Raw genomic sequence first — 56,425 nt, forward strand, 5'->3', positions numbered from 1 at the left:
GTTCTTTCCCGCCTTTGCCGGTGATCCGAAGCGTATCCGGCAAGGGTGCGTCCATTCCCTTCAAAGACAAAGCTTCGGAGATCCTAAGGCCACAACCATAGAGCAAAGTGACAACCGCCACATCGCGGGCCGCTATCCAATCCTTTTCGGACTGCAGTTCGACAGTGTCGATAATGGCGCGAGCGGCGTCTTCAGCAAGCGGGCGGGGAAGCTTTTTGGTGAATTTGGGTGCGCGTGTGGATAGAACGGCGCTGGGTTCAAACCCTTCGCGCTCTGCCAGCCAGCGATAGAATGTCTTGACTGCAGACAGTTTGCGCGCAAGCGACCGGGCACCGACGCCTTCACTCCGTTGGTGCGCCATCCATGCACGCATGTCCGAGACTAATATCCTTGCGATGGGTGCCAGCCCTTCGGATTGCCCATGGTGCAATGTCATGAAGGACAGGAAATCAACCACATCTCCGCGATAGGCAATCAGGGTGTTTTCGGAATGTCCGGCCAGGGCTTTCTGGTTCTCCAGCCAGCGCTGAAGTGCGTCTCGGCAGGCTGGAGATATCAGGCTCACGACAGCCAGTGGCGCATCGAGCGTTCGAATACGCTGGCAAAAAATGACAGGAGATCGGTGCCAAGCTGCGGAGTGAAATGGCGGGGATCGGTGGAACCCATCACGATCATACCAGGAAGACGTCCGGTTCCCAGATCAAGCTTGAGGCACGCTTCGGATTTCAGTCGCATGGTCTGATCTCCAAAGATCTTCTGTGCAGAAGATGTTATCGGACGCAGTGTTACCGGTCGGGTTGCGCGCCGCGCATTACCACCGAGATAGGTATCGACAAAACCCGGCTCGACTACTTTCAATGCGTCGCCAAGCCGCGAAAGAACCGGATCGGTTCCATCAAGCGTGGACTCGAGGACAAGTGTGACGACGTCTACCCGCAGGATATCGGCTATGTCACCCCCAAGGGTCCCAAGGAACTCTTCGAAATCGGATGGTTCCAGCAGCCGAAGAATGGCGCGATGCACCAGATTGGTTCCTGCGAGGTTTTCATAAGCGGCAGCAATGACAGAACGGTGCGTGTCTTCCAACCGGTCGAGGCGGGCTTCCAGACGCTCCATTGCTATGGACCGCAAGTCTATGATGTTCTCGCCCATGGCGCGTTCATTGGCCGCAACCAGTGCTTGCATCAGATCCTTGTCGTCCAGAACAACGTCGGGTTTCGCTAGGATCGCGGCGCGCAGATTGTCTTCGAGTTTCGCTTCTCTGCTCATGATTTGTCCGTGTTTTTGTGTTGATGCGGTTTATAGCACGGCCTTTCGGCTTTGCTTAGGAAAAATCGAGGCAAAACCGTGAAATCGAAATCGCCCTGTGGTTGAAATGCAGCCAAGGCGTGCTGCTTCCTGCTAAGTCGCGACCAAAAGAGGTTTCCGGTGGAAAGCTTGGGGGCATGTGAGGGCATGGTTGGCCTGGCCGCGCACAAGACACGCTGCCAGACTCGATAGTCGCTTGCGCCGTGTAATCCGGTGTTAAGGGAATGTGTAAAAACCGGGGTTCCGCTTCACGAGCGGAAGTATCAAAGGATTTTCTGCCCAGTCTTAGCCCAGTCCGCCAAAAAGGTTTCAAGCCCTTTGTCGGTCAGCGGATGATCAGCCAACTTTTTGATCACGGCGGGCGGCGCGGTTATGACGTCGGCCCCGATCCGGGCGCTTTCAGTGACATGGTTCACGGTGCGGATCGAAGCGGCAAGGATCTCTGTCTCAAAGCCGTAGTTGTCATAGACGTGGCGGATGTCAGCAATCAGATCCATGCCATCAAGGTTGATGTCGTCAAGGCGACCGATGAAGGGTGAGATAAAGGTGGCACCCGCCTTTGCGGCGAGAATCGCCTGATTCACCGAGAAACACAGGGTGACGTTGACCATCTGCCCTTCGTCAGTCAGCGTTTTACAGGTTTTCAACCCGTCCCAGGTCAGCGGCACTTTGACTGCAATGTTCGGCGCGATGTTGGCCAGCTTGCGGCCTTCGGCAATCATGTCTTCTGCTTTTGTCGCAACAACTTCGGCCGACACCGGGCCATCAACGAGATCACAGATCTCCTGGGTTACTTCCAGAATGTCACGTCCCGATTTCAGGATCAGCGACGGGTTGGTGGTCACGCCGTCCACCATGCCCAGATCGTTCAGTTCCGCGATGGCATCGATCTCGGCGGTGTCTACAAAGAATTTCATGGGGCAGTCCTTTGATGGGTTGGCCTCTGTCGCGCTTGCCTTTACCTCAAAGGAACACCTGCCGAAACCCCTGTCGGAGAAAGGAAACACTTGAGGGCACCAGAATACTTTGGCCAAGGCGAGTTGGTGGCGGTTCTGACCACGCAGCCTCTTGATCGTACGCTGGACTACAAGGCGCCCGAAGGTGGCTGCTTTCCGGGTGCGTTCGTCGAAGTTCCATTGGGTCCGCGCAAGGTGCTGGGCGTGGTCTGGGGGGCGGGCAGAGGCGATTTCGATCGCTCCAAGATACGCTCGGTGATCCGGGTTCTGGATGTGGCGCCGATGCGCGAAGAGATGCGCCTGTTTCTGGCGCGCGCCGCAGATTACACACTGACGCCGATGCCCGCGATGCTGCGGCTGGCCACGCGTGCGCCCGGTCTCGCGGATCCGCCATCCATGCGCAAGATCTATCGGTCAGGCAATGTCGAACCGGATCGGTTGACAGACGCGCGCAGGCGGGTTTTGGAGGTTTTGCGCGACTACGGTGGCCTCGCCTTTACGTTGAGGGAATTGGCAGAGATGGCCGGGGTGACATCTTCGGTTGTCAAAGGGCTGGTCAAACAGGGGGCAGTGCGCGAGGAGGACAGTCCTCGAGATTTGCCTTACCCGATGCTCGATCCAGATAAACCGGGCAAGGTGCTGACGGAAGACCAGACTTTCGCAGCACGGACATTGCAACGAGCAATTCTGACGGGCGATTACGGTACGACGTTACTGAAGGGTGTGACCGGGTCGGGCAAGACCGAAGTGTATCTTGAGGCCGTGGCCGAGTCGGTCCGACTAGGAAGACAGGCGTTGGTACTGTTGCCCGAGATCGCCTTGACCGCCGAGTTCCTTACCCGCGTCGAAGCGCGCTTTGGGACCCGCCCGGCGGAATGGCATTCCGGCGTGACACTGACAGAACGCCGCCGTGTCTGGCGTATGGTCGGTCAGGGCGATGCGCAACTCGTTGTGGGTGCGCGCTCGGCGCTGTTTCTACCTTTTCGCGATCTTGGGCTAGTCGTGGTCGATGAAGAACACGACACATCGTACAAGCAAGAGGACGGAGTACTCTACAATGCGCGTGACATGGCCGTTCTGCGCGCTGCAATCTGCGGGGCGCGGGTGGTGCTGGCCAGCGCGACTCCCTCTTTGGAAAGTTGGGCAAACGCTCAAGCAGGCAAGTATGATCGGCTGGACCTGACAGCGCGCTTTGGCGAGGCGGTCCTGCCCGAGATGAAATCTTTGGACATGCGGGACGAACGGCTGCAGCCGGGGACGTGGATTTCACCGTCGCTCAGGCAAGCGGTCATCAGACGGATCGAAAAGGGTGAACAGTCACTTTTGTTTATCAACCGGCGCGGTTACGCACCCGTTACTTTGTGCCGCGCTTGTGGCAATCAGATAGGATGTGATCATTGCGATGCGCGTATGGTCGAGCATCGCTTTCTCAAACGCCTGATGTGCCATCAATGCGGCGAAACCAAGCCGATGCCCGATGTCTGTCCTTCTTGCGGGGTGGACGGCAAGCTGGCACCGGTCGGGCCGGGAATAGAACGGTTGGCAGAAGAAGCCGCGGCGGCATTCCCCGATGCCCGGATCGCATTGCTGAGCTCCGATTTGTTCGGGTCCGCACGCGCGCTGAAGGAAAAGATCGAACAGATTGCCGAAGGGAACGCCGATATCATTATTGGTACGCAACTTGTGGCAAAAGGGCACAACTTTCCGAAATTGACACTCGTAGGCGTCATCGACGCTGATCTTGGCCTGCAGGGGTCTGACCTGAGAGCAGCGGAGAGGACCTTTCAATTGATGCGACAGGTCGCAGGTAGGGCCGGGCGGGCAGACAGGCCGGGCCAGGCACTGTTGCAGACCTTTCAACCCGAACACCCGGTGATCCGGGCAATTCTGGCGGGCGACGAAGAGGCATTCTGGAAGGCCGAGGCTGCAGGGCGACAGGCGGCGGGCGTACCGCCCTATGGGCGGATGGCGGGGATCATTCTGTCAGGTTCCGAGATTGGCCCGGTCTTCGATCTTGGAAATGATTTGGCCCGCAACGACTTTGCCATACGTCAGATCGGCGCTCAGGTCTTTGGCCCTGCACCCGCCCCGATTGCACGCATCAGGGGACGGCACAGGGTGAGATTGTTGGTCAAGGCCCCCAAAGGCGCATCGTTACAAGACGCAATTGCCAAATGGATTGCTCCGATACGGCTCAAGGGAGATATGCGGTTGGCAGTCGATATTGACCCGCAAAGTTTCTATTGACGATCAGATCGGCACCGTCCCGGATTTCTGATCGACAAGCATGTCGGTCGCCATGGCCCCGACCCACATGCAGAACAAGGCCAGCCATGCGGTTCCGGCAAAGATCGATCCCCCGGTAACGCCCGCACCGATGGCGCAGCCCCCGGCCAGCATTCCGCCAAAGCCCATCAAGGCGGCGCCGATCATCGCCTTGCGCATGGTCAAAGCGTCATCAAATGCCTGAAACCGCATTTCGCCAGCCAGCCATGCGGCCAGCATTGCACCGATGAAAACGCCAGGAACCAGGCCAACGTCGAATTCCAGGACCGCATCGCGTTCAAGAAAAAACATCAGCGTATGCGCCGAAGGTCCGGTGAATGTCGCACTTTCGATTTGCACGGGTTCAAATGCAACTTGCGCAAGCGAGTAGGTCAGTACCCAGCCCAGAGCCACTGAAAACCCTACTCCCGACGCAAAGATCAACCGGGACACACCGATCTTTTGCCGGATCGATAGCGCCAATGCGACAAGTGCAATTGCCGCACCTAACATCAATCCACCGTATTGCGGTAACCCCAGCGCGGTCAGCATGTCCATATTGCGACCGCCGTCAGTGATCCACAAACTGGCCAGCTGATCGCGGAGCGGGGAAAGTATGCCGGTCAGGGTCATTTGGGCGACAACCGCAAAGATCAGCCCTGAAACCACTGAACGCAAATTTCCTGTTGCGGCCAGAACCAGCAAACGACCCGAGCACCCACGAGCCAAAACCATCCCGGCGCCAAACAAAAGCCCGCCTATGATCGCTCCGGACCAACTGCCGGGAACGGCCATCATGCGCGCGTCGGCCGACTCCATCAAACCCAGTAATTGTGCGGATTGGACCCAGACGACCGCCGTCGAAAATGTAAGGAACCAGACTGCAATCTTGTCCTCAATCCGTCCTCTGGCGAATTCGACTGTTGCGGCTCGCAGGCAGAATCGCGAACGCTGCGCTGCGACACCAAAAGTTATTCCGGTAATCAGACCGAACAGAGCGGCGGTTGGGGCTTCGCCGATCCGCTCGACGACGCTGACAAGGTCCATGGCAAACTCCATCGCATGCTTGGATGAGAACTAAGTAGATATTCAATTCTCTGCATTGATGCAGATCAGATGTGCGCAACCAGGTTTTCTCTCGCCAAGGTGACATATTGGGCGTAGAGGACATCTCATGCTGCAACCCGTCCCCTTGTCAGATGCGCGCGATCTGCCTTTCTGGCGCCGCCCGGTCACCTTGTTGTTTGTCATGGCCATGACCATGCCGATCGCGTTTAACGCGTGGAGCGCACTGCTGAACAATTTTGTCATTGAGGCGGCGAATTTTGATGGTGCCGACATCGGGTTGTTGCACACGGTGCGTGAAATCCCGGGTTTTCTGGCCATCGGGGTAATCGCTGTGATCATGGTGATCCGCGAACAGGTGCTGGCGATGATCTCGCTTGTGCTTTTGGGTGCTGCAACTGCGGTGACGGCATGGTTCCCAAGCCTGGGAGGATTGCTGTTCGTAACGCTCTTCAGTTCGATCGGCTTTCACTATTACGAAACGGTCAACCAGTCGCTGCAACTGCAATGGTTGCCCAAAGACCGAGCTCCGCAGGTTTTGGGATGGCTGGTGGCGACAGGCTCCACCGCAACTTTGATCGTGTATGGCCTGATCGTTCTGACCTGGAATCGTTTCGATTTGTCCTACAATACGGTTTTCATGGCCGCGGGCGGGATGACCGCGATTATGGCGCTATTTTGTCTTGTGGCGTTTCCACAGTTCGACTCCCCCACTCCACAAACAAAAAAGCTGATACTACGCCGTCGGTACTGGCTGTACTACGCGTTGCAGTTCATGGCTGGAGCGCGGCGGCAGATATTCATCGTGTTCGCCGGGTTCATGATGGTCGAAAAATTCGGTTTCGACGTACATGAACTGACCGGGCTGTACCTAATCAACCTGCTGATCAATATCTCCGTCGCTCCGATGCTGGGAAAGGCTGTAGCGTTGTTCGGCGAACGCCGAACCTTGATTTTTGAATACCTGGGTTTGGCAACGGTCTTTGCAGCTTACGGCGGTATCTATTGGTTCGGTTGGGGTGTGGTTCTGGCTGCCGTCCTTTACGTGATCGACCATGTTTTGTTCGCTCTGGCGTTGGCACTCAAGACCTACTTTCAGAAAATTGCCGACCCCGCCGATATAGCGCCAACTGCCGCAGTTGCCTTTACCATCAACCACATCGCAGCGGTGTTCCTACCCGCGCTGCTGGGTCTTTTGTGGGTGGTGTCTCCGGGTGCGGTATTCGGATTGGCCGCTTTGATGGCGCTGGTATCGCTTGGCCTGTCGCTGTTGATCCCGCGCCATCCCGAACCAGGTAACGAGACGGTTTTCTCAAAATATGCTCCGGCTCCGGCGGAGTGAGGCCTGATGTCTGACAAAAGGCGGTTCCTGAGCGGATCGACGATGGGGCATGTGGCGCGCATGACTCTGGCCGGTGCCGCCGGGATCACATTTGTCTTTCTGGTGGATGCGGCCAATCTGTTTTGGATTTCCAAACTCGGCCAGCCTCGTTTGATGGCGGCGATCGGCTTTGCCTTCGCAATCCAGTTTCTGTCAGTCAGCGTTGGCATCGGATTGATGATTGCGGCCACCGCGCTGATTTCGCGCCGGATCGGGCAGGGTCGGCGCGGGCTGGCGCGGCGTCAAGCTACCAGCACGATGGCCTTGGCATTCTTGATCCAGAGTGTCACAGGGTTCGGTATTCTGTTGTTCCGCCACCAGATCGTTGCCATGTCCGGGGCCGAAGGCGAAACAGCCGCACTGGCAGCGCGTTATCTGGCAATGACCGTGCCGTCTTTGGGCATCATGGCCGCGGGGATGATCGCCAATGGTGCGTTGCGGGCAGAGGGTGATGCCGTGCGTTCGATGTCTGTCACTCTGGCGTCCGGCGGCGTTGCGATGATCATCGACCCCATTCTGATCTATGGTCTGGGGTTGGGGTTGGATGGCGCTGCCGCCGGAGTGGTTCTGTTCCGGTTCGTAATGCTCGGCATGGCGCTCTATTTTGCGACCATTTCGAACGATCTTCTGGCACGTTTCAGGTGGCGTGATTGCCTAGGCACAACCCGCCCCTACCTTCTGATCGCCATACCTGCAATCCTGACCCAACTGGCGGCGCCGACCGGCAACTACATACTGACGTCGGTCATGGCCCAGTTCGGCGACCAGGCCATGGCCGGGTGGGCAGTTGTGGGTCGGCTTACGGTGGTCGCTTTCGGCGGCATCTTTTCTCTGGCAGGCGCGATCGGTGGCATCTTTGGTCAGAATTATGGGGCACGGTACTATGACCGGGTCTGCAGTACCTATCGCGATTCGATCCTGTTCGGTCTGGGGTATACGCTGGTGATGTGGGTTGTTTTGATTTCGGCAAGTCCGGTCATTGCCAGATGGTTTGAACTGCCTGCGGCTGCGCAGGGTGTTCTTCAGGCTTTCACCCATGTGGGAGCAGGTGGTTTCGTATTTGCTTCGATGTTGTTCGTCTCGAATGCGGCGTTCAACGCCCTGGGGCGACCCAGACGTGCAACTCTGACGAACTGGACAAGGGATATGGTGCTGACCTTACCAGCCGCCCTTTGGCTGGCTTCGATCTATGGCTCGTCTGGGGTCATTTACGCACAAGCTTTGTGCAGTTTCTTCGTGGGAATCGGCGCCGCTTCATGGGGGTGGAGATTCACAGTGTCGCTGGGTCGGGAAAAATTGCCAAACCTTGACCTCGAACCACCACGGTCTTACGCGCATGCAGACAGATTCAGGAGACGCTGATGCCCACATATACCGCATTGACCACATTGATCGGCAAAACCGCAGCCGAAGAGCTTGGCGAGGCGATGGAGCGGCTGCAGCCCGAACCGACCGGTGTCGGTGTGTTCGAAGTCGAGGATGGATCGGGGCTTTGGGAGATTGGCGGGTATTTTACCGAAGAGCCAGATGTTGCTGCCTTGGCGCTTCTATCGGCTGCGTTCGGGGCAAATCCCTTTGTTGTTTCAGAGCTTCCCGAAACTGACTGGGTTGCACATGTCCGCCGGGAACTTGCCCCGGTCGAGGCAGGGCGGTTCTTTGTCTACGGCAGCCATGATGCCGACAAGGTGCCGGACGGCAGCATTCCGCTGTTGATCGAGGCGGCAATGGCCTTTGGAACCGGTCATCACGGAACAACCCTCGGTTGCTTGCGGGCGCTGGATCGCTTGGTCGAAAACGGCTTTGAAGCGTCAAAGGTCGCAGACATCGGATGCGGGACCGCTGTTCTGGCTATGGCCGCGGCACGTGTTTGGTCCGGAGATTTTCTTGCCAGCGATATTGATGAAGTCGCGGTTGATGTGGCCAAGGCGAATCTTCGCGCGAACGGGATGGAGGGAAGTGTTCGGTGCCTTGAGGCGGCCGGGTTTGACCATCCGGAACTCAAGGCAGTGGGGCCTTATGAGTTGATTTTTGCCAATATCCTCAAAGGTCCTCTAGTCGCGTTGGCGCCTGATCTTGTGGAGAACCTTCAGCCAGGAGGATACGCCATATTATCGGGTATTTTGAATGAACAGGCACAAGATGTGGCGTCCGTCTATATCGAAAATGGAACCAATTTAGTGGAAAAAGAAGAAATTGGTGAGTGGACGACGCTCACTTTAACAAAAAATGGCGCAAAGTAGGCCTGTTTGCGGGGTTTTTTCGGTTTTCGCCATGCTTTCGGCGCATTTCGCGCCTAGCCTGACCTCTTAGAGGACAGGAGGGCGAAGTCCCGGAGGCTGCAATGGTTGATAAACCAATGGAGTTCGATCAACGAGTAAGGCGCTTGAATAAAAAGCACCAAGCCATGTCGCGCGGCTATTTTGCGAGAATGCGCTCGGATGGTTTGATTGTAATGAAACCGCACAGAGTCCGCTCGGCGCTGCCGCTTCGAGTGCTGGTGATGTTCGGGGTCGCTTTTTTCGTGTTCAAGGCTTTTCTTTTGGCCGCCTTGGGGCAAGCATCATACAGCGACCGGGTCGAGCGTCTGAGCGAAGGTACTTCGGTGGAGAAGGCTGGTGCGTGGGTGATGCAGGTCGAGCCCATCACCGAATTGATTGCAACTCAATTGGGGTCGATTTTGCGCTAAATTCAGCGACCAGTAGTGAAAAACGCCGCGTCTGGGAGAATACGCGGCGTTTTCGTTTTGCCCCCGAGGGAAAAGAATGGGGCGGGATGTGAGCGGCAGGCTTAGCGCTTACCATTGGCAACAAGATCAATGTCGCCACGGCACATGCCGATATCTTCCAATTCACGATCCGACAGCCCGGAAAGTGCGTCACGGGTGACGCGGGCGTCATTCCATTCGACAAAGGTGTTGATGACCATTGCGAAAAGCTCGCCGATACGGCCAACGAGGCCGAACGAGCCAGTGGTGGTGCGGGTGGTGTCCAGTGCAGCCATATCCTGTTTCCTTCTATCTAGAATGAATCGTACGTTGTTTCGATCTGCCGGGCATCTAGTGAGGTAAGAGTGTATCCACAAGCGCGAAAAATGCATGTGTCCTATGCAGTTTCTGCAATGGTCTGATGCTGTGAAACAGCCTTGAAACATTGGTGAATTTCGCCCTTTCAGTGTGTCGAAACCAGACCGCAAAAAGTCGAATTTGAGCGCCGAAGTCGTGAGTGTGGCATCAATGTCGTTTTTGTGCGTGAACGCAAACTTCTTGGAGAATGTTCTTGTTTCGTGCTAGTGGGGTAAAAAGGCATCAATAACCCGAGCGGGCCGAGGCGGAATATGCGAATTCTGGGGATTGATCCGGGGCTGCGTACCCTGGGATGGGGCGTCATCGAATCACATGGCAGTCGTCTTAGCCACGTAGCGAATGGGCTGTGTCATTCCGACGGTGATGATCTGGGTGAAAGGCTGTTGTCGCTTCATAATCAGATCGTCGAGGTGATTGCGGCCCATGCACCCGATCAGGCTGCCATCGAACAGACTTTCGTGAACAAGGATGGGGCCGGAACGCTGAAGTTGGGTCAGGCGCGAGGTGTGGCATTGCTCACCTTGGCCCAAGCGGGGTTGCCGGTCGGGGAATATGCGCCGAACCGGGTGAAAAAGACCGTCGTGGGTGTCGGGCATGCTGAAAAGGAACAGGTCTTGCACATGGTCAAACTGCAACTGCCCGGATGCCAGCCCAAAGGTGCGGATGCAGCGGATGCGCTGGCTATTGCGATTTGTCACGCCTATTACGGCAAGACGCAACCGGTGCGGTTGAAAAAGGTGCGGGGATGATTGGAAAATTGACGGGGCGGCTGGGTTATCGGGCTGCGGATCACATTTTGATCGACGTGCGCGGTGTCGGATACATTGTCTACTGCTCCGACCGGACCATGGCGGCGCTGCCCGGAGCGGGTGAAGCGGTCGCTCTTTATACCGATATGGTGGTGCGGGAAGACCTGATGCAGCTTTATGGTTTCATGTCCTTGGTCGAAAAGGAATGGCATCGTTTGTTGTGTTCGGTTCAAGGCGTCGGCGCCAAGGTCTCGCTCGCCATTCTCGGAGCCTTGGGGCCGGATGGCGTCAGCCGGGCAATCGCACTTGGAGATTGGGCATCGGTCAAGGCGGCCAAGGGTGTCGGTCCGAAGACGGCGCAAAGGATCGTCTTGGACCTGAAAGACAAGGCCCCAGGTGTAATGGCTATGGGCGGGGCCGTTGTTGATGCGATGGACGGGCCCTTTGCTGAAGTAGTCGAGCCGACTATTGCCGAGCCTGCACCGGCAGGGAAAAAACTGCCAAAGCAGCCCGTTGGTGCCGCGGCAGCGACCGCTGGGGCATTGTCTGCCTTATCCAATCTCGGGTATGGACCGTCAGAAGCCGCCGCCGCCGTCGCTGAGGCTGCAGCGAACAATTCGGATGCAGGGGAGGCGGAACTGATCCGCGCTGCGCTGAAACTTCTGGCTCCGAAAGGGTGACTGATTGATGGTCGATGCTGATCCAACTCTTCGCCCAGAGCCTTTGCCCGAGGACAATGACCGCGCCCTTCGCCCGCAGGGATTGGATGAATTCATCGGTCAGGCCGAGGCGCGCGCCAATCTGCGCGTGTTCATTCAGTCCGCTCGCCAGCGGGGTGAGGCTATGGACCACACCCTGTTTCACGGCCCCCCAGGGCTGGGAAAGACGACACTAGCGCAGATCGTTGCGCGCGAATTGGGGGTGAATTTCCGCATGACCTCGGGGCCGGTTCTAGCCAAGGCGGGGGATCTGGCGGCAATCCTCACCAATCTGGAACAGCGCGACGTACTGTTCATTGACGAAATTCATCGCCTCAACCCGACGGTCGAAGAGGTGCTTTATCCCGCGATGGAGGACTTTGAACTCGATCTAGTGATAGGTGAAGGTCCAGCTGCGCGCACTGTGCGGATCGAGTTGCAGCCGTTTACACTGGTCGGGGCGACAACGCGGATGGGTTTGTTGACGACCCCCCTGCGCGACCGGTTCGGAATCCCCACGCGGCTGCAGTTTTACACGGTGGACGAGTTGCACGAAATCGTCACACGGAATGCCAGAAAACTGGGCGCACCTGCGGATCATGACGGCGCGCGCGAGATTGCGCGGCGGTCGCGCGGAACGCCCAGGATTGCTGGTCGCCTGCTGCGTCGCGTTGTGGATTTTGCCGTTGTCGAAGGCGACGGGCGGATCACTCGCGACCTGGCGGATGGGGCGTTGACCCGGCTTGGTGTGGATAATCTGGGTCTGGACGGAGCGGATCGAAGGTATCTCAAGCTGATAGCCGAGAATTATTCCGGCGGCCCGGTGGGTATTGAAACCCTATCAGCGGCGCTTTCGGAAAGCCGCGATTCGTTGGAAGAAGTGATCGAGCCATTCCTTTTGCAGCAAGGGCTGATCCAACGAACCCCGCGCGGGCGAATGTTGGCTCAAAAGGCCTGGGCGCATTTGGGGATGCCGATGCCAAAGCGGCAAAGCGACCTCTTTGGTTGAAGCATTGTGCCACAATGTATTATGCCTCCGGCGGGAGTAATTCCGAAAATAAGAAGTTGTACTTGTGACACCAGAAGACGTCGAAAACTTGTTCACGCGCGAAAGCGGTGAATTTCTGTTTGCCCGTTGGGGACGCCCGATCGTTCCGATCGTATTTGGGGTCGAGGCCCAGACCCTGTCGGTCGTAAAGGGTGCGTTCGAGGCTGTCGTGGCGTTGGCTGGTCACAAAATGGCCGAGACGGATCCGGAGTTGGGCGCCAATTGCATGGTGTTCTTCTTCCGCGAGTGGGAAGAGTTGCTTGAAGTGCCGGATCTTGATCGGCTGATCCCCGATTTGAAACTGCTAATCGACCGGCTGGTTACGGCAGAGGCCAACCAATACCGGGTGTTTAGGTTCGAAGAAGACGGTGCAATCAAGGCTGCATTTGTATTTCTGCGTATGGACAAGCAATTGTCCGACATGCCTGCCGAAACACTTGCATTGAACCAAGTGGTGCAGACGATCCTGTTGTGGTCCGACACAGCCTTTCGTGCGCAGTCCCCTCTGGCCATCGCGGGTGACGCAACGATCCTGAGGCCCGACGTTGCCGCGTTGATCCGGGCCGCTTATGATCCGGTCTTGCCGGGGGCGGCGCGGGACAGCTCCCATGCGCTGAGATTGTTTGCCCGCCTAGAGCAAACGCTATGACGCATGTCTTTCCTGTCCGGGTTTACTATGAAGATACCGACATGGGGGGCATTGTCTATCACGCCAACTATCTGCGGTTCATTGAACGGGCCCGCTCGGACTGGGTGCGTCAGTTGGGCAATGACCAGAATGCCATGCGGGATGCGGGCATTGTCTGGGTCGTGCGTCGGATCGAGGCTGACTATATTTCCACGGCGAAATTTGAGGATGAACTGGTTGTCGAGACCGAAATGATTTCGTTGTCCGGTGTCCGCTTGACCATGTCCCAATCGGTCAAGCGCGGCGAAACAGAGGTGTTCCGGGCCATGGTTACAGCGGTCTGCATGAATACGGCTGGAAAGCCCGTACGCCTACCGGCAGAGATTCGCGCATTGCTGTAACATTTTTTGCTACAGAGGTGGTATTGTTGGCATTTCATTCCGATCTACGCTAGCGTTCGCCAAAACAAGGCCGAAACAATGGCCCTTCAGGCAGAAAAAGAGCAGGTTCATGGAAGCTGAGACGCTGGCGCTGGCGCAGGAGATCGATTTCTCCATGTGGGGGCTGTTTGCCCGCGCAACTTTTGTCGTGAAACTGGTGATGTTGATGTTGATCTTCGCGTCCTTCTGGTCGTGGGCCATCATCATTCAGAAACTGATCAACTACCGAAAAGCTCGGGCGGAAGCAGAGGACTTCGACGAAGCCTTCTGGTCAGGCAATCCGCTCGACGAACTTTTTGATCAGACAGGACCGCAACCGGACGGCAGTTCAGAAAAGATATTTGCCGCCGGGATGATCGAATGGCGCCGCTCTCATCGCAATGATGGCGGGATGATAGCGGGCGCACAGGCGCGCATCGACCGATCAATGGATGTTGCGATCGCCAAGGAGTCAGAAGCACTGCAAAAGGGGTTGCCAATTCTTGCCACTGTCGGTTCGACTGCTCCGTTTATCGGCCTGTTCGGAACTGTCTGGGGCATCATGAACGCCTTTATCGAGATTGCCGAACAGCAGAATACTAACCTGGCCGTGGTCGCGCCTGGGATTGCCGAAGCGCTGATGGCTACGGGTTTTGGCCTGCTGGCGGCCATTCCGGCGGTGATCTTCTATAACAAACTAAGCGCCGACAGCGACCGGATCGTTTCTGGCTACGAGGCCTTTGCTGACGAGTTCGCAACCATCCTGTCACGTCAGCTGGACACCTGAGCCATGGGAGCTGCTGTTCAGCAAAAAAGTGGCACAGGGCGTCGGCGTGGCCGCCGGCGCGGAAGTGTACGGCCGATGTCCGAGATTAACGTCACACCCTTCGTGGATGTGATGCTCGTGTTGCTTATAATTTTTATGGTGGCGGCGCCGCTGTTGACGGTCGGCGTGCCGGTAGATTTGCCGAAAACGGCAGCAACGGCACTGCCAAGCGACACCGAAGAGCCGCTGACTGTAACAATGACCGCAGATGGTAGTGTGCAGATTCAGACGACGGATGTCGTCCGCGAGGAATTGATTGGAAAACTGCGCGCTATTGCGGCAGAGCGGTCGAGCGACAAGGTGTTCTTGCGCGCGGATGGTGCCATTCCTTATGCGCAGGTGATGGAAGTCATGGGGGCGTTGAATGCGGGTGGTTTTTCGAATGTCGGCCTTGTGACGGATACCGGCGGGCCGACGCTGGATGACGGTTGAGAGTGAGGACGCGGTTTGCAAACCGGTACCAAGATCTCTGGCGTCGCTCATGTGATTCTGATCGGATGGGCCTTGTTCGGCGGCACCTTCCGTTCCGAGCCATTGCCATTCGAAGTTCAGGATGTTTCCGTGATCTCGGCTGAGGAGTTCGCGGCCTTGACCGCTCCACAAGAGGCACCTGAAGTGTCGGATTCACTTGCGGCCCTTCAACAACCCGACGTGCCAGATGACAAACCTTCCGCTCCGGAGCAGGTCGAAGGCGAACTGCCCCGCCCTGAACCAGAAACGCCGCCGGAGCCCCAGGCAGAAACAGCGCCTGAGCCGGTTCTGCCGACACCTGATCCCGAAGTATCTGAGGAGCTTCCAACTTTGCAGCAGCCCGAGCCAGAGGTTGTCGCCCTACCAGTCCCGCCGGGGAAAAAGCCAAAGCCGCGCCCGGCCGACAAGGTCGCTCCACAGCCAGTTGCGCCGCCACTGCCGGACGTGACGCCTGACGATGTGGAAACCCCGCCTGTTGCGCAGGATGAAGGTGCGGAAGAACAGCAAGAGCAGCAGGAGCAAACCGCCCAGGAGGAGGCGACGGATCAAATCGTGACCGAAGCGGAGCAAAGCAAGGAGCTTGCCCCTGACCGGTCTCCGCGCCCGGCGTCGAGGCGCCCGCAAGCGCCCAAGCCCGAGCAGGTCGCTGAAGCGGAGCAAAAGCCCGAAGCCAAACCAGAGTCCTCGTCGACGAATACGGATTCAACTGCGAGCAGTGACTCTGCGGTCGAGGATGCATTGAAGGAAGCTTTGGCAAGCGGACAGGACGGTGCGCCTGCACCGAGCGGCCCGCCGCTGACCGGCGGAGAGAAGGATGCTCTGCGCATCGCGGTTTCGAATTGCTGGAACGTCGGGTCCCTGTCGACAGAAGCGCTGAAAACAACAGTGATTGTATCAGTGGCCATGCAACAGGATGGTAAACCTGTCGCCAACAGCATTCGCCTACTTGAAAGTTCCGGCGGATCGACCGGAGCCGCGCAGCAGGCTTTCGAGGCGGCGCGTCGCGCGATCATTCGATGCGGTGCAAAAGGTTACAACCTGCCTGCCGATAAATATGGCCAGTGGCAGAGTATCGAGATTACATTCAACCCCGAGAGGATGCGGATCAAATGATGAAATTCCTGACGAGCCTCCTACTGGGTGCGGCGGTGCTCGCCATACCCGCACTTGCACAGAACCAGCCGTTGCGGATCGAGATCACGGAAGGTGTGATCGAACCATTGCCTTACGCGATTCCAGATTTTGTGCCCGACAACGCGGCGGCGGTGGAGTATGCGTCGCAGATTGCACGGGTCGTGGCTGCAGATCTCAGTGGAACAGGACTGTTTCGCGAAATTTCAGCGGACGCTTTTATCAGCCGGGTGAGCAGTTTCGAGGCCCCTGTCCAGTTCGCGGATTGGAAGGCGATCAACGCACAGGCGCTGGTAACCGGTGCGGTCAATGTCTCGGGGAATCGTCTGACCGTCCGGTTCCGGGTCTGGGATGTGTTTTCCGGTGCAGAACTCGGCGACGGTCTGCAATTCACCGGCACCTCGGACGGCTGGCGGCGTATGGCACACAAGGTCGCCGATCAGGTCTACAGCCGTATCACCGGTGAAGGGGCCTATTTTGACAGCCGCGTTGCCTTTGTTTCGGAAAGCGGCCCCAAAGACCAGCGCCGCAAGCGCTTGGCAATCATGGACTATGATGGCGCCAATGTTCAGTACCTGACCGATAGCGCCGCGATTGTTCTGGCCCCGCGATTTTCATCGTCTGGAGATCGGTTGTTATACACAAGTTATGAAAGCGGCGCACCGCGCATCTATGTGCTGGATATTGGCAGTGTGCAGCGAAGGGTGCTGCCAACTCAAGAAGGGACAATGAGCTTTGCCCCAAGGTTCTCTCCCGATGGCGGCACAGTTCTGTATTCTCTGTCCCAAGGCGGAAATACTGATCTTTGGAAGATGGACGTTGCCTCGGGTAACAGTGCCCGGCTCACCAGCGCTCCATCGATTGAAACCGCGCCCAGTTATTCTCCGGATGGCAGCCGGATCGTATTCGAAAGCGACCGCTCGGGTTCGCCGCAACTGTATATTATGTCAGCCGCTGGCGGCGATGCCACGCGGATCAGTTTCGGCCCAGGGCGCTATGGGACACCGGTATGGTCCCCGCGCGGTGACCTGATTGCCTTTACCAAGCAGAATGAAGGCCGTTTTCACATTGGGGTAATGCGAACCGACGGCAAGGAAGAACGCCTATTGACGGCCTCTTTTCTTGATGAAGGGCCAACATGGGCGCCGAATGGGCGAGTAATCATGTTCACGCGGGAAACGCAGGGTGCAGATGGGCGGTCAACGCTTTATTCAGTGGATATTTCGGGGCGCAACCTGAAGGCGGTTCGCACGCCGGATGGTGGCAGCGATCCAACGTGGTCACCCTTGCAGAAATAGCGGCATAACGACTGCGCGATCTCGTTCACAAGGGGCGGGCAGTGTGGTAAACAAAGACAAACAACAAACAAACCAAGAGGCGACTGGAAATGAACGTATTGAGCAAATTTGCCGCTCTAGGCGCGGTGGCGCTGCTTGCGGCGTGCAGCAACAACGACCCTTCAACATGGGGCAACGGTGGGGCAGGCGGGGCCGGTGGTGTATTGGCGCCGGGATCGGTCAGTGATCCGCACTCTCCAGCATATTTCCAGCAAGCCGTTGGTGATCGTGTACTGTTTGCGGTCGATCAATCGACTCTGTCGCCCGAGGCACAGGCGACGCTGCAAGCACAGGCGGAATGGCTGATGAGCAACCCTGACTATACCGCGACCATCGAAGGTCATGCGGACGAACAGGGCACACGTGAATACAACCTTGCTCTTGGTGCACGCCGTGCCAATGCGGCACGCGAGTTTTTGGTCTCGCGTGGTGTTGCGGGCAACCGCCTGACAACTATCAGCTATGGCAAGGAACGACCGATTGAGATTTGCAGCGACGAGGCGTGCTATTCCAAGAACCGCCGGGCTGTTACGGTCCTGACCGGCGCAACTACAGGATAATTTCGATGCGCATCGCGGCTTTGGTTCTGGTAGCAGTTGTTTCCACGGCGGGCGTCGCCCGAGGGCAGGATCAGCAGACACTTGCGGATATCCGGCAGGAACTTACGGTTCTCCATGTGGAAATCCAGCGGCTCAAGCGCGAGTTTTCCACCACCGGGTCACCCTCGCCCAATCTGGCGGGCAGTTCGGTGTTGGAGCGCGTGGATGCAATCGAGGCTGAGTTGCAGCGGATTACGAAGCAGACCGAACAGCTGAACGCTCGAATTGACCGCGTAGTTATCGATGGTACGAACCGCATAGGTGACTTGGAGTTCCGGCTGGTCGAACTGGAAGGTGGCGATCTGGGAGCATTGGGTGAGACGACCACGCTGGGCGGTGATACGGGCGGAGAGACAGCACCCGTCATTGCACCTGCACCGCCAACCTCTGTGGGTGAGCAACTGGCAATTGGTGAACGGTCCGAATTTGATGCCGCTACTCAGGCTTTGGCCGAAGGCGATTTTCAGAAGGCGGCCGATCTCCTTACAGACTTCGACCTTAATTATCCGGGTAGCCCCCTGTCGTCCGAAGCGCACCTGCGCCGCGGTCAGGCGTTGGAAGGTCTCGGTGACACTCGGGAAGCTGCACGCGCCTATCTGGCCAGTTTCACCGGCGATTCTGAAGGGCCTTTCGCGCCAGAGGCGCTATATGAACTCGGCGCGGCGCTGGGGCGCTTGGGACAAACCGAACAGGCTTGCATCACGCTGGGTGAAGTCAATGTGCGGTTTCCGACATCGATCTCGGTGGCGGACGCCAGCCAGGAGATGGCGGCGCTGGGCTGTTCTTGACGCAGAGCAGCCATACATTTTCTAAAGAAATCCGGGCCGCGCTGCCACTCGATTTGCCGACGCGCCTGGGCGTCGCGGTGTCCGGTGGCGGAGACTCGGTTGCGTTGCTGAACCTTTTGAGCGAGGCACTAAAAGCCGAGAATACCGAATTGCTTGCCGTCACTGTGGATCACGGCCTGCGCAAGGGTTCAGCCGCCGAGGCCGCTGGCGTGGCAGCCTTGGCCAAGACTATGGGGCTTGCCCATGACACCCTGCACTGGACAGGTTGGGATGGAACCGGGAATTTGCAGGACCAGGCGCGCCGGGCCCGTTACCGGCTGTTAGTCGATTGGGCCAAACGCAATGAGGTGACGGCGATTGCCTTGGGGCACACTGCGGACGATCAGGCGGAAACGGTTCTGATGCGGCTGGGGCGCGCATCGGGCGTTTCGGGATTGGCAGCCATGTCACGCGTCCGCGAGCAGGGCGGAGTGCTGTTTTTGCGTCCTATGCTAGGGATCACACGGAACCGTTTGCGCCAGTATCTGTGCAGCAAAGATCTGGCATGGGTCGAGGACCCTTCGAATCGGGACGTTCAATTCGACCGGATCAAGGTGCGAAAATCGCTTCCAGAGTTTGAAGCACTGGGGATCACGCCCCTGGTATTGGCCGAAGTTGCTCAAAACATGGGGCAGGCGCGCGACGCCTTGGACCATTATTTGCGCAAGGAAGCCGAAAAGCTCACAACAATTTCAGACGGGGATATTCTGGTCGACCGGCAAGGATTTGCAGCGTTGCCCGATGAAATTGCGCGGCGATTGATTGTCGCGATCGTGCGATGGATCGGTGGAGGAGATTATCCTCCACGCCGAGCTTCGGTGCGGCGGATTATGACGGCCATGGCAGAAGAAAAAACCGCTGTTCTGGGCGGTTGCCTATTTCTACCGGACGGCGGAAACATGCGTTTCTGTCGTGAATACAACGCAGTCCGTGATTGCGTTTGTTCAATTGATGCAATTTGGGATCGGCGCTGGCACATCACTGGTCCGCTGGAAGTTGGAATTGAAGTGCGTGCTTTGGGTGCCGAAGGACTGAAGCAGGTTCCTGACTGGAGGGCTGTTGGTCGCCCGTATTCCACCTTGCTTGCGACGCCATCCGTGTGGCGCGGTGATGAATTGCGGTCGGCCCCGCTTGCCGGATTTGCCAACGGCTGGGAGGCGAAATTGCTTGCAAACGGCGAAGAGTTTTATGCATCGCTTTTATCGCATTGAACCTGCGGCAATCATCTCTATTTTAGTGGTCTAGCTGGCAACCTCCTTCAATGCCGAACGATTTGGGAGTATTTCCTTGGGCAACGCTCGTAATATCGCCTTTTGGGTCGTCCTTTTTCTGCTGATTCTGGCACTGTTCAACCTGTTCAGCGGGTCGGGCGGAACGCTCCAGAGCCATGAAAAGACCTATTCCGAATTTGTCTCTGCCGTGGACGCCGGTGACGTAAGCCGCGTGACGCTGGATGGCGAACAAATCCGATACCGGACCAATGACGGGCGCGACTATGTGACCATCAAACCGGGTGATGCCGAGGTGACCCAACTTTTGATCGGCAAGGACATTCCGGTTCGTGCGGAAAAACAGCAGCAATCCGGTTTCCAGTCATTCCTGATCACGCTTCTGCCCTTCCTGTTGCTGATCGGTGTCTGGGTCTATTTCATGAACCGGATGCAAGGTGGCGGCAAAGGTGGCGCGATGGGCTTTGGCAAATCCAAGGCCAAGATGCTGACCGAAAAGCATGGTCGCGTGACCTTTGACGATGTTGCCGGTATCGACGAGGCCAAGGAAGAGCTGGAAGAGATTGTCGAATTCCTGCGAAACCCGCAGAAATTCAGCCGCCTTGGTGGCAAGATCCCCAAGGGCGCGCTGCTTGTTGGCCCTCCGGGTACCGGTAAGACGCTTCTGGCCCGGGCCATTGCGGGTGAGGCGGGCGTGCCCTTCTTCACCATCTCGGGTTCGGATTTTGTCGAAATGTTCGTTGGTGTGGGTGCGTCTCGCGTGCGCGACATGTTCGAGCAGGCGAAAAAGAATGCGCCCTGTATCGTGTTTATCGATGAGATTGACGCTGTGGGCCGCCATCGTGGCGCCGGGTATGGCGGCGGCAATGACGAGCGCGAACAAACGCTCAACCAGTTGCTGGTCGAAATGGACGGGTTTGAGGCCAACGAAGGTGTGATCATTCTGGCAGCCACCAACCGCAAGGACGTTCTGGACCCTGCGCTGTTGCGTCCAGGCCGGTTCGACCGTCAGGTCACGGTTGGCAATCCCGACATCAAGGGCCGTGAAAAGATTCTTGGTGTGCACGCACGCAAGACGCCGCTGGGCCCCGATGTCGACTTGCGCATCATCGCGCGCGGTACGCCAGGCTTCTCGGGTGCGGATCTGGCCAACCTCGTGAACGAGGCTGCACTGATGGCCGCGCGCGTGGGTCGCCGCTTTGTCACCATGGAAGATTTTGAAAACGCCAAGGACAAGGTGATGATGGGGGCCGAGCGCCGCTCGATGGTGCTCACTCAAGATCAAAAGGAAAAGACCGCCTATCACGAAGCCGGTCACGCTGTTGTCGGTCTGTCTCTGCCGTTGTGCGATCCCGTTTACAAAGCGACGATCATACCACGTGGGGGCGCATTGGGCATGGTCGTATCCCTGCCTGAAATGGATCGGCTGAATTATCACCGGGACGAATGCAAGCAAAAGCTGGCCATGACGATGGCGGGCAAAGCCGCCGAAGTCATCAAATACGGCGAGGATCACGTTTCGAACGGCCCGGCTGGCGACATCATGCAGGCCAGTCAGTTGGCGCGCGCCATGGTAATGCGTTGGGGTATGTCCGACAAGGTCGGGAATATCGACTATGCAGAGGCACATGAGGGATACCAAGGCAACACAGCCGGATTCTCGGTGTCGGCTCATACCAAGGAACTGATCGAGGAAGAGGTGAAGCGCTTTATCCAAGAAGGCTATGAAAAGGCTCATGAGATCCTCAGTGAACGGAAAGAGGATTGGGAGAGACTGGCGCAAGGTCTGCTGGAATATGAAACGCTGACCGGTGACGAGATCAAGCGGGTCATGAATGGTGATTCCCCGCACGAGGGCGACGATGAAAGCGATGATTCGGATAAGGGGAACGCGCCCAGCGTCACGGCCATCCCCAAGACCAAGCCCAAAAAGACTCCGCCAGAGGGCGGAATGGAGCCGGAACCTACAACTTGATCAATGAGAGAGACCCGGGGATAATCCCGGGTTTTTTTCTACCGTCCTTGACCCCACGAACCGTTTGGAAGCGAATTTTGGTTTTGCCTGATTTATGGGAAACCAACTACTCTACTGTCCCGATCGGAATGGAGCTGCAACTCACACCGTTCGAAGAAAACTGAACGATCAGAAACTGATCACGTTTCCGATTTGAAACCTCAGATTTTAGCATACGCCGCTTCATAGCGTGATTATGTCGGAATCCATATCTTGCGCAATTGTACACAACGGTATGGGTTGTCCAGCGCCGACGCTTGGCGTCGGTTTTGCACGGACTTCAATCAGGGATCACGCCCAATGGCTTATAAATCCGATATCGAAATTGCCCGCGAGGCGAACAAGAAGCCGATTCAAGAGATCGGTGCGAAGCTGGGGATATCCAGCGATGACCTTCTGCCTTATGGCCACGACAAGGCGAAGGTGAGTCAGGACTTCATCAACTCGGTTCAGGGCCGCGAAAACGGCAAGCTGATCCTTGTGACTGCGATCAACCCGACGCCGGCGGGCGAGGGCAAGACCACCACGACCGTTGGTCTTGGCGATGGTCTGAACCGCATCGGCAAGAACGCGATGATCTGTATCCGCGAAGCGTCCTTGGGTCCGAACTTTGGCATGAAGGGCGGCGCTGCTGGCGGCGGATATGCGCAGGTTGTTCCGATGGAGGAGATGAACCTGCATTTCACCGGCGACTTCCATGCCATCACCTCGGCGCATTCGCTGCTGTCTGCAATGATTGACAACCACATCTACTGGGGCAACGAGCAGGCCATTGACATGCGCCGCGTTGTCTGGCGCCGCGTTGTCGACATGAACGACCGTGCTTTGCGTCAGATCACTTGTTCGCTGGGCGGCGTGTCGAACGGCTTTCCGCGGGAAGCGGGTTATGACATCACCGTGGCCTCCGAGGTCATGGCGATCCTGTGCCTGGCAAACGATCTGCAGGATCTGGAAAAGCGCCTGGGTGACATCATCGTGGCCTATCGCCGCGACAAGACGCCGGTTTATTGCCGCGATATCAAGGCCGAAGGCGCGATGACCGTTCTGCTGAAGGACGCGATGCAGCCGAACCTGGTGCAGACGCTGGAAAACAACCCCGCCTTCGTGCATGGTGGCCCGTTTGCCAACATCGCGCATGGCTGCAACTCGGTCATCGCCACCAAGACCGCACTGAAAGTGGCCGACTATGTCGTGACCGAGGCAGGCTTCGGGGCCGATCTGGGTGCCGAGAAGTTCATGAACATCAAATGCCGCAAGGCGGGTATCGCTCCGTCTGCGGTTGTGGTTGTTGCCACCGTGCGTGCGATGAAGATGAACGGCGGCGTGGCCAAGGCCGACCTGGGCGCGGAAAACGTCGATGCGGTCAAGAAAGGCTGTGCGAACCTCGGCCGTCACATCGAGAACGTCAAATCATTTGGCGTCCCGGTTGTGGTTGCCATCAACCACTTCGTCACCGACACCGATGCCGAGGTTGAGGCGGTCAAGGCTTATGTGGCCGAGCATGGATCCGAGGCGATTGTGTCGCGTCACTGGGAACTGGGTTCCGAAGGATCCGAGGCGTTGGCCCGCCGGGTGGCGGAAATTGCCGACGCCGATATGGCCAACTTTGCGCCTATCTATCCCGACAACATGCCACTGTTCGAAAAGATCGAAACCATCGCCAAGCGCATCTATCGCGCTGACGAGGTTCTGGCTGACAAGTCGATCCGCAACCAGTTGAAGGATTGGGAAGAGGCTGGCTATGGCAATCTGCCGGTCTGTATGGCGAAAACCCAGTATTCATTCTCGACCGATCCTAACCTGCGCGGCGCGCCCACGGGCCATTCGGTTCCGGTTCGCGAAGTGCGGTTGAGCGCCGGTGCTGGGTTCATCGTGGTTGTCTGCGGTGAGATCATGACCATGCCAGGCCTGCCGCGCAAGCCGGCGGCCGAGACGATCCGTCTCAATGACGCAGGTCAGATCGAGGGCTTGTTCTAAGCGTCGAAATACGCCAATCCGTGGCCCGGGACATCCCGGGCCACAGGAGATTCCAATGCCCCCTTTGACACCGCCGCAGGACTGCACAACGATGCGCGAGTTGCGGGTTCAGATCGACCGGATTGACCGGGACTTGATCGGAATGCTGGTGGCTCGCACGCGCTATATCGACCGTGCGACCGAACTGAAGCCGACTGAGGCCATGCCCGCCCGCATTCCGGCCCGCGTCGAAGAGGTGGTTCATAACGTCCGCGCTACCGCTGCCGTTTCTGGAATGGATCCGGATCTGGCCGAGCGTCTTTGGCGCATATTGATTGATTGGTCGATCGCCCGTGAAGAGCAGGTGATCGGCGCTGACTGAAAAGCGGCCTGCGCCGAGTTGCGCCCCGGGCCGAAGCTGATGGAAGGGATCGAAAATGGTCGCGCAAGTAATCGACGGAAAAGCCTTTGCCGCCACGGTACGCGAACAGGTGGCCGGTCAGGTTGCAAAACTGAAGGCAGAACACGGTATCACCCCCGGCCTGGCCGTGGTGCTGGTGGGTGAAGACCCGGCCAGCCAGGTCTATGTCCGCTCCAAGGGCAAGATGACCGTCGAGGTCGGAATGAACAGCTATGAGCACAAGCTGGATGTGGATACCTCCGAGGCGGACCTGCTGGCGCTGATCGACAAGCTGAACAATGATCCGGCCGTTCATGGCATTCTGGTGCAACTGCCGCTGCCCAAGCACCTGAACGAAGATCTGGTGATCAATTCAATCGACCCGGCCAAGGATGTGGACGGGTTCCACATCTCGAACGTGGGTCTGCTAGGCACCGGCCAGAAGTCGATGGTTCCCTGCACACCGCTGGGCTGCCTGATGATGCTGCGCGATCACCACGGATCTCTGTCGGGTATGGATGCGGTTGTCATCGGTCGCTCGAACATCGTGGGCAAGCCGATGGCGCAGCTGCTGCTGGGTGACAGCTGCACCGTGACCATCGCGCATTCGCGCACCAAGGACCTGCCGGATGTGGTGCGCCGCGCCGATATCGTTGTAGCCGCCGTTGGCCGCCCCGAGATGGTGCCCGGCGACTGGATCAAGGAAGGCGCCACCGTGATCGACGTGGGCATCAACCGCATCGAGCGGGATGGCAAGACCAAGCTGGTCGGCGACGTACATTATGAAAGCGCATCACAAGTCGCGGGCGCCATCACCCCGGTCCCCGGCGGCGTCGGCCCCATGACCATCGCTTGCCTGCTCGCAAACACCCTCACCGCCTGCTGCCGCGCAAACAAACTCCCCGAACCAGAAGGCCTAACCGCGTAATTCTGACCGGCCGGGCCGCCTAGAGAGTTTGCTCGCCGCACCACAGATTCGAATGAAATCTCGAGAACCGCTGCTGACGCCCTGTCGGCGGCGGTATTCGTTTTCTCAGGATTGGATATTAAATTATTCACATCTGAATGATCTACGGTTATGGAACCTGCATATCCCCCAGCAGGTTGAAATCATTGAATTTGGGTGAACGAGAAGATGCTTCGGAGTGCATATCGGAAACTACGGCACGGCCTGTATGGCGTGGTCGTTCCCGCAATTGCCCTTGTTCTGGTCTTGGCCTTTTCCTTTGAGAATTTGGGTGGCGTCGATTTATCGATCTCCCGCAGGCTCGCTTTTTGGTTTGCATTGGTGGCGGCCTCGCTCATGATTGCACGCATTTCAATCCGATACGTCGAGAATGCGCGCGTTTTGTCCGGGCGGGCAATCAAAGATGTCGCTGTTGTCTTGATGTTCATGGTTTTATTTACGCCGTGGCTTTGGATTTCGGCCAGTTTGGTTTTTTCATATGCCGATGGCACTGATCCCATGTTTACAACAGTGACGAAATTCGGGGCTTTGTTCGCGATCGGCCTGGTGGTGGTGCGGCGCGGGCTTGTGGAAGCTCAGACTATGCCTGACGAAACCCCTGAACCTGCTAAGCCCAGATTGTATCGGCGTTTGCCAGAGGCGTTTGGCGGCGACATTCTTCGGCTGACGGCCACAGACCATTGTGTCGAGGTTGTCACGAGTGAGGGAACGCACACCATTAGAATCCGGTTCGGTGATGCCATCGATGAGATGGATCCGGTTCCGGGGTATTGTGCCCACCGATCTCATTGGGTCACCTCTGCTGCTATCCAGAGTTCGGAACGACGGAATGGCAAGATTGTATTGCGCTTGACGAACGGAGATCTGGTGCCGGTCGGCCGAAAATACCGCCCAAATCTGGAAGCAGCAGGAATCCTTTAGCGGGGCATTGGCACTGGTCTGGGTTGAGGGCCAGTGAGAATTGCGATTGCGTCCAGGGCAAAAAGCGAGGTCAAAGCGCTGGTGTCGCTGCCCAGCCCTCCAGTATAGGTGCCATATGCGGGCAGGATCAGGCGCACCGCATCCACAAGGAAAGCAGGCCTTGACACGCTTCGTCCACGGACACGAAGGGTGACTTTGGGATGAAAATGACCGGAAATCTCAGCCTTACTGCCAGAAGCCGCGATGTGTCGGAAGGTCAGTGGCCCGCATGCCCAATCGGACAGATGCGCACCGCCCATGTCGACGGGTCCAGGATCGTGGTTTCCTTCGATCCAGATCCAACGGCGGCCGGCTTGCAATGCCGCAATCTGCGCCCTTTCGGCTACCGGCATTTTTTCGGCTGCATCGAGGTCGTCGAAACTGTCTCCAAGGCAGACAACAGTGGACGCGCGAGACAGCGCAATATCGGCGGCAAGCCTGTCGACCGTATCCCGTGTTTCGTAAGGCGGCAAAAAAGCCCCGTAGCGGCGAGCAGCGCGTTCAGATTTTCCGAAATGAAGGTCTGAGACACAGAGCAATTTCTGTTCCGGCCACCATAGAGCACCGGACCCAAGGGCCACCAGTTTTTGCCCGAAAAATGAAAACTCAAACCCGTTCATGGTACGTTGCTATGCCTGACTGAAGTGAGTTTTCAACCCGAAATCGATCGCCCTCAAGGGGCGAGGCCCGCGTGCCGCAGAAGCATTTGACTTTCCTCGGCCAGCAGCCGCTCTTCGGCCTCGCCCCTAATTGCCACTTTCCCGACTTCCAGAAACAATGGAGCCGCCAGTGGAGAAATGTGGTTCAGGCGGATGAGATCAATCCTGCCGTCGACGCGTTCCAGCATCTCTTCGATCCGCGCGAAATCGACCAGTCCGCGCATGGCCTCCTCACGTGTGATCTGCAACAGCAAATGTTCGGGGTCATATTTGACCAAAGTGTCATAAAGGATATCTGATGAGAATGTGGCCTGCCGACCGGTCTTGCGTTGCCCCGCTATGTTGCGCTCGATCAGCCCTGCAATTGTTGCGCTGGTTCGAAATGTGCGTTTCATCAACTGATTGCCGGAGAACCATCGTTCCAAGCCGTTACGCAGCACCTCTACTTCAAGCAAAGATCGAGGATCGGAAACTTTATCCAATCCCCAGATCAGAGTTGCATAGTCGTTAGCGACAAAGCCAAGTGGCGCCAATCCCTGTTCCTCCATCTGCTTCGTCAACAGCAAGCCCAAGGTTTGTTGTCCGTTTCGACCGGCAAAACCAAAAACGCAGATATGTTCGCGCCCTTCGCTGGGAAAGCTTTCTATCAGCAGTCGACCTTGCCGGGGTAACTGCGAAACCTCGCGTTGCAGTGCCAGCCATTCGGCCGTGTGCGCGGGGAGTTGTGGCCAGTCGGGCTGCGCAAAGATGTCAAGAATGCGCGAACACAGTTGGGTGGATGTCGAGAATTTGCTTCCGGAAAACACTGCGATCTTTGGCTTTCGACTAGCCTGCCGGCTGACTTCGACGACCATTTCACGCAACCCCTCGTACCGCACGATCTGGCCGCCGATCAGAAATGTGTCACCGGGTGTCAGTGAGGCGGCAAAGCCTTCCTCCACTTCTCCCAACGGTTTTCCGCCTCTGTTTCGTTTCAGGCGGACCTTGAGCATGTCGGCGTCCTGAATCGTTCCGATGTTCATGCGTATCCGCTGTGCTGCGCGAGGGTCGCGCAGCTGCCACATACCGTTTGGTTGCTCCTGCAATCGCTGCCAACGGTCGTAAGCCTGTAAGGCGTAGCCGCCTGTCGCGCAGAAATCGAGACAGGCATCGAACTCTGTTCTACTCAAGTCGGAAAATGGCCCAGCTGCCGACATCTCGGTATAAAGCGCCTCGGAATCAAAGGGGCCCGATGCGGCTGCGATCAGAATATGCTGGCACAAGACATCGCGAGGACCACGGCCGCGTGGCTCGCCATCCAGATCGCGCGCTCGCACCGCCTCCAAAGCGGCAACGCATTCCACCACTTCAAAGCGGTTTGCGGGCACCAGCAACGCCTTGGAGGGTGCATTGTAGCGATGGTTCGCCCGTCCGATCCGTTGGACCAGCCGCTTGACGTTCTTGGGAGCGCCGATCTGGATCACCAGATCCACGTCGCCCCAATCGATCCCCAGATCCAATGAGCCAGTGCAGACGATGGCACGCAACTCTCCCCGCACCATCGCGGCTTCGACCCGTTCACGTTGTTGCCGGTCAAGGCTGCCGTGGTGTATTCCAATCGGTAGTCGGTCATCGTTCGCCAACCACAGATTGTGAAAGAAGATTTCGGCCTGCGCTCTCGTATTGTGAAAGATCAGCGTGGTCTTGTGTTTCCTGACCTGTTCCAGAACGGCAGGGATCGCATAAGCCGCTCCTCCGCCGGACCACGGCGGTGCCTGACCGATTTCAAGCATCGAAATATCCGGGTCCGGCCCCGGGTCGGCCAGAACGATTTCGCAAGGATTGGGGTGGTGGGCAAGATAGGACGCGATCGATTGCGGATCCTCGACCGTGGCTGACAGGCCCACACGGCGCAGGTTTGGGCGCATGGATTGAAGCCTGGCCAGCGCCAGCATCAATTGGTCCCCGCGCTTGCTTTCTGCCAAGGCATGGATTTCATCGACGATCACCCGTTCCAAACCAGCAAAAACTCTTGGTGCGTCCTCATATGACGTCAGCAGGGCCAAGCTTTCAGGGGTCGTCAGCAGGACATGCGGCGGATCGGCGCGCTGACGTTTCTTCTGCGTCGCCGAAGTGTCGCCGGTTCGGTCTTCGACACGGATCGGCAGGCCGATTTCGTCCACTGGCGCGCGCAAGTTCCGTTTTATGTCCGCAGCCAAAGCCTTGAGTGGCGAGACATAAAGCGTGTGCAGCCCATAATGTGACCCATCGGCTAGTTCCGCGAGAGTCGGCAGAAAGCCGGCCATGGTCTTGCCTCCGCCAGTGGGCGCGACGAGCAATGCTCCAGGTTTCGCGGCTTTCTCGAAGAGTGCGATCTGATGCGGATGGATCGCCCAACCTTTCGACCTGAACCAGTTCAAGATAGGAGCGGGAATCATTACCATAAGATCAGACTATCCCGCACGGCCAACCGACTGAAACAACAGTCTCAAATTCTCGCTAGCCAGTGGTGCGCAAGAGCACAGTGACTGCGGCGTTTGTGCGATCTGCACCAATCCCTTTCGCGTGTTTTCGAATTGTTGGAAACATTCTCGGGACACTACATTTCCCTCTTGACCCTTCTTGGCCCCTCCCTTAAATGCCCTCTCACTTGTGGCGGAGTAGCTCAGTTGGTTAGAGCAGCGGAATCATAATCCGCGTGTCGGGGGTTCAAGTCCCTCCTCCGCTACCAAATACCCTGAAAACATTGTACGCTTTCAGATGGCTTTGCTCGCGCAGAGCCGCCGACCCATGCCTTGTCATGCAATCTCAAGGCCGGATCAGACTGACGCATTGATCTGATCGAGTGACGGGCGTGGCAAAGTGTCCAGAAAACGAAACACGTCTCTTCGGCACGTGGTTCCAGACCAATCCGGCGGGAAGAAGACAGCGGGCAGTTCCGGGTGTCTAAGGACCACGCGGCGCCATCGATGCACGATCAGAGTTCGCAGGGTTGCGGCCTGTAACGGCGTGGGTCGCCAGTTCGCAGGGCGAGCCTCAAGCACAGTCCGAATGGAGTGTTGTAGGCTGTTGCACGCCTCTCGCAGGTCCGGAGGACAGAGGCGGTTTTGTAGCCAGACCGGTGCGGCGTGCGCCGAAACCTCAAAAACGGCCAGGTCTTCGCAATTCCTTGGAGCAGGGCCGGCGCCAAGCGCAACAGTTCGACCTAAGGCGGTATAGTCACTCGCCATCATCAGGTCATCCAGCGTGTGGACGCCAGGCCCATCTTCGGCGATCAACAGGTGCCATCGGTCTGGAATCTGAAGGTCGCGGGCGTAAATGCGCGGTGTGACCTGCGCCGATTGGGTTCTGCCAAATTCGCTGAGAAAGTGTTTGGATTCGCGCCCTGAGCGGACGCTTTCAATCCAGCCGTCCTTTCGAAGTCGATGCAATGCGACGCGTATAGCTTCGGGCTTGATACCCATCGGTTCGATGATCCGGCTTAGTGCGCCGCCAGAGATCCGTGCGTCGCGCTCCTGCGCCAAATCGCCGAAAAGGGACACGATAATGGACCAGACCCTCTGGTTCTGAGGGTCCGCCAATTCGGCTGCAGCATCTTCGAACCAGGTATTCCCATTCGTCATGAAGACAGATTAAACCTGTGCGACCGATAAGAAAATCCGATTATTTGTCGCCAAACAACGCGGGTCAGATTCGCGGGCAAGCGGGTCAGGCCCGCCGATCAATACGCGTTCATCGTAAGCAATTCGTATTCCGCCACCAACTCGTCATCCTGATTGGTCAGGGTGACATGCCAGCGTATTTCGCCATAATCGTCAGTGCGGCGGGTCTTTTTCTTGACAGTTAAGCGTACCTTTATGCTGTCGCCAGCGCTGACGGGTTTCATGAAGCGCAGACCGTCAAGCCCGGTATTGGCCAGAACCGGCCCTTCGTTCGGTTCCACGAACAGGCCGGCAGCAAAGGATAGCAGCAGATAGCCATGTGCCACGCGGCCGGGAAAGAAGGGGTTCCGACCAGCGGCTTCCTCGTCCATGTGGGCATAGAATGTATCACCGGTGAATTGCGCGAAATGTTCGATGTCGTCCATCGTGATGGTGCGCGATGGAGTGTGCAGAGTTTCGCCCAAGGCCAGTTCCCCGAACTTTCGGGTGAAGGGGTGGGCAGGCCCCTTGATTTCCGCTGCTCCGGGTACCCATTTCTCCCCAATGGTGGCCAGCATTTCGGGCGAACCCTGCACCGCGGTGCGCTGCATATAATGTTTCACACCGCGCACACCACCCATTTCCTCACCGCCGCCGGCGCGGCCGGGACCGCCATGAACCATGTGAGGCAGGGGAGAGCCGTGGCCGGTCGCTTCCTTCATCGAGTCCCGATTGTTTATGTAGATCCGTCCATGATAGGCTCCCGCGCCTAGCACGATGTCTCGGGCAACCTGCAGGTCGTGGGTGATGACAGACGTTACCAGCGAACCCTGACCGCGATTTGCGAGGGCGACCGCATGATCCAGATCACGATACCCCATGATCGTCGAGACAGGGCCAAAGGCTTCGGTGTCATGCACCCGGGCGGCGTTGTCAGGATCGGCGCAATGGTACAGCATCGGCGGCACAAACGCGCCCCTGGCCGCATCTGCCCCTACCACCTCGAATGCGTCGGGGTCGCCAAATACGCGCTCGGCTTCTTGACCAATGATCGCAGCCTTGGCCAGAACATCCGCTTTTTGCCCGTTCGATACCAACGCACCCATCCGTGTGCCTTCCAGCCGGGGATCTCCGATCACGGTTTTCGACAGTCGTGCGGAAAGAGAGTCGATCACGGCTTCAACTCGCGCTTGCGGTGCGATGATGCGGCGGATGGCAGTGCACTTTTGCCCCGCCTTGGTGGTCATCTCGCGCGCGACTTCCTTGACGAACAGGTCGAACTCGGTTGTGCCGGGTTCGGCGTCCGGCCCCAAAATCGAAGCGTTGAGGCTGTCCTGCTCGGCCACGAACCTCACGGAGCTTTCAAGAATAACGGGGTTCTGCCGCAGTTTCAGTGCGGTGTTGGCCGAGCCGGTGAAACTGATCACATCCTGACAGTCCAAACGATCCAGCGTGTCACCCAGACCGCCGGAAACCAGTTGCAACGCGCCTGCTGGCAGAATGCCACTGTCAAGCATGATCCGAACCGCCAGTTCGGTGACATAGCAGCTGTTTGTGGCGGGCTTTACGATGGCCGGAACGCCCGCCAACATGGTGGGGGCCAGCTTTTCCAGCATCCCCCAGACCGGGAAGTTGAAGGCGTTGATGTGAATGGCAACACCTTGTAGCGGGGTGCAGACGTGCTGGCCGAGAAAGGTGCCGTTGCGAGAAAGCTGTTCCACGTCGCCGTCAAGATAGACGTGCCCATCAGGCATCTCACGGCGGCCCTTGGAGGCGAAAACGAACATCGTGCCGATTCCGCCGTCGATATCGATCAGATGGTCGGACTGGGTCGCGCCAGTGTTGAAGCTCAACTCATACAGCTCCTGCTTTCGCGCGTTCAGAGCCTGCGCAAGAGCCTTGAGCATCTTGGCGCGCTCGTGGAACGTTATCTTTCGTAGGGCCGGGCCACCCTTGCTGCGGGCGTAGTCCAGCATTGCCTGCACATCCAGGGCCGAGTTTCCTGCAGTTGCGATTGGTTCACCAGTGATGGCCGAAGCGATGATGCGTGCGCCCGCACCGGGAGCCACCCAATCTCCGGCGGCAAAACTGGAAATCTGTTGCAAGCTCATGGGACTCTCCTGTTCCTGTCACGCGGCTACGGCGGCGTATTGATTACTATATAATTAACCGAACGATCGGTCAATAAATTGTTGTTTGTACCATACCCGAATGGCGTAGGCGAAAGCTCCGGCCAACGGAAATGTCAGTGACCTAGTGCGCCCATCTGCTGAGGCAGATACAGAACCACGATGGGGACCAGAACGATCAGGGCCAGACGAAAGATATCCGCCACCCAAAAAGGCGTCACGCCACGGAAAATCGTGCCGGTCGAGACGTCGCCGACAACCCCTTTCAGGATGAAAACGTTCAGTCCGACCGGTGGGGTGATCAGTGATATCTCGGTCACAACCACAACGACAATGCCAAACCAGATTGGATCATAACCCAGCGAAGTCACCAGGGGAAAAAAGATAGGCACGGTCAGCAACAACATCGATAGGGATTCAAACACGCAGCCCAGGATGATGTATATGCCCAGGATCATCAGGATCACGACGAAAGGCGATACGTCATAGGCAGTAACTAACCCTATGAGGGCTTCGGGAAGACCTGCGAGGTTGATGAAGTTTGAGAAGATCTGCGCACCGATCAGAACCGAAAACAGGGCCGCCGCTGTGAAGGTGGTTTCTTTCAACACCTCAAATGTGGAGCCGACGGTCAAACCGCCACGGAACAAGGCGATCAGAAATGCTCCTGCGGCCCCCATTCCCGCCGCTTCGGTCGGCGAAAAAGTCAGGTTCAGGGGGTGGAAGTCAAAGGCCCCGTACAAGCCGCCAATAACAAGGAAGAACAGCAGCAAGACAGCCCAGACAGACCCAAGCGCGCGGAGCCGTTCGCCCCAGCCGGCGCGTTCGCCTGCGGGGCCGGCCTCGGGGTTGCGCCACACGGTCCAACGCACGGCAAACAGGTAGAACAGGATGCCCAGAAGCCCCGGAATGATCCCTGCCATGAACAGTTTTCCTATCGAGGTTTCGGTCAGAAGCCCATAGATCACAAGGATGACCGAGGGCGGTATCAGGATGCCCAAGGTACCGCCCGCCGCGATGGAGGCGGTGCTCAATTCATCCGAATAACCATAGCGGCGCATCTGCGGCATGGCGACCTTGGACATGGTGGCTGCGGTGGCCAGTGATGATCCGCAGATGGCCGAAAAGCCACCACAGGCCGCAACGGTTGCCATGGCGATACCGCCGCGCATGTGGCCAAGAAAAGCATTGGACACTGCGTAGAGCTCGCGCGCCATTCCGCCCTTGTTCACGAAAAGACCCATGAGGATGAACAATGGAACCACAGAAAGACCATAGTCCTGGGCGGTGTCCGTGATCTGACGACCAACCATCGACATCGCGGCCTTGAGGCCGCGTTCGTCAAAGATCGAGCCGCCGCGCTCGTAAGCGAAGCCCAGCGTCCCGACCAAACCCATCGCGAAAACAATAGGCAGGCGCACGAGCACCAGAATCAGGACCAGTGCAAATCCGATCAGTGCTGCGGTCATTGGGTGTGCTCCGAGAGGTAGTGAGGTGCGAAGAAGTGCAGAAGGCCGGTAACGATCATCACAACTCCGGTGATTGCCACCGAGATCGTGATGAACCAGCCAACGATGTAGGTCGGAATGGCCAGGTATTCGGTCACATCCCCATAGTCGCGCGCGCGCTCGGCCAGAATCCAGACACGTTGCGCGGGCCAGTACATCATGATGCCGCTCGCCAGATAGATGATGCCATCACGTATGCGATCAAGCCGGAACCGGTGAAAAAAACTGTCTGTCAGATCCACGGCGATCTGGCCATTTGTTACCGAGATGATTGGCAACACGGAAAACACCAGAACAGCCATAAAGATGCGGGTAAGTTCAGTGGCGGCTTCGATGGGCGAATTGAACACCGAGCGCAGGATCACGTCGCAGAAGGTCATCACCATCAGGATGAACAGGGCGATGCTGGCCACTATCACCGGCAGGATGCTGGCTCGGCGCACAAGGTGAATAAGGGATGTCATGAATGGTCTCCCGGAGGTTCAGGGGCGGCCGACTGCCGCCCCCGGTGATGGGCTTAGTTGCCCGCCATTTCCGACTTGATCATGTCATAGGCGGCCTGCGCATCTACGCCGGTTGCGTCGACTTCGGCGATGACCTTTGCGCGGATGTCTTCGGCAATCGCCGCGAATTTCTCAAGGTCTGCATCCGAGGCAGCGTTGATTGCATTGCCCTCGGCAGCTTCGGTTTCCTCGCGGCCAATGGCGTCGATCTCATCCCAGATCTTGCCGATCTCGCGGCTCAGCGGCTCGCCGAACACCTTCTCTTCCAATACGGCCTGAATATCTTCAGGCAGATCTGCAAAAGTGTCTTCGTTCATGATGAAGGCGAAGGAACCACGGTAAAGTCCGCCGGGCATTTCATAGACGTTTTGCGCGACTTCGGTCAGCTTGAAACCTTTGCGGGATTCGAAGGGCATAACTACGCCATCGGCCGCTTTCGATGCAAGTGTTTCATAGACCTTTGGGGCTGGAACCTGAATGCCGGTCGCGCCTAACGCCGTACCGACATCGCCACCGACACCGCCGGGAATACGGACCTTGAGGCCCGAGAACTGGTCAAGGCCAGTCACGGACGAGTTGGAATGGAGTTGGGCGGGACCATGCGTGTGCAGGGCGATCACCTTGACGCCGCGATGCTCGTCTGCGGCCTTCAAGTACTTGTCATATGTGCGCCAATAGGCAACCGAAGCCGCCTCGGCCGAGCCTTCGTATCCGGGCAGTTCGATCAGCTTGGTGACGACGAACCGCCCCGGCTGATAACCGTGGAAAATGATCGAGGCATCGGCGGCGCCATCCTGGATCAGGTCCATCTGCGCGGGCGGTGGTGCGATGCCAAGCTTCAGCTCGGCGGTCACCTGGCCGTCGGTTGCCTCTTCGACCATCTCGACAAACTTGGGCCACATCATTGCGTTGATGCCGTGGGTCGGCGGCGCCCAGCTGGAAATGGTCAGCGTATAGTCCGCCGCCATCGCCACGGTGCCGCTTACCGCCAGCGCGGCCGAAGCCAACAGGGATGAGAGCTTGGTGAATTTCATGACTGGATTTCCTCCTCCAAAACGTGAGTCATAAATGCGTTAATGGTCCTTTTTGTAACCATCAACAGGTTAAGTTGTTCTGCATCGGATCGGCGAGTTGCCACGAATTCGGGCTTTCGATTTCGAGCTTTCGCATGATTGCGGCCATGTGTTCCGGGCCATTTTTCGCGGCCAGATGCATCGGCCCGCCGCGCCAGCGCGGAAAGCCGTAGCCGTGCAATTGAACCATATCCACGTCTTCCGGGCGTTCGGCGATTCCTTCCTGCACGATCAGCGCGCCCTCGTTGGCCAGCACAGCCAGAAGCCGATCTGCAATGTCTTTTGGGGTGAACTTTCGGCGAGTGATGCCACGCTGTGTTGAATTGGCTTCGATCAGGGTTTCAACCTCAGGGTCGCGTTGGGGGAAACGTGACCCATCGTCATATTTGTACCACCCTTCACCGGTTCTTTGGCCAAACCGCCCCATCTCGCAAAGCGTATCAGCGATGGTCTCATAGCGCTCACGCGGGTTACGGGCGGGGGCTTGCCGTTTCCGATTGGCCCAGGCGATTTGCAATCCCGTCAGATCCTGCAACTCGAATGGCCCCATCGGCAGGCCCTCCGCCCGCATGGCAGCGTCGACCTCGTGAGGCAGGGCACCATCGGCCAGCAGGTATTCAGCCTCGCGCCGGTATGCGGCAAGCATTCGGTTCCCGATGAAGCCGTCGCAGATATCAGCAAGGACCGCAATCTTGCGCAGTTTCTTGGCAAATGCAAAACCAGTTGCAAGTACCTCTGATGCGGTATCTGGCGTCTTGACGATTTCCAGCAGTTTCATCACATGCGCAGGGCTGAAGAAATGCAGCCCCAAACAGCGGGCCGGGTTGGCGACGCTGTCGAAGATCAGGGTCGGATCAAGGTAGGACGTATTGGTAGCCAGAATGGCGTCTTTCGACATCGCCATTGAGAGTTGCGAGAACACGCCGCGTTTTGTGTCGAGATCTTCGAACACTGCCTCTATCGCTAGATCGGCGTCGGCTGCATCGGTATAATCACTGGTCGTGTTCAGTTTCCCGAGCATTTCTTGATACTGTTCGGAACTGGTTTTCCCCCGTTTGACGCCCCCTTCGATCAGGGCGGATACGCGATCGCGGGCGGCCAGGGCAGCCTCTGTATCGCGCTCGATCAGGGTGACAAAATACCCGCCACTTAGGCAGGCAGTGGCGATACCAGCGCCCATCAAACCGCCGCCGACAATTGCGATCTGGTTCAGGTCACGTGGGGTAACGCCGTCGATCGCTTTGGGTTTGCTGACAATCCTTTCGGCAAAAAAAGCGTACCGAAGTGCACGGCTCTCATCGGATTGGCGAAGTCTGAGATGCAGCGCCCGTTCCTTAGGCTGACCTTCGGAAAAAGGCCGCGCGACCCACTGCAGCGCTTTCAGGTTCAGGACGGGTGACTTCTGCCCCTTGGCGGCTTTTGAAAGACTGGCGACGGTCGCCTCATAGGTGTCGCGATCCAATGTGTCGGATTTACGCAGGCTGACAATTTCGGGCCGGTTCTGAAGGGTTCGGGTGAACTCCACAGCAGCTTGACGCAGGTCTCCCGACACAATCTGGTCAATTCCGCCCAAAGCGAGCATCTCTTCCGCGTCAAATATTTTACCCCTGCACGCCATGTCGATCGCAGCCTGCATCCCGATCAGGCGCGGGGTGCGCTGGGTACCGCCTGCACCGGGGATGAGGCCGACATTAACTTCCGGCAAGCCAAACTTCGTGCCCTCTGAAGCGATACGCCATGCGCAGGCCATTGCTATCTCAAAGCCGCCTCCAAGGACGTTTCCGTGCATGACGGCGACAAATGGGGTTTTACTGTCCTCAAATAACTGGACTACATCGGGCAAATGCGGTTCCTCTGCAGGGCGATCGAATTCCGACATGTCGCCCCCGGCGATGAATGTGCGGCCCGCGCAGATCAAAATGGCCACGCGCGCGCCCTGCACGTCAGCAACCGCTTTCTTCAATCCCGCTCGAACGGCGGTCGAAGTGGCATTCACCGGCGGATTGTCAATTTCCACCCAAGCGATGTCACCTTTGCGTTCTACCGAGATCACCGGTTTGTCAGACATATCCTTGCCCCGATTGGCTGGGAATCGTTTCGTGAAGAATTTATTGACCAACCGTTCGGTTTATGCAAGAACATTGTTGAAATAATCGCAAAGCGAGCTGGTGATGACCGATACGATTCTTACCCAAAGCCATGGGAATTGGGTTGAAATCACTCTCAACCGTCCCGACAGGCTGAACAGTTTTACCGATGAGATGCACAATGCGCTTCGATCCGCATTGGAAACGTCGCGCGACGATGGTGCGCGTGCGATACTGTTGACTGGGGCGGGGCGCGGGTTTTGCGCAGGGCAGGATTTGGGGGATCGTGATCCTTCGAAAATGGATGGTCCTCCCGATCTCGGCAACACGGTTCGCACGTTCTATGCGCCGCTGGTCCGCCTGATCCGGGCGCTGGATTTTCCGGTCATCTGCGCGGTGAACGGGGTAGCCGCGGGGGCGGGTGCCAATATCGCGCTTGCCTGCGACATTGTTATGGCAGCTGAAAGTGCAAAATTCATCCAGTCGTTTTCTAAGGTCGGCCTGATCCCTGACACCGGCGGTTCTTGGCACCTACCTCGCCTGTTGGGCGAAGCTCGAGCTAAGGGGTTGGCGCTGACGGCGCAACCGTTACCGGCAAAGCAAGCCGAAGATTGGGGCTTGATCTGGAAGGCATTGCCGGACGATCAACTCATGACCGAAGCACGTGCAATGGCCGAGCAGTTCGCTAATGGTCCGACCCTTGGTCTGGGGTTGACAAAACAGTCGATCCAGGCCGCTGCGGTCAATACGTTGACGGACCATCTTGAGCTGGAAGCGGATGCCATGAAAACCTGCGGTGAAAGCGCCGATTATGCCGAGGGCGTCACAGCTTTCCTCGAAAAACGCGCGCCGAGATTTCAAGGTAGGTGAATATGACTCCCAAAGAACGCGCAGAAGAATCGGCAGCGATGATGTGGGCCGAAGATAATGCCTCGAAATGGGCAGGGATAGAAATCACTCATATCGATGAAGGTACCGCGACGGCGGAATTGACGGTCGAGGCGCATCACTGCAACGGGCACAAGATATGTCATGGTGGCGTGACGTTTCTGCTGGCGGACAGCGCGTTTGCGTTCGCCTGCAACAGCCGAAATCAGTCCACCGTCGCGCAGCACAACGTGATCAGCTACATCGCGCCGGGGCGATTGGGCGACCGGCTGACAGCTATCGCAACCGAAGTGAGCCTGACAGGGCGTAACGGAATTTATGACATCACTGTGACAAATCAGGACGGCCGAAAGATTGCGGAGTTTCGAGGTATGTCCCGCGCGATCAACGGCACTTTGTTTGACGAAGAGTAAGGCGAGGAGGATACCATGAAGGACCTGACCCCCAACAAGGCTGATCTGGACCCGATCGAGATTGCCTCGATCGATGAAATCCGTGCCCTGCAGCTGGACCGGTTGAAATGGTCCGTCCGCCACGCCTATGACAACGTGCCGATGTACAAGAATCGGTTCGACGAGGCCGGGGTGCATCCGGATGACCTGCAAAGCCTGAGCGACTTGGCCAAGTTCCCGTTCACATACAAGAACGATCTGCGCGACAACTATCCGTTTGGCCTGTTCGCCGTGCCGCGCGAACAAATCATCCGGTTGCACGCGTCATCGGGTACGACGGGCAAGCCGACCGTCGTGGGCTATACGCAGAATGACATCGACAACTGGGCAGATCTGGTGGCTCGGTCCTTGCGGGCCAGCGGTCTGCGTCGCGGTGACATGGTGCACAACGCTTACGGCTATGGCCTGTTCACAGGCGGTCTGGGCGCGCATTACGGGATCGAGCGTCTGGGAGCGACGGTGGTTCCGATGTCGGGCGGGCAGACCGAGAAACAGGTTGGCCTGATCACTGATTTCAAGCCCGACGGGATCATGGTGACGCCGTCCTATATGCTCAACATTCTCGAACAATACAGGAAGGTTGGCATGGATCCCCGCGAAAGCTCGCTGAAGGTGGGTGTGTTCGGGGCCGAACCTTGGACTGACGCGATGCGCAAAGAGGTTGAACAGGCCTTCGACATGCATGCGGTCGATATTTACGGCCTGTCCGAGATCATGGGTCCGGGAGTGGCGAATGAATGCGTAGAGACCAAGGACGGTCCCGTGATCTGGGAAGATCACTTCTTTCCAGAAATCATCAACCCCGAAACCGGCGAGGTTTGTGACGATGGCGAGATGGGAGAACTGGTGTTCACAACGCTGACCAAGGAAGGTCTGCCGATGATCCGCTATCGCACCCGCGATCTGACCCGGCTTTTGCCGGGGACCGCACGGTCGATGCGGCGGATGGAAAAGATCACCGGTCGCTCCGACGACATGATCATTCTACGCGGGGTCAACGTGTTCCCCAGCCAGGTCGAAGAACAGGTGATGGCCACCGGCGGGATCTCTCCGCATTACCAGATCGAGCTTTACAAGGCCGGTCGCATGGACGCGATGCGCGTTTTTGTCGAAGCGTTGCCCGGGGCTGCGGACGAGTTGAGCAAGACCGCCGCCGCCCGCATGCTGACCAAGCGGATCAAGGACATTGTTGGCGTTTCCACCGAGATTATTGTAGGGGAACCCGGTGATGTCGAACGCTCTCAGGGCAAGGCCAAGCGCGTTGTCGACAACCGCGACAAGGAGTGAGGTTTGGCCCGTACAATAGCGAAAGACCACGATCAGAAGCGCGAGCAGATCTTGAAATCTGCCGCGCGTGTCTTTGCGCGCGAAGGATTCGACCGCGCTTCGATGACCCAGCTTGCGCGCGAATGCGGAATATCTAAGGCGAATATCTATCACTACTACGACAGCAAGGATGCGATCCTGTTCGACATTCTTGAGACCTACCTGCGCGAGTTGCGCGACCTGATCTGCGGGATCGAGTTGGACGGGTTGAGCAAACCGGATCGGCTGCACAGGGTGGTTCGTGAAATACTGCTGGCCTATCAGGGCGTCGATGACGAGCACAGGGTTCAGACCAGCGGAATGTCAGCCTTGCCCATCGAGCAGCAGAAGTTGCTGCGCGGCTATCAGCGCGACATGATTGTCTTCGTGAGCAACATCATCAGTGACATCGCGCCTGAAGTTTTCAATGGCGATCCGGGCAAGCTGCGGTCTGCGACGATGTCTGTGTTTGGCATGCTGAACTGGTACTACATGTGGAACTCGGGTGCGGATAGCTCCGCTCGGGAAGATTATGCGCACATGGTCAGCACGCTGACTCTGCATGGCTTGCAGGGCCTCTGATACATCACATTGGTATGAACAGCGCCTAAAGAGGTTTGGGTTTTGGCGCGTTTCCTGCTTTGTTCGGGGCAGGAGAAACACCATGCAGAAACCGGAAAGCTTCGAAAAATTCTATTTCGCCAAAGTCGGAATGGGAGAGGCCTGCGGTTGCGCCGAACGCATAATCGATGTCTACGAGTTCAACCGTCAGGGTGGAACCGCGCTGAAGCCAGAGCGTCTTGCGGCACGGCGCAAACGCTGGTCATTCAGATCGTTCGCATTGAAATATGGCTTGATCGGTCGACCGGCCAAGTAACCGCGGCGGTGCCCAAGAACGCGGGGTGGCCGGCGGGTTTGCCGCCGACCGAATTGTTATCAGGGGCGGTTGAGGCCAAGCGTTTCAAGGATGCTCGCCGCCTCGGCTTCCCAACGCGTACGCAGTTCCGCGTTAGTGGATTTGCGCAAACCCATATCCTTTAGGCTGCTGGCTTTCTGAGAGGTGCCAGTACCAAAGCTGGCTGCAACCCGAGGCCACCAATAGTCGGCCGATGCCTGCATCTCCGAGGCGTGGCCGTCTTCGATCAGTTTCACCGCGCCTTCCATCGCCAGTTCACCATGATGCGCCTCGATGGGTGCGATCACGCGGAACGCTTCGGCCAGTGGCTGATACGAGATCAGCGAAAACTCGGCAAGCTGAACGGCCACCGCGCGGCTCATCAGCAGGTTCATCATCACGGCGTCCACCCAGCCTTCGATGGGATAGTTGAACACAGCCAGACGCATGTCGTGCTCGGACCGTGTTGCACCGATGTCTGCTGCCCGGTCCAGCCGCGCCGTCCATGGGTGATGGTTGGCATAGCGCTCGGCATCGGCCCCGAACTCGCCCATGATCCGCAAGACACGGTCGGCATTGTCGGTCTTTTCCAGAACGATCTTTGCAGCCGCAATCCGTTCCTTGATCCCCGGTCCCCGGTTTATCACGTCGGCAAAACCTGCAGCCCCCGCCAGTTCGCTGTCCACGAATGTCGCCATCAGTTTCATCAACTCAGCGCGGTAGCGTGGCGGCACGTTGGTCGGGTTGGTCAGCACTCCGCCAGCCGCGAGATAGCTTTCAATCGTCATGTCTTCGGCCATTGTCTCTCTCCCTCACTGGTCATAGTCGACGACGACGCTGTCTGTCAGCGGATAGGCCTGGCAACTCAGAACATACCCTTTCTCGACTTCGTAATCTTCGAGCGCGTGGTTTGCGATCATCTCGACCTCGCCTTCGATCACGCGGCAGCGGCAGGTCGAACAGACGCCGGCCTTGCAGGCATATGGCGCGTCCATCCGGTTTTCCAGTGCCGCGTCAAGGATCGACAGATCCTTGGGCATGGTGATGGTCTGGGTCGCGCCATCCAGCGTTATGGCGGCTTTGGTCTGGTTCGCGCTGGTTGCGGCCTCGGCGGAAACCACCTTGCGCCTGGCGCGACCGGGCTGGGCGCTGGCGAACAGTTCGAACTTGATCTGACCGTCGGTCAGCCCGTGCGCCCGCAGCGCGGCTGCGATGCCCAGCATCATCGGCTCGGGACCGCAGATATAAGCCATGTCGGTGTTTTCGATGTCGATCCAATGCTTGAACAGCTCGGCGCATTTCTCTTGCGTTACCAGGCCAGTGAACAGATCGATTTCCTGTGCGTCCGATTCGAGAATGTGGATCACATTCAGACGACCCATATAGAGGTTTTTGAGATCCTCCAGTTCTTCTCGAAACATAATCGTGTTCACACCCTTGTTGGCATAGACCAGCGTGAACTGCGATCTGGGTTCCCGCGCCAGAGTGGTCTTGAGAATTGACAACACCGGCGTGATGCCCGAGCCACCGGCAAAGCCGACATATTGCCTCTCGGCAGCGGCATCGAGTGGCGTAAAGAACCCGCCCATCGGAGGCATTGCCTGCAGCGTGTCGCCAACCTTCATTTCTTCATTGGCCCAGGTCGAAAACGCCCCACCATCGACGCGCTTGATGCCAACTTGAAGGATGCCTTCATCCTTGCCCGCACAGATCGAGTACGACCGGCGCAGTTCCTCGCCATCGAAATCCCGGCGGAAGGTCAGGTATTGGCCTTGGGTAAAATCGAACTCCTCCGCCGAGCCGTTCACCGGTTTCAGCGTTACCACGACAGCGTCGCGGATGGTCTTGTGGATGTCTGTGACTTCCAGATCGTGAAAGCGCGCCATCGGCTCCTCCTCAGATGCACTTGAAATAGTCAAAGGGTTCCAGGCAGTCTGTGCAGCGCCAATGCGCCTTGCACGGGGTCGAGCCGAACTGGCTGACCTTTTCCACCGCCTTGCTGCCGCAATGGGGACAGCGTTCCGGCCCGCCCGCCGGTTGCGGCGGGGCAATGCCATATTCTTCAAGCTTGGCACGACCCTTGTCGGTCAGCCAATCAGTTGTCCACGCGGGCGAAATTCTGGTTTGCAACCTGATTTTGTCGATGCCGTGGTCACGCAGGGTGGTTTCGATGTCCATGCTGATCACGGATGTCGCCGGGCAACCCGAGTAGGTGGGCGTCACGGAAACGGTCAGCGTGTCGCCGTCCCATTCAACATCGCGCACGATGCCCAGATCGACGACCGAGATCACCGGAATTTCAGGGTCGGGAACGGCATCAAGCCATTCCCACACCTGTTCTGTCGAGGCCCGCACCATCGGCCTTTACCAGCTTGCGCCGGGATAGGCGCGTTGCAGCCACTGCATCTCGGTCAGTAAGTGGCCCAAATGCTCGGTATGCATACGCCCGTCGCGTCCACCCTTTCGGGCAAAGCGGCTATCCGGGATTGTCAGGGTCGCTTCGCCCAATACGCGCTCAACCAGCGCATCGAATTCTTCGCGCAGGCTGGCGGGGTCGGGTGCAATACCCGCAGCTACCATCTCGGCATCCACGTCATCGCTGGCGAACATCTCGCCGACATAAGGCCAGAGGTAATCCAGCGCCTCCTGCATCCGGGCGTGACTTTCTTCGGTACCGTCGCCAAGACCGACAACCGTGTCGCCCGAGCGTTCGAGGTGATAGGCAACCTCTTTGCTAGCCTTTGCGGCGATTGCCGCGACACGTTCGTCCGACGATGTCATCAGACGGCCCAGAATGATCGAGTGCCACGCATCGAACAGGAACTGGCGCATCAGGGTGCGACCGAAATCACCGTTTGGCACCTCGACCATCAGGACATTTCGGAAGTCCCAGGCGTCGCGCAGAAAGGCCAGATTGTCGGCAGTCTTTCCCTCGCCCTGAATCTCGCCCGCAAGGCCCAGCCACATCTGGGTCTGGCCGATCAGGTCCAGCGCGGTATTGGCCAGCGCGATGTCTTCTTCCAGTACCGGTGCGTGGCCACACCACTCGCTGACGCGGTGGCCAAGGATCAGGGTATTGTCCCCCATCCTCAGCAGGAATTGCAGAAAGGCTTCGTCGCGGGTCATCACATCGCCCCCACTTCATCGGGGATGTCAAAGAAAGTCGGGTGGCGATAAATCTTCGATTCCGACGGCTCGAACAGCGGACCCTTGTCGCCGGGCGCAGTGGCGCTGATATGCCGAGCCTCGACCACCCAGATCGAAACGCCTTCGTTACGGCGAGTATAGACGTCGCGGGCGTTCTTGATTGCCATTTCTGCGTCCGGCGCGTGCAGGCTGCCTACGTGACGGTGGCTCATGCCGTGCTGGCCGCGAATGAAGATTTCCCACAGGGGCCATTCGTTTTTCATGATCAGTTCTCCTCCTGGCTGGGCGCGGGGTGTGAAACCGGTGGCTGAAAACCGGGCGCCTCGCGCTGCAGATCGTCCATTTCGTTACTCGGCTGCCACCTTGGCGGCAGCTTTCTTGCGGGCATGTGCCAGCAACCCATCGCGGACCCACTCGCCATCGTCCCAGGCCTTACGGCGCGCAGCCATGCGATCGACGTTGCAGGGGCCGTTGCCCTTGAGCACGTCGAAGAATTCGGACCAGTCGGGGTCAGAAAAATCGTAGTGGCCACGTTCTTCGTTCCACTTGATGTTCGAATCCGGCAGGTCGAGGCCCAGATATTCGATCTGGGGAACGGTCTGATCCACGAACTGTTGGCGCAACTCGTCGTTGGTCTTGACCTTGATCTTCCAGGCCATCGATTGCTCGGAATGCACCGACTCCTTGTCGGAGGGACCGAACATCATCAGTGCCGGGAACCACAGACGGTTGACCGCGTCCTGCGCCATCTTCTTTTGCTCGGGCGTACCAAAAGCCATCGCCATGATCGCGGAATACCCCTGACGCGCGTGAAAGCTCTCTTCCTTGCAGATGCGGACCATCGCGCGGCTGTAGGGGCCATAGGACGTACGCTGCAGCGCCACCTGATTGATGATCGCCGCGCCGTCGACAAGCCAGCCCACAGCGCCGATATCGGCCCAGTTCAGTGTGGGGTAATTAAAGATCGACGAGTATTTCATCCGACCCTCGTGCAGCAGTCGGATCAGTTCGTCCCGGCTTTCGCCCAGGGTCTCGGCGGCGGAGTAGAGGTAGAGGCCGTGGCCCGCCTCGTCCTGCACCTTGGCCAGCAGGATCGCCTTGCGCTCCAGCGTTGGCGCGCGGGTGATCCAGTTGCCTTCTGGCAACTGGCCCACGACCTCGGAATGAGCGTGCTGGCCAATCTGACGGATCAGAGTACGGCGGTAATCATCCGGCATCCAATCCCGCGGTTCGATCTTGATGTCGTTGTCGATCTTGTCCTGAAAGGCGCGTTCCTGTTCGGACATTTCCTCGCGCGATTTCACCCCTGACGAGGCGGTCTTGATCATCTGTGCATACATCTGGGCTCTCCTCCCTTACACACGTTCAAGGATCAGGGCCGCGCCCTGACCAACTCCGACGCACATGGTGCACAGCGCATAGCGCCCGCCGGTGCGTTTCAACTGATAGGCGGCGGTCATCACCAAACGCGCGCCTGACATGCCCAAAGGGTGACCGATTGCAATGGCCCCGCCGTTGGGATTGACATGGGGTGCGTCATCGGCCACGCCAAGCGCCCGCAAGGTGGCGAGACCTTGCGATGCAAAGGCTTCATTCAATTCTATCACATCCATCTGCTCGATGGTGAGTCCTGCGCGGGCCAAAATCTTACGGCTTGCAGGTACTGGGCCGATGCCCATGACACGCGGTTCCACACCCGCTACCGACATGCCGACGACACGCGCGATCGGGGTCAGTCCGTTCTTGGTCGCTGTGGCCTCGTTGGCCAGCAGGATCGCCGCGGCACCATCGTTGACACCCGAGGCGTTGCCAGCCGTTACCGTCTTGTCGGGGCCGTTGACGCCCTTGAGGCCGGACAGTTTTTCCGCGCTCGTACCGGGGCGGGGATGTTCGTCGGTATCCACAACGATCAGTTCACCCTTGCGCTGCGGAATGGTGACCGGGGTGATTTCCTCCCGGAACACCCCGGCCTCATGCGCCGCGGCCCAGCGGGCCTGGCTGCGTGCGGCAAATTCATCCTGATCTGCACGGCTGATCTGATAATCTTCGGCAACGTTGTCGGCGGTCTGCGGCATCGAGTCGGTTCCGTACATCTCGTGCATCTTCCGGTTCACGAACCGCCAGCCGATAGTGGTGTCGTAGACCGCGTTTGACCGGGTAAAGGCGCTGGTCGCCTTTGGCATGACGAATGGAGCGCGCGACATGCTTTCGACACCGCCGGCCACCGCCATGTCATAGTCGCCTGCCTTGATCGCACGGGCCGCCATGCCAACCGCGTCCATACCGCTGGCGCACAAGCGGTTGATCGTGGTGCCGGGTACATCGACAGGAAGCCCCGCCAGCAGCGCCGCCATGCGGGCGACGTTGCGATTGCTTTCACCGGCCTGGTTGGCATCGCCATAGATCACGTCATCAAGGCTGGCCCAATCCACCTGCGGGTTGCGCGCCTTCAGGGCTGCCAGTGGGATGGCGGCCAGATCGTCGGTGCGAACCTGGGACAGAGCGCCACCATAGCGCCCGATCGGGGTACGTTGAGCGTCGCAGATGAAAGCGTCCATGCGTCAGAAACTCCAGTCTTACGTAGGTCGTCATTAAGTGACCGCTTGGTCGGGTAATACGCCTGGAAATGATTCGCGGCAAGAGAAATGTAACGTGTTTACAGCTTTTTTGAGAATTCGGTAACATGTCAGTGGAAGCAAACAGAAAAGGCCTGCCTGACGGCAGGCCTTGTGAATCTTGGGTATTCCCTTGACTCAAGCCATTTCGGCTTCGCCCAGCACCTTGCGTGCCACGCGGAAACATTCCAAGGCCTGTGGGACACCACAGTATATGCCTACGATATGGATGATTGCCCGAATCTCGTCCCTGGTGACGCCGTTGTTGATCGCGCCTTTACAATGGATTTCCCATTCGTGCATCTTGCCCAAGGCTCCGATCATGGACAGGTTCATCATTGACCGGGTCTTGGCGTCGATGACATCGTCACCCCAGCCAAAGCCCCAGCACCACGCGGTCATAGCTTCCTGAAACGGGCGGGTGAAGTCATCTGCGGCGGCGAGGTTCTTTTCCACATACTCCGCGCCCAGCGTCGCTTTGCGTTGTTCCAACCCCTTCAGGAACAGGTCTTCGTCAAACATGTCATTCATTCGTCGTCTCCGTATTGTGCAACATGGTCTCGGCAAACCGGCCCGTGCGGGTGCGGTGTTCGGCACCATGTTCCTCGGCTTCACTCCCGGCGTCCAGAGTGTCGATGCGCAGGCCGGCGTGGCGATAGACCGGCACGTCGGCCTTGCTCATTCCGCGCAGACGGGCGGCAATCGCGTGTTTCTTACTGACTTGATGGGGTTGAAAGTTGTCGAAGTCGCGTGGTGTAAGGCGTTGATCTTTAACAAGATCACCATCCGTAATCGCAGCATCGAACAGGTCTTGTCCACGCTCGGTCCTGCAGATCACACCGTTGAAACCGGCATCCTCTCCGGTTGGAGACCCTCCGGGCCAGATATCGGCAGCAGCCAAGTCGGCTGCTTCGCCAATGGCGTCTGGGCACAGTTTGCAGCGGGTCTGAATGCCCCATCCGGCTTCGTCCGCCCACATATCCAGATAGGTTTTCTCGAACGCGCGTCCGTCCTTGGTTTCGATCCGGGTCGGCCCCGGATTGCCATAGCCGCGATAGCGGAACAGGGTCAGGTCGTCTTCGGTCAATCCGTATTCGTTCAGTAGGGTTTGGCTTTTTCTCAAATCCGAGGCGCCGCCGCAGACCATGACCAGCATCGCGACCAGCATTTTGTCAATTCTAGGGTCGGTTTTTACACGCTCCCGGATAGCACCCGCGTCACAAGGTTTTGCAATGATTGCAAATGGTTGCTGCCTGTCCAGTGCGATATTCAAGCCGGCCAGAGTGTCGCTGGGACCATAGCGGGAACCGGCGCGTGCGACGACGGCTTCGGGCGTCTCGCTGATTACCCATTTACTGCGCATCGGGGCGTCCGGGTCGGCGGCGCAATGCAGGATGAACCGGGCGCGTCCTGTTCGCAAAAGCCATGAACCAAGGGCGGTTAGTACACCCCCCGTGGCGGCGCGAAACCTTGTGTCAGGATTACCGGCCCATGCGCGGGTCATAGAGGTATAACCGCCCCAGATCGCGTCCTGATATGGCGCGTCAGAACCGTCTGCGCTGCAGGTTGCGCCGGGGCAGGCGGCGAGAATTTCATGATCTTTTTCAATATCTTCCGCCATCTGTACAGGTCGCAATCTGCCTTCTGGTGTCATCGTCATGACCCACCGTTCCGGTGCGATGGACTGGCACAGGCCGCAGCCGATGCAGAGGCCGGTTTCGACCACTTCGCGGATGGATTTTGGGTGTCGCATCAGGCGGTTAGCCGGTGATTGTACAAGTGGTCATAGTGCGGCTTCATCCGGCGATGCACCTGTTTGACCCGGTCGGGGGCGTCGTTGATGGAGATATGCTTGCGGGGTTGCGGTGTCAGGCCGGTGGACTTGGCCAGATTGCCGTGGAACGAGCCGCCGTCCCACCAGCTGTGAGCCGAGGGATCGCCGCCCGCCTTCCATGTCAGGGCTTTTTCGATGAATGGTATCCCCATGGAATTACAGAATTTTTCTGTAATCACATGTGGGTTTTCCAGCAGGTCGTCGCTGTCGATCACCGGGGGCGGGGCGCCGTTCAGGGCGGTCAGAAGATCGAACAGGGCGCGCTGTTCGGGAAATCCGACCTCGCCCTCGGCAAAGTCCGGCCATTGCTTGTACATTGAGGTGATCGTCTTGGCCGGGTCACGGATCAGGAAGGCGTGAGTGAAGTGCGAGAGAAACTCGGCATCCCACATGTGATTGATATAGTGAGGAAAATCCTTGATGAAAACCGGACCTTTGCGGGCGCGGCCCTGAACGTCTTCCCAGACGCTTTCGAGGGTCAGGCCCGGTGTCGTCTTGTCGCCGGGCTGGAAGCGGTGCCACAAAGGTTCGTCGCCCTGATACCATGCTTCGCCAAACGGTTCGTGCAGGCAATCCAGATCGCCGCGCTGGCGCATCATCCATTCAAAGGCGGTCGAGGTTGAGCGGGGGACGGCCCAGAGGGCAATTATTTTGTGCATTTTGTACCGGTTCCAAAGGCTATGGTGAGCGAAATGTACAAGTCGTTCTGGCGGTCAAAGCCGCCTGAGCAACCGCCCGCGCGGCGTCTCGGGCGCGATTCCGAGCGACTTGAAGATGCGCCAGTAAAGCGCGATGTCGTGGCCGATCACCGGTTTGCCGAGCGCCGATTCCAGCTTGTCCGCCAGATGCAGCGGGCGTTGCGGCAAACCGCCAGGGCCCGTTCGGAAATTGCACATTCCGTTAATCAGGATCGCGTCTGCCTGCGGGGCCTTGTCGGCGACATATTCGAAACTTTTGAGGGCCAGATCACCGTCGAACACCCAGCGGTATGAATTGACCTCTTCCTGACTGGCGAACCAGCCCTGATCGTGAAAATTGCCGGCCCAGAGGACATCGAACCCGGCCTCGCGCAGGAACCCGACGGTACCCTGCCACCATTCCGGCCAGTGATAGGCGGCGTTCAGCGCCACCTTTTCCACGTTCATCTCGCGCAGCGCCTCGACCATGGCGTATCCGGCCATGTGAAAGCGGGTGCCGTATTTGTCGGAGAGGTCCTGACAATGCTGGCGCACGCCTTCGACGCCCAGACCGCAGGCATGCACCCAGTTTGAACCCACCTGGCCGCAGACATCGGCGCCGTTGCGGGACATGCAGTGGACGAAATCTTCCATCATGCCGAAGTTCCGTTTGCGTTGGTCCAGCCCGTGCACATAGTCGGGGACATGCAGCATCCAGCCATGCACGCCGACAGTTTCGGGGCACATGCGCAGGAAGTCCGAGGGCGCCGCGTCATAGTCGAAGGGCGGGCTGGTGAAGCCCACCTGATGTGGGAACAGTTTGTGTTCGGGCTGCCACTCGGCGGGCATCAGCATGGGGTCTACTCCTGGTCGGCGGGCTCGGCCTGAAAGCTCTGGTGCTTGGGGATGTTATCGGCCAGATGCAGCCATGGAACGGCGCTGGCCATGACGACATGGGCGTCGGGGGCGTAGCCGGAGGCGTCAGTCAACGTTGCCGCGTGGATGTGGATCTCTCCGGGCCATTTGTCGGAGCGGAAATAGAGGCGGGTGCCGCATTTGGGGCAGAAGCCGCGATGGGTGCCGGGCGAGCTTTCATAGTGATTGATCTCACCGGTCCATGTGACGGTTTCCGGGGGGAGGCCGACGAATGTTGTGAACGGAGATGAAGTGGCTTTCTGGCAGTCGCCGCAATGGCAGGACAAGCGGCGGGTGATCTGGCCGGACGAGGACCAGTTGACCGCGCCGCACATGCATTTGCCACTGAAGTCAGCCATCCACGGCCTCGCGCATCCATTGTTGCAGGCGGGCGATGGAGTGTTCCGACATCACGCCGCAAGCCGGGTCAAGGACCAGCGGGCCGGGGCGGTATCCCTTGGATTTCAGGCCCCTATGCACCGATTCCACCAGTCGGATGTCTTCTTCGACCGTGGTCTGGCGATCCTGTATCGCCAGCCGCCGGATCACCTCGCTGTCGATGCCGCCTTCGGTGTACCAGCCGCGCCAGACGGTGCAGTGATCCACGTCTGTCGCGCGCCAGTGATAGGTGTTCAGCACGTTGCCGGGATAGCATTGAAACGAGAACATCGGCCACAGGAACCACGACCGGTAGTCGCCCGCATGCGGCACGCTGAGGTCGATGGGATAGGTCATCGCCTCGAGGCTTTGGCATTCGGTGGTGTGGCGCAGGACATAGCCGGTTTCGGTCGGCTGGATGTCATAGGTTTCGGGCTTGATCACACCGGTGGCGAAGGTCGGGTGGTTGGTGGGGCAATGGTAGCATTCGGAATAGTTTTCGACCGAGACCTTCCAGTTGCAGTTTTCGGGGATTTCCACCCATTCCAGCGGGGCAAGCGCATCCACCTGGGGGACGAATTCGCGCAGTTCCTCGCGCACGCCGGGGTACCAGTCGTCCATCGGTGCGGCGTCGTTGTCGAGGTTGACGAAGATGAAGCCGTTGAAATCCTCGGTGCGTACCGATGTCAGGCAGATCTTTTCCCTGTCGAACCCCGGCACCGCCTTGGTGTTGGGGCCTGCGCGCAGCTCGCCGGTCAGCTCGTAAGTCCAGGCGTGATAGGGGCAGACGACGACGCGGGTGGTGCCGGTGCCGGTCACCATCTCGTGCGCGCGGTGCTGGCAGACATTGTAGAAAGTGCGGATTTCCCCGTCGCGTCCGCGGATGCAGAACAGGCTTTGCCGGGCGATTTCAAAGGTGAAATAGTCGCCCGGATTGGGAATGTCGCTGACATGCCCGGCATATTGCCAGGTGCGTGCCAGCAGGCCGTTCATTTCCTGCTCGAATATGGCCGGGTCGGTGTAATAATGCGCCGCCAGCGAGTGGGTCAGGGGGGCGTTCATTCGGGCTCCTCCGCGTAGATGCCGAGTTGATGTCTGCGTTTGTGAAAGCGTTCGACGCGTTCGACGATTTCGTCGCTGGAGACCGCGATCACGAAGGACAGAAGCGTTTCCAGCAGCGCGATGGTCGAGACGGACGAGGGGAAGAATTGCGGCGTGTCGGCGGCCACGACAAAGCCGTGATGGGCGTTCAGGACAACGGGGCTGGCCGGGCTGTCGGAAATGCCCACGACCGTCATGCCCTGTTCGCGGGCCAGCTTCACCGCCTCGATCACCTCGGTGCGGTAGGGTTTGCAGGTCATCGCGATCAGCACGTCCTGTTCGTCCGCCCAGGCCAGATCGTCGACCGGGGTCGAGCCAGGCCGGGGAATGGCGTGAAACTGTTTCATGCCGGTCGAGGCGAGGTAGGTGAAGTTGCGGGCATTGGCGTTGTTGACGCCAACGCCGAGGGTGAAGACCTGCCGGCAGTTCCAGATGGTTTCGGCGGCGGTGTGCAGGCGTTCGGCGCTGATGCCGGCAAAGGTTTCCTCGATATTGCGGATCGCCGCGCCGATCATGTCGGCGTAAAGGCCGCCCAACTCGCCCGACTTGCCGATGTCCTGCAGCCAGCGGGCGCGGTCGGGGAATGTCGCGGTGCCCCGGCGAATCGCCTCGCGGAACGGGGCGCGGAAATCTTCGTAGCCGTCAAAGCCAACCTGGCGGGCCATGCGCACGAATGTGTTGGGTTTGACATTGGCGGCTTCGGCGATTTCGCGCACCGTCGAAACCCCAACGTCTGAGGGGTTTTCCAGGACGTAACGCGCCGCTTTCTGCGCCTCGGGTGTCAGGGTGTCCCACTCTTCGGTGAGGCGGTCCAGGACAGAAGATGATACATTTGTGTCATTCATGATTGACGATGGTACATTTGTGGAATTAGCCTGTCGAGCAGAAACGCGACTCGTGAAGTGGAAAAATCATGTCTCAGCAAACCCTGCCTGCCCATGCGCGCGTGGTGATCGTCGGCGGCGGTGTCATGGGGGTCGGTCTGGCCTATCATTTGGCGCATGAAGGATGGACCGATGTTGTCCTGCTGGAAAAGGCCGAACTGACCAGCGGCAGTACCTGGCATGCGGCGGGGCAGATCACCCATTCGACCAGTTCCTTTGGTCTGGGAAAATGCGTCGATTACAATATCGGGCTTTATTCCGGCAAGCTGGAGGCCGAGACGGGTCAGGCGGTGACATGGCATGGCTGCGGCTCGTTCCGGCTGGCCTACACGCAGGACGAGATGGACTGGCTGCGCCACACCCTGTCGGTGGGCCGTTCGCTGGGCTTCAACATCGAACTGGTGGCGCCGGAGCGGGTGGCCGAACTGCACCCGTTCTACAATCTTGACGGGGTTCTGGGTGCGCTGCACACGCCCGATGACGGTCATGTGGACCCGACAAATGTCACCATGGCGATGGCGGCGGGGGCGCGGCAGTTGGGCGCCCGGATCGTCCGCCATTGCCGCGCGACCAACATCACGCAGGACCGGAACGGCGAGTGGGTGGTCGAGACCGAGAAGGGAACCATCCGCTGCGAGCATGTGGTCAATGCCGGTGGCACCTATGCCCGGCAGATGGGTGAATGGTCGGGGCTGCAACTGCCGATGACCTCGATGACGCACCATTATTTCGTGACCGAGCCGGTGCCGGAATTCGAGAACCTCGACCACGAACTGCCGGTGATCCGCGACGACAGGAAGGTCTCGGGCTATATCCGGATGGAGCAGAAACGCGGGCTGATCGGGATCTACGAAAAGGAGAACTCGAACTCGGTCTGGCATGACCATTGCCCGTGGGATTATGAAAACTGGCTGTTCGATGCCGACTACGACCGGGTGATGCCGTGGCTTGAGGAAAGCCTGAACCGGATGCCGATCTTTGCCGAACTGGGCATCCAGCGCGAGGTGCATGGCGCGATTTCCCACCCACCCGATGGCAACCCACTGATCGGGCCTGCGCCGGGCGTCAGGAACTACTGGTGCTGCTGCGGCACTCAGATTGGCATCGGCTGGGGTCCGGGGCTGAGCCGCGAACTGGCGCGGTGGATGGTGCATGGCGCGGCCGATATCTCGATGCGCGACTATGACCCGCGCCGTTTTGGGTCCTACGCCACCAAGGAGTGGCAGGTGACCAAGGCGCATGAGGATTACAAGCTGCGCCACGAGATCCCGTTCCCGCATTTCAACCGGTTGGCAGGGCGTCCGATCAAACCCTCGCCCCTGTACCAGCGGCTGAAGGAAAAAGGTTCGGTTTACGAGGAGGTCTATGGTCACGAGCGTCCACGCTGGTTCGCGCGCGACGGGGTGGAACAGCGCGATCATTACTCGTTCTGCCGAACCGTGGTGCACGACATGGTTGCCGCTGAATGCAAAGCGGTGCGCGAGGCGGTGGGGATCATGGATATTTCGGCCTTTACCAAGGTCGAGGTGACGGGGCCCGACGCCGAGGCACTGCTGGACCGGCTGGTTGCCAACCGCCTGCCACAGAAGACGGGCGGCATCGCCCTGACCCATATGCTGAACCGCCGGGGCCGGATCGAGCTGGAAACCACGGTCGTCAAGTTGGGCGAGGGGCGGTACTATCTGGTTTGCGCGGCGTTCTTCGAGCAGCGCCTGCTGGATCATCTGAACCATCAGCGCGCGAAGGAAGACGTCGATATCATCCTGCGCTCGAACGATTGGGCCGCGCTGACGCTCAACGGGCCGCGCGCCCGTCAGGTACTGGCCGCCTGCACCGATGCCGACCTGTCCAATGCGGGCTTCAAATGGCTGACCGCGCAGGAAATCACTGTTGCCGGGCACCGGCTCTGGGCTTTCCGCATGTCCTATGCCGGGGAGCTGGGTTGGGAGTTGCACATCCCCCGTGACAGCGCACTGGCGGTTTACGATGCGCTTTGGGCGGCAGGCGGGCCGCATGGCATTGCCGATTACGGGTCTTTCGCGATGAACGCGCTGAGGATGGAAAAGGCGTTCAAGGGTGCGGGCGAGTTGACCAACGAGGTAACGCTGGCCGAGGCCGACGTGTTGCGGTTTGCGCGTGCCGACAAGAACTATCTGGGCAGGGACAGGACCCTGAACACCGACCTACCCTGGGTCTGCGCGTATCTCGAGGTCGAGCCGAACGGCATCGAGGACGGTCATGGCGGCGAGGCGGTGCTGCTGGACGGCAAGGTTGTTGGCTCGACCGCTTCGGTTGCCTTCGGCCATACGGTCGGCAAGATCCTGGCCTTTGCCTATGTCAAGCCGCACGCCAACGTGCCGAGCACGGACGTACAGGTCGTGATTGCCGGCAAGCCCCGTCAGGGTCGCATCCTGGGCGAACCCGCCTATGACCCGCAAAGCCTGCGCCCCCGCGCCGATGCCGTGATGGAGCATGCGGGATGACCCCGTCGTTTCATCTTTTTGCAGATACTCCGGGGGGTGACCGGGAACGGGACGGGGGCCAGCGCCGCCCTCTGCCCGCGACAGGAGCGCTGCGATGACCATCCCGGCAACGATGAAAGCCATGGTGCTTACCGGGCACGGAGGCCTTGACAGATACGAATGGCACGAGGGCTGGCCCACGCCGGAGCCGGGGCCGATGGAGGTGCTGATCAGGGTCGGGGCCTGCGGGCTGAACAATACCGACGTCAACACCCGCACCGGCTGGTACTCCAAGGCGGTGGACGAGGCCACCACGGGCGGCGCCTATGCCGAGGTGGACGATGACGACAGCACCTGGGGTGGCGCGCCGCTGACCTTTCCACGCATCCAGGGCGCGGACGCGGTCGGCACGGTCGTTGCGGTTGGTGAAGACGCCGACAAGGGACTGATCGGCAGGCGCGTCATGGTGGCTGGCTGGCTGCGCGACTGGGACGACCCGATGAACCGCGACAAGGCGGGGTATTTCGGCTCGGAATGCGATGGCGGGTTCGCGGAATACACCAAGGCGGATATGCGTGGCGTTGCCCCGATCGAGTCGGATCTGAGCGATGCGGAACTGGCGACCTTCATCTGTTCCTATGTCACCGCCGAGGGCATGATCGACCGGGCAGGGGTGGGGGCGGGCGATACCGTGCTGATCCCCGGCGCGTCCGGAGGGGTTGGCGGCGCGCTGATCCAGCTGTCGAAACTGCGTGGCGCGCGGGTGATCGCCATGGCCTCGGAGGCCAAGCACGGCGAGGTGGCCCTGCTGGGGCCGGACCGCATCCTGCCCCGCAGCCCCGACAACCTGAAGGCCGCCCTGGCGGGGGAAAAGGTGACTGTGGTCGCCGATGTGGTCGGTGGCCCTATCTGGCCCAGGCTGATCGACGTGCTGGCGCGCGGCGGGCGCTATACCTGTTCCGGCGCGATTGCCGGGC

56 protein-coding genes and 1 tRNA gene (1 of these 57 cut by a window edge) are annotated in these 56,425 nt (G+C 58.6%); 30 read left to right on the forward strand and 27 right to left on the reverse strand.

Annotated elements, in window-relative coordinates:
* From AC2FMY_RS03255 to fsa, 3 genes are all read right to left on the reverse strand, one after another.
* Positions 1–565 (reverse strand): site-specific integrase (locus AC2FMY_RS03255; protein WP_496806980.1); only part of this gene is annotated, 565 nt, incomplete at its 3' end.
* Positions 562–1,269: a DUF484 family protein gene (locus AC2FMY_RS03260; RefSeq protein ID WP_496806981.1), complete on the reverse strand. Its 708-nt coding sequence runs from the start codon at positions 1,267–1,269 to the stop codon at positions 562–564. The genes AC2FMY_RS03255 and AC2FMY_RS03260, both read right to left, overlap by 4 nt.
* A gap of 302 nt (positions 1,270–1,571) precedes the next feature.
* Positions 1,572–2,225: a fructose-6-phosphate aldolase gene (fsa, locus tag AC2FMY_RS03265; RefSeq protein ID WP_480748017.1), complete on the reverse strand. Its 654-nt coding sequence runs from the start codon at positions 2,223–2,225 to the stop codon at positions 1,572–1,574.
* Positions 2,226–2,315: 90 nt separating this feature from the next.
* On the opposite strand from fsa, the gene AC2FMY_RS03270 reads away from it, so the two are divergent.
* Positions 2,316–4,511: a primosomal protein N' gene (locus AC2FMY_RS03270; RefSeq protein ID WP_480748016.1), complete on the forward strand. Its 2,196-nt coding sequence runs from the start codon at positions 2,316–2,318 to the stop codon at positions 4,509–4,511.
* A gap of 3 nt (positions 4,512–4,514) precedes the next feature.
* On the opposite strand, the gene AC2FMY_RS03275 is transcribed toward AC2FMY_RS03270, so the two are convergent.
* Entirely contained in the window at positions 4,515–5,576 is a 1,062-nt protein-coding gene (locus tag AC2FMY_RS03275; protein ID WP_496745892.1) for a YeeE/YedE family protein, read from the reverse strand.
* Between the two features lie 127 nt (positions 5,577–5,703).
* On the opposite strand from AC2FMY_RS03275, the gene AC2FMY_RS03280 reads away from it, so the two are divergent.
* The 4 genes from AC2FMY_RS03280 (at position 5,704) to AC2FMY_RS03295 (ending at position 9,661) form a co-directional block, all read left to right on the forward strand.
* Positions 5,704–6,936 (forward strand): MFS transporter, encoded by a 1,233-nt coding sequence (locus tag AC2FMY_RS03280; protein WP_496745890.1) that lies wholly within the window; start codon positions 5,704–5,706, stop codon positions 6,934–6,936.
* 6 nt (positions 6,937–6,942) lie between these two features.
* A complete protein-coding gene (locus AC2FMY_RS03285; RefSeq protein WP_496806982.1) occupies positions 6,943–8,337 on the forward strand; it encodes an MATE family efflux transporter in 1,395 nt (464 codons plus the stop codon).
* Entirely contained in the window at positions 8,337–9,215 is an 879-nt protein-coding gene (locus AC2FMY_RS03290; RefSeq protein ID WP_496806983.1) for a 50S ribosomal protein L11 methyltransferase, read from the forward strand. The genes AC2FMY_RS03285 and AC2FMY_RS03290 overlap by 1 nt, the downstream gene beginning before the upstream one ends.
* 101 nt (positions 9,216–9,316) lie before the next feature.
* Positions 9,317–9,661, forward strand: a complete 345-nt coding sequence (locus tag AC2FMY_RS03295; protein WP_496745884.1) for a hypothetical protein — start codon at positions 9,317–9,319, stop codon at positions 9,659–9,661.
* 101 nt (positions 9,662–9,762) lie between these two features.
* On the opposite strand, the gene AC2FMY_RS03300 is transcribed toward AC2FMY_RS03295, so the two are convergent.
* Positions 9,763–9,975, reverse strand: a complete 213-nt coding sequence (locus tag AC2FMY_RS03300; protein ID WP_480748010.1) for a DUF1127 domain-containing protein — start codon at positions 9,973–9,975, stop codon at positions 9,763–9,765.
* 333 nt (positions 9,976–10,308) lie between these two features.
* Between AC2FMY_RS03300 and ruvC the strand changes: the two genes are divergently transcribed.
* From ruvC to AC2FMY_RS03385, 17 genes are all read left to right on the forward strand, one after another.
* Positions 10,309–10,806, forward strand: coding sequence for a crossover junction endodeoxyribonuclease RuvC (ruvC, locus tag AC2FMY_RS03305; RefSeq protein WP_480748009.1), 498 nt, complete (start codon positions 10,309–10,311; stop codon positions 10,804–10,806).
* Positions 10,803–11,486 (forward strand): Holliday junction branch migration protein RuvA, encoded by a 684-nt coding sequence (gene ruvA, locus AC2FMY_RS03310; RefSeq protein ID WP_496745883.1) that lies wholly within the window; start codon positions 10,803–10,805, stop codon positions 11,484–11,486. The genes ruvC and ruvA overlap by 4 nt, the downstream gene beginning before the upstream one ends.
* 7 nt (positions 11,487–11,493) lie before the next feature.
* On the forward strand, positions 11,494–12,513 hold the full coding sequence (ruvB, locus tag AC2FMY_RS03315; RefSeq protein WP_480748007.1) for a Holliday junction branch migration DNA helicase RuvB: 1,020 nt from the start codon (positions 11,494–11,496) through the stop codon (positions 12,511–12,513).
* A 64-nt stretch (positions 12,514–12,577) separates the two neighbouring features.
* Entirely contained in the window at positions 12,578–13,201 is a 624-nt protein-coding gene (locus AC2FMY_RS03320; protein WP_496745881.1) for a hypothetical protein, read from the forward strand.
* On the forward strand, positions 13,198–13,581 hold the full coding sequence (gene ybgC, locus AC2FMY_RS03325) for a tol-pal system-associated acyl-CoA thioesterase (protein WP_480748005.1): 384 nt from the start codon (positions 13,198–13,200) through the stop codon (positions 13,579–13,581). The genes AC2FMY_RS03320 and ybgC overlap by 4 nt, the downstream gene beginning before the upstream one ends.
* Before the next feature lie 109 nt (positions 13,582–13,690).
* The gene (gene tolQ, locus AC2FMY_RS03330; RefSeq protein WP_496745879.1) at positions 13,691–14,386 is read left to right on the forward strand and encodes a protein TolQ; all 696 of its coding nucleotides are present in this window, start codon (positions 13,691–13,693) and stop codon (positions 14,384–14,386) included.
* A 3-nt stretch (positions 14,387–14,389) separates the two neighbouring features.
* A complete protein-coding gene (gene tolR, locus AC2FMY_RS03335) occupies positions 14,390–14,857 on the forward strand; it encodes a protein TolR (protein ID WP_480748003.1) in 468 nt (155 codons plus the stop codon).
* A 15-nt stretch (positions 14,858–14,872) separates the two neighbouring features.
* Entirely contained in the window at positions 14,873–16,009 is a 1,137-nt protein-coding gene (gene tolA / locus AC2FMY_RS03340) for a cell envelope integrity protein TolA (RefSeq protein ID WP_480748002.1), read from the forward strand.
* Positions 16,006–17,325: a Tol-Pal system beta propeller repeat protein TolB gene (gene tolB, locus AC2FMY_RS03345; protein ID WP_496745877.1), complete on the forward strand. Its 1,320-nt coding sequence runs from the start codon at positions 16,006–16,008 to the stop codon at positions 17,323–17,325. The genes tolA and tolB overlap by 4 nt, the downstream gene beginning before the upstream one ends.
* 89 nt (positions 17,326–17,414) lie before the next feature.
* Positions 17,415–17,924 (forward strand): peptidoglycan-associated lipoprotein Pal, encoded by a 510-nt coding sequence (pal, locus tag AC2FMY_RS03350; RefSeq protein ID WP_496745875.1) that lies wholly within the window; start codon positions 17,415–17,417, stop codon positions 17,922–17,924.
* Between the two features lie 5 nt (positions 17,925–17,929).
* Positions 17,930–18,751, forward strand: a complete 822-nt coding sequence (gene ybgF / locus AC2FMY_RS03355; RefSeq protein WP_496806984.1) for a tol-pal system protein YbgF — start codon at positions 17,930–17,932, stop codon at positions 18,749–18,751.
* Positions 18,748–20,001, forward strand: coding sequence for a tRNA lysidine(34) synthetase TilS (gene tilS / locus AC2FMY_RS03360; protein ID WP_496745873.1), 1,254 nt, complete (start codon positions 18,748–18,750; stop codon positions 19,999–20,001). The genes ybgF and tilS overlap by 4 nt, the downstream gene beginning before the upstream one ends.
* Positions 20,002–20,077: 76 nt before the next feature.
* Entirely contained in the window at positions 20,078–21,994 is a 1,917-nt protein-coding gene (ftsH, locus tag AC2FMY_RS03365; RefSeq protein ID WP_480747997.1) for an ATP-dependent zinc metalloprotease FtsH, read from the forward strand.
* A gap of 339 nt (positions 21,995–22,333) precedes the next feature.
* The gene (locus AC2FMY_RS03370) at positions 22,334–24,010 is read left to right on the forward strand and encodes a formate--tetrahydrofolate ligase (protein ID WP_480747996.1); all 1,677 of its coding nucleotides are present in this window, start codon (positions 22,334–22,336) and stop codon (positions 24,008–24,010) included.
* 55 nt (positions 24,011–24,065) lie between these two features.
* Positions 24,066–24,371: a chorismate mutase gene (locus AC2FMY_RS03375; protein WP_480747995.1), complete on the forward strand. Its 306-nt coding sequence runs from the start codon at positions 24,066–24,068 to the stop codon at positions 24,369–24,371.
* A 55-nt stretch (positions 24,372–24,426) separates the two neighbouring features.
* Entirely contained in the window at positions 24,427–25,317 is an 891-nt protein-coding gene (gene folD / locus AC2FMY_RS03380) for a bifunctional methylenetetrahydrofolate dehydrogenase/methenyltetrahydrofolate cyclohydrolase FolD (RefSeq protein ID WP_480747994.1), read from the forward strand.
* Positions 25,318–25,602: 285 nt separating this feature from the next.
* Positions 25,603–26,277, forward strand: a complete 675-nt coding sequence (locus AC2FMY_RS03385; protein WP_496745870.1) for a LytTR family DNA-binding domain-containing protein — start codon at positions 25,603–25,605, stop codon at positions 26,275–26,277.
* Here the strand turns inward: AC2FMY_RS03385 and pdeM are convergent.
* Positions 26,274–26,936 (reverse strand): ligase-associated DNA damage response endonuclease PdeM, encoded by a 663-nt coding sequence (gene pdeM / locus AC2FMY_RS03390; RefSeq protein WP_496745869.1) that lies wholly within the window; start codon positions 26,934–26,936, stop codon positions 26,274–26,276. The genes AC2FMY_RS03385 and pdeM overlap by 4 nt on opposite strands.
* A 53-nt stretch (positions 26,937–26,989) precedes the next feature.
* Positions 26,990–29,398 (reverse strand): ligase-associated DNA damage response DEXH box helicase, encoded by a 2,409-nt coding sequence (locus AC2FMY_RS03395; RefSeq protein WP_496806985.1) that lies wholly within the window; start codon positions 29,396–29,398, stop codon positions 26,990–26,992.
* 210 nt (positions 29,399–29,608) lie between these two features.
* Here AC2FMY_RS03395 and AC2FMY_RS03400 point away from each other — a divergent pair.
* Positions 29,609–29,685 (forward strand) — tRNA-Met (locus AC2FMY_RS03400).
* A gap of 88 nt (positions 29,686–29,773) precedes the next feature.
* On the opposite strand, the gene AC2FMY_RS03405 is transcribed toward AC2FMY_RS03400, so the two are convergent.
* The 6 genes from AC2FMY_RS03405 to AC2FMY_RS03430 form a co-directional block, all read right to left on the reverse strand.
* The gene (locus AC2FMY_RS03405; RefSeq protein ID WP_480747990.1) at positions 29,774–30,577 is read right to left on the reverse strand and encodes a PaaX family transcriptional regulator C-terminal domain-containing protein; all 804 of its coding nucleotides are present in this window, start codon (positions 30,575–30,577) and stop codon (positions 29,774–29,776) included.
* Positions 30,578–30,675: 98 nt separating this feature from the next.
* Positions 30,676–32,706: a phenylacetic acid degradation bifunctional protein PaaZ gene (paaZ, locus tag AC2FMY_RS03410; RefSeq protein ID WP_496745866.1), complete on the reverse strand. Its 2,031-nt coding sequence runs from the start codon at positions 32,704–32,706 to the stop codon at positions 30,676–30,678.
* Positions 32,707–32,840: 134 nt separating this feature from the next.
* Positions 32,841–34,193 (reverse strand): TRAP transporter large permease, encoded by a 1,353-nt coding sequence (locus tag AC2FMY_RS03415; RefSeq protein WP_480747988.1) that lies wholly within the window; start codon positions 34,191–34,193, stop codon positions 32,841–32,843.
* Positions 34,190–34,696 carry a TRAP transporter small permease gene (locus tag AC2FMY_RS03420; protein ID WP_480747987.1) on the reverse strand — a complete coding sequence of 169 codons (507 nt, stop codon included), beginning with the start codon at positions 34,694–34,696 and terminating at the stop codon, positions 34,190–34,192. The genes AC2FMY_RS03415 and AC2FMY_RS03420 overlap by 4 nt, the downstream gene beginning before the upstream one ends.
* Positions 34,697–34,749: 53 nt before the next feature.
* On the reverse strand, positions 34,750–35,769 hold the full coding sequence (locus tag AC2FMY_RS03425) for a TRAP transporter substrate-binding protein (RefSeq protein WP_496745864.1): 1,020 nt from the start codon (positions 35,767–35,769) through the stop codon (positions 34,750–34,752).
* Between the two features lie 61 nt (positions 35,770–35,830).
* Positions 35,831–37,876, reverse strand: coding sequence for a 3-hydroxyacyl-CoA dehydrogenase NAD-binding domain-containing protein (locus tag AC2FMY_RS03430; RefSeq protein ID WP_496806986.1), 2,046 nt, complete (start codon positions 37,874–37,876; stop codon positions 35,831–35,833).
* A 103-nt stretch (positions 37,877–37,979) separates the two neighbouring features.
* Here AC2FMY_RS03430 and paaG point away from each other — a divergent pair, with 103 nt between their 5' ends.
* The 5 genes from paaG to AC2FMY_RS03455 all read left to right on the forward strand — a co-directional run bounded on the left by paaG (position 37,980) and on the right by AC2FMY_RS03455 (position 41,417).
* The gene (gene paaG / locus AC2FMY_RS03435) at positions 37,980–38,765 is read left to right on the forward strand and encodes a 2-(1,2-epoxy-1,2-dihydrophenyl)acetyl-CoA isomerase PaaG (protein ID WP_480747984.1); all 786 of its coding nucleotides are present in this window, start codon (positions 37,980–37,982) and stop codon (positions 38,763–38,765) included.
* Positions 38,766–38,767: 2 nt separating this feature from the next.
* Entirely contained in the window at positions 38,768–39,196 is a 429-nt protein-coding gene (gene paaI, locus AC2FMY_RS03440; RefSeq protein WP_480747983.1) for a hydroxyphenylacetyl-CoA thioesterase PaaI, read from the forward strand.
* A 15-nt stretch (positions 39,197–39,211) separates the two neighbouring features.
* Positions 39,212–40,522, forward strand: a complete 1,311-nt coding sequence (paaK, locus tag AC2FMY_RS03445; protein ID WP_480747982.1) for a phenylacetate--CoA ligase PaaK — start codon at positions 39,212–39,214, stop codon at positions 40,520–40,522.
* A 3-nt stretch (positions 40,523–40,525) separates the two neighbouring features.
* The gene (locus AC2FMY_RS03450; protein ID WP_480747981.1) at positions 40,526–41,122 is read left to right on the forward strand and encodes a TetR/AcrR family transcriptional regulator; all 597 of its coding nucleotides are present in this window, start codon (positions 40,526–40,528) and stop codon (positions 41,120–41,122) included.
* A gap of 82 nt (positions 41,123–41,204) precedes the next feature.
* Positions 41,205–41,417, forward strand: coding sequence for a hypothetical protein (locus AC2FMY_RS03455; RefSeq protein ID WP_480747980.1), 213 nt, complete (start codon positions 41,205–41,207; stop codon positions 41,415–41,417).
* Between the two features lie 59 nt (positions 41,418–41,476).
* Here AC2FMY_RS03455 and AC2FMY_RS03460 read toward each other — a convergent pair whose 3' ends face one another.
* From AC2FMY_RS03460 to AC2FMY_RS03525, 14 genes are all read right to left on the reverse strand, one after another.
* Positions 41,477–42,235: a Phenylacetic acid catabolic protein gene (locus tag AC2FMY_RS03460; protein ID WP_496745858.1), complete on the reverse strand. Its 759-nt coding sequence runs from the start codon at positions 42,233–42,235 to the stop codon at positions 41,477–41,479.
* A 12-nt stretch (positions 42,236–42,247) separates the two neighbouring features.
* Positions 42,248–43,321: a 1,2-phenylacetyl-CoA epoxidase subunit PaaE gene (gene paaE, locus AC2FMY_RS03465; RefSeq protein WP_480747978.1), complete on the reverse strand. Its 1,074-nt coding sequence runs from the start codon at positions 43,319–43,321 to the stop codon at positions 42,248–42,250.
* A 10-nt stretch (positions 43,322–43,331) separates the two neighbouring features.
* Positions 43,332–43,793, reverse strand: coding sequence for a 1,2-phenylacetyl-CoA epoxidase subunit PaaD (gene paaD / locus AC2FMY_RS03470; protein ID WP_480747977.1), 462 nt, complete (start codon positions 43,791–43,793; stop codon positions 43,332–43,334).
* Between the two features lie 6 nt (positions 43,794–43,799).
* The gene (gene paaC, locus AC2FMY_RS03475; protein WP_496806987.1) at positions 43,800–44,561 is read right to left on the reverse strand and encodes a 1,2-phenylacetyl-CoA epoxidase subunit PaaC; all 762 of its coding nucleotides are present in this window, start codon (positions 44,559–44,561) and stop codon (positions 43,800–43,802) included.
* Positions 44,561–44,845: a 1,2-phenylacetyl-CoA epoxidase subunit PaaB gene (gene paaB / locus AC2FMY_RS03480; RefSeq protein ID WP_480747975.1), complete on the reverse strand. Its 285-nt coding sequence runs from the start codon at positions 44,843–44,845 to the stop codon at positions 44,561–44,563. The genes paaC and paaB overlap by 1 nt, the downstream gene beginning before the upstream one ends.
* An 84-nt stretch (positions 44,846–44,929) precedes the next feature.
* Entirely contained in the window at positions 44,930–45,922 is a 993-nt protein-coding gene (gene paaA, locus AC2FMY_RS03485; protein WP_480747974.1) for a 1,2-phenylacetyl-CoA epoxidase subunit PaaA, read from the reverse strand.
* Positions 45,923–45,937: 15 nt separating this feature from the next.
* Positions 45,938–47,140, reverse strand: coding sequence for a 3-oxoadipyl-CoA thiolase (gene pcaF, locus AC2FMY_RS03490; protein ID WP_480747973.1), 1,203 nt, complete (start codon positions 47,138–47,140; stop codon positions 45,938–45,940).
* Positions 47,141–47,335: 195 nt separating this feature from the next.
* On the reverse strand, positions 47,336–47,728 hold the full coding sequence (locus tag AC2FMY_RS03495; RefSeq protein WP_496806988.1) for a carboxymuconolactone decarboxylase family protein: 393 nt from the start codon (positions 47,726–47,728) through the stop codon (positions 47,336–47,338).
* Positions 47,721–48,950 (reverse strand): Coenzyme F420 hydrogenase/dehydrogenase, beta subunit C-terminal domain, encoded by a 1,230-nt coding sequence (locus AC2FMY_RS03500; protein WP_496806989.1) that lies wholly within the window; start codon positions 48,948–48,950, stop codon positions 47,721–47,723. Before AC2FMY_RS03500 ends, AC2FMY_RS03495 begins: the two co-directional genes overlap by 8 nt.
* Positions 48,950–49,690 (reverse strand): sulfotransferase-like domain-containing protein, encoded by a 741-nt coding sequence (locus AC2FMY_RS03505; protein WP_496806990.1) that lies wholly within the window; start codon positions 49,688–49,690, stop codon positions 48,950–48,952. The genes AC2FMY_RS03500 and AC2FMY_RS03505 overlap by 1 nt, the downstream gene beginning before the upstream one ends.
* Positions 49,691–49,744: 54 nt before the next feature.
* Positions 49,745–50,563, reverse strand: a complete 819-nt coding sequence (locus tag AC2FMY_RS03510) for an aspartate racemase/maleate isomerase family protein (protein ID WP_496748005.1) — start codon at positions 50,561–50,563, stop codon at positions 49,745–49,747.
* A gap of 5 nt (positions 50,564–50,568) precedes the next feature.
* The gene (locus AC2FMY_RS03515; RefSeq protein ID WP_496806991.1) at positions 50,569–50,982 is read right to left on the reverse strand and encodes a GFA family protein; all 414 of its coding nucleotides are present in this window, start codon (positions 50,980–50,982) and stop codon (positions 50,569–50,571) included.
* Entirely contained in the window at positions 50,975–52,063 is a 1,089-nt protein-coding gene (locus AC2FMY_RS03520; protein WP_480747967.1) for an aromatic ring-hydroxylating oxygenase subunit alpha, read from the reverse strand. The genes AC2FMY_RS03515 and AC2FMY_RS03520 overlap by 8 nt, the downstream gene beginning before the upstream one ends.
* Positions 52,060–52,947, reverse strand: coding sequence for a MurR/RpiR family transcriptional regulator (locus AC2FMY_RS03525; protein ID WP_480747966.1), 888 nt, complete (start codon positions 52,945–52,947; stop codon positions 52,060–52,062). Before AC2FMY_RS03525 ends, AC2FMY_RS03520 begins: the two co-directional genes overlap by 4 nt.
* 68 nt (positions 52,948–53,015) lie before the next feature.
* On the opposite strand from AC2FMY_RS03525, the gene AC2FMY_RS03530 reads away from it, so the two are divergent.
* Complete coding sequence (locus AC2FMY_RS03530) at positions 53,016–55,469, forward strand: FAD-dependent oxidoreductase (RefSeq protein ID WP_496806992.1); 2,454 nt, start codon at positions 53,016–53,018, stop codon at positions 55,467–55,469.
* 94 nt (positions 55,470–55,563) lie between these two features.
* Positions 55,564–56,425, forward strand: the 5' portion of a protein-coding gene (locus AC2FMY_RS03535; protein ID WP_496748013.1) for an alcohol dehydrogenase family protein. 221 nt of this gene lie beyond the right edge of the window; the window shows 862 of its 1,083 coding nt (coding positions 1–862); it begins with the start codon at positions 55,564–55,566; its stop codon lies off the right edge, out of view.

It is taken from the genome of Ruegeria sp. YKSE079, assembly GCF_059612845.1.

What these genes read in the sequence shown, in the direction of transcription:
- paaZ (WP_496745866.1), bottom strand. Translation starts at nt 32,706, where the DNA reads ATGAGCTTGCAACAGATTTCCAGTTTTGCCGCCGGAGATTGGGTGGCT.
- AC2FMY_RS03275 (WP_496745892.1), bottom strand. Translation starts at nt 5,576, where the DNA reads ATGGACCTTGTCAGCGTCGTCGAGCGGATCGGCGAAGCCCCAACCGCC.
- AC2FMY_RS03370 (WP_480747996.1), top strand. Translation starts at nt 22,334, where the DNA reads ATGGCTTATAAATCCGATATCGAAATTGCCCGCGAGGCGAACAAGAAG.
- paaB (WP_480747975.1), bottom strand. Translation starts at nt 44,845, where the DNA reads ATGAAAAACGAATGGCCCCTGTGGGAAATCTTCATTCGCGGCCAGCAC.
- pdeM (WP_496745869.1), bottom strand. Translation starts at nt 26,936, where the DNA reads ATGAACGGGTTTGAGTTTTCATTTTTCGGGCAAAAACTGGTGGCCCTT.
- AC2FMY_RS03455 (WP_480747980.1), top strand. Translation starts at nt 41,205, where the DNA reads ATGCAGAAACCGGAAAGCTTCGAAAAATTCTATTTCGCCAAAGTCGGA.
- ruvC (WP_480748009.1), top strand. Translation starts at nt 10,309, where the DNA reads ATGCGAATTCTGGGGATTGATCCGGGGCTGCGTACCCTGGGATGGGGC.
- AC2FMY_RS03260 (WP_496806981.1), bottom strand. Translation starts at nt 1,269, where the DNA reads ATGAGCAGAGAAGCGAAACTCGAAGACAATCTGCGCGCCGCGATCCTA.
- AC2FMY_RS03280 (WP_496745890.1), top strand. Translation starts at nt 5,704, where the DNA reads ATGCTGCAACCCGTCCCCTTGTCAGATGCGCGCGATCTGCCTTTCTGG.
- pal (WP_496745875.1), top strand. Translation starts at nt 17,415, where the DNA reads ATGAACGTATTGAGCAAATTTGCCGCTCTAGGCGCGGTGGCGCTGCTT.
- AC2FMY_RS03460 (WP_496745858.1), bottom strand. Translation starts at nt 42,235, where the DNA reads ATGGCCGAAGACATGACGATTGAAAGCTATCTCGCGGCTGGCGGAGTG.
- AC2FMY_RS03405 (WP_480747990.1), bottom strand. Translation starts at nt 30,577, where the DNA reads ATGACGAATGGGAATACCTGGTTCGAAGATGCTGCAGCCGAATTGGCG.
- AC2FMY_RS03530 (WP_496806992.1), top strand. Translation starts at nt 53,016, where the DNA reads ATGTCTCAGCAAACCCTGCCTGCCCATGCGCGCGTGGTGATCGTCGGC.
- AC2FMY_RS03425 (WP_496745864.1), bottom strand. Translation starts at nt 35,769, where the DNA reads ATGAAATTCACCAAGCTCTCATCCCTGTTGGCTTCGGCCGCGCTGGCG.
- AC2FMY_RS03375 (WP_480747995.1), top strand. Translation starts at nt 24,066, where the DNA reads ATGCCCCCTTTGACACCGCCGCAGGACTGCACAACGATGCGCGAGTTG.
- paaG (WP_480747984.1), top strand. Translation starts at nt 37,980, where the DNA reads ATGACCGATACGATTCTTACCCAAAGCCATGGGAATTGGGTTGAAATC.
- paaC (WP_496806987.1), bottom strand. Translation starts at nt 44,561, where the DNA reads ATGACCCGCGACGAAGCCTTTCTGCAATTCCTGCTGAGGATGGGGGAC.
- AC2FMY_RS03520 (WP_480747967.1), bottom strand. Translation starts at nt 52,063, where the DNA reads ATGAACGCCCCCCTGACCCACTCGCTGGCGGCGCATTATTACACCGAC.
- ybgF (WP_496806984.1), top strand. Translation starts at nt 17,930, where the DNA reads ATGCGCATCGCGGCTTTGGTTCTGGTAGCAGTTGTTTCCACGGCGGGC.
- pcaF (WP_480747973.1), bottom strand. Translation starts at nt 47,140, where the DNA reads ATGGACGCTTTCATCTGCGACGCTCAACGTACCCCGATCGGGCGCTAT.
- AC2FMY_RS03415 (WP_480747988.1), bottom strand. Translation starts at nt 34,193, where the DNA reads ATGACCGCAGCACTGATCGGATTTGCACTGGTCCTGATTCTGGTGCTC.
- paaA (WP_480747974.1), bottom strand. Translation starts at nt 45,922, where the DNA reads ATGTATGCACAGATGATCAAGACCGCCTCGTCAGGGGTGAAATCGCGC.
- AC2FMY_RS03515 (WP_496806991.1), bottom strand. Translation starts at nt 50,982, where the DNA reads ATGGCTGACTTCAGTGGCAAATGCATGTGCGGCGCGGTCAACTGGTCC.
- paaI (WP_480747983.1), top strand. Translation starts at nt 38,768, where the DNA reads ATGACTCCCAAAGAACGCGCAGAAGAATCGGCAGCGATGATGTGGGCC.
- paaE (WP_480747978.1), bottom strand. Translation starts at nt 43,321, where the DNA reads ATGGCGCGCTTTCACGATCTGGAAGTCACAGACATCCACAAGACCATC.
- ybgC (WP_480748005.1), top strand. Translation starts at nt 13,198, where the DNA reads ATGACGCATGTCTTTCCTGTCCGGGTTTACTATGAAGATACCGACATG.
- folD (WP_480747994.1), top strand. Translation starts at nt 24,427, where the DNA reads ATGGTCGCGCAAGTAATCGACGGAAAAGCCTTTGCCGCCACGGTACGC.
- AC2FMY_RS03290 (WP_496806983.1), top strand. Translation starts at nt 8,337, where the DNA reads ATGCCCACATATACCGCATTGACCACATTGATCGGCAAAACCGCAGCC.
- AC2FMY_RS03430 (WP_496806986.1), bottom strand. Translation starts at nt 37,876, where the DNA reads ATGTCTGACAAACCGGTGATCTCGGTAGAACGCAAAGGTGACATCGCT.
- ruvB (WP_480748007.1), top strand. Translation starts at nt 11,494, where the DNA reads ATGGTCGATGCTGATCCAACTCTTCGCCCAGAGCCTTTGCCCGAGGAC.
- paaK (WP_480747982.1), top strand. Translation starts at nt 39,212, where the DNA reads ATGAAGGACCTGACCCCCAACAAGGCTGATCTGGACCCGATCGAGATT.
- tolB (WP_496745877.1), top strand. Translation starts at nt 16,006, where the DNA reads ATGATGAAATTCCTGACGAGCCTCCTACTGGGTGCGGCGGTGCTCGCC.
- AC2FMY_RS03420 (WP_480747987.1), bottom strand. Translation starts at nt 34,696, where the DNA reads ATGACATCCCTTATTCACCTTGTGCGCCGAGCCAGCATCCTGCCGGTG.
- ruvA (WP_496745883.1), top strand. Translation starts at nt 10,803, where the DNA reads ATGATTGGAAAATTGACGGGGCGGCTGGGTTATCGGGCTGCGGATCAC.
- AC2FMY_RS03300 (WP_480748010.1), bottom strand. Translation starts at nt 9,975, where the DNA reads ATGGCTGCACTGGACACCACCCGCACCACCACTGGCTCGTTCGGCCTC.
- tolQ (WP_496745879.1), top strand. Translation starts at nt 13,691, where the DNA reads ATGGAAGCTGAGACGCTGGCGCTGGCGCAGGAGATCGATTTCTCCATG.
- paaD (WP_480747977.1), bottom strand. Translation starts at nt 43,793, where the DNA reads ATGGTGCGGGCCTCGACAGAACAGGTGTGGGAATGGCTTGATGCCGTT.
- tolR (WP_480748003.1), top strand. Translation starts at nt 14,390, where the DNA reads ATGGGAGCTGCTGTTCAGCAAAAAAGTGGCACAGGGCGTCGGCGTGGC.
- AC2FMY_RS03510 (WP_496748005.1), bottom strand. Translation starts at nt 50,563, where the DNA reads ATGCTGATGCCCGCCGAGTGGCAGCCCGAACACAAACTGTTCCCACAT.
- AC2FMY_RS03285 (WP_496806982.1), top strand. Translation starts at nt 6,943, where the DNA reads ATGTCTGACAAAAGGCGGTTCCTGAGCGGATCGACGATGGGGCATGTG.
- AC2FMY_RS03395 (WP_496806985.1), bottom strand. Translation starts at nt 29,398, where the DNA reads ATGGTAATGATTCCCGCTCCTATCTTGAACTGGTTCAGGTCGAAAGGT.
- AC2FMY_RS03495 (WP_496806988.1), bottom strand. Translation starts at nt 47,728, where the DNA reads ATGAATGACATGTTTGACGAAGACCTGTTCCTGAAGGGGTTGGAACAA.
- AC2FMY_RS03505 (WP_496806990.1), bottom strand. Translation starts at nt 49,690, where the DNA reads ATGCACAAAATAATTGCCCTCTGGGCCGTCCCCCGCTCAACCTCGACC.
- AC2FMY_RS03295 (WP_496745884.1), top strand. Translation starts at nt 9,317, where the DNA reads ATGGTTGATAAACCAATGGAGTTCGATCAACGAGTAAGGCGCTTGAAT.
- fsa (WP_480748017.1), bottom strand. Translation starts at nt 2,225, where the DNA reads ATGAAATTCTTTGTAGACACCGCCGAGATCGATGCCATCGCGGAACTG.
- AC2FMY_RS03525 (WP_480747966.1), bottom strand. Translation starts at nt 52,947, where the DNA reads ATGAATGACACAAATGTATCATCTTCTGTCCTGGACCGCCTCACCGAA.
- AC2FMY_RS03500 (WP_496806989.1), bottom strand. Translation starts at nt 48,950, where the DNA reads ATGCGACACCCAAAATCCATCCGCGAAGTGGTCGAAACCGGCCTCTGC.